The following is a 50,756-nucleotide window of genomic DNA, read 5'->3' on the forward strand; positions in this document are numbered from 1 at the left end:
CCAGGTTGAACACCGCCAGGCTGGCATTGAGTCGGTCCTTGATCAGATCGTGTTTGACGCCTACCTCGAATTGCTCCGCGACTTCGGCATCGTAGGTAACGTTACTGCCGCTGTGACCGACGTTCGGCGAATAACTGCGGCTCCAGTCCGTGAAGAAGGATGTCCTGTCGGTGGGTTGCCAGACCAGGCCGATACGCGGCGAGAAAGCTGTTTGTTGACCATTGCCGGTGACTTCACCGCTTTCGATTGCGCGGTTGACGAACCGGTCCGCTCGCAATCCAACGAAGACCTTTATCTGATGCGTCAGCGTGATAAAGTCCTGCAGATACGCGCCATAATCCTTGCCTTGCCCCTGGTGGGATGACAAGGGATCGCTGGAAGTTAGTCCCGACACGTAACCAGGGTTGAAGAGGTCGAGTGTCATGGTGTACACCTTCGACCCATTGCTCCCTACTTCCTGATAGCCGTAATCGATCCCCGCAAGTACGGCATGCTTCACATTGCCGGTGAAAACATTGCCCACCAATTCCGCCCGCGCCGAGTACTGGCGCGATACCTCGTCGGCCCCGCTATAGACGGAGTATTCGAGCAAATTGTCCGTGGCGGTCGTGCTGTTGGGAAAGCTCTGCGTCGAGCGCTGATGTGCCTCTGTGAACTGCCCGGCTAACCGCAATTTCCAATTCGCTGAAAGGGCATGCTCGAATAGCAACGTTTCCGATTGGGTGTCGTTCTTGCCGTAGTCGCCTGCAACGCCCGGGTACACGCCATTGAGAAGCCCGTAGTATCGTGTCCGGGAAAGGGCCTGATAGTTGGCGACCGCTGGAACGCCGAAGTCGAAACCATCCCGGCGCAAGTGGTTGAACTCGGTCAAAAGCGTCAACGTCGTGCCGTGATGGTTATCCCACGTGATTGCTGGCGCGATGGACCAGGAGTGATACGCCGCGTTGTCGCGGAACGTCCCGTTGTTCTCGACCGCGGCATTGAGTCGAATGCTCAGGTTGTCGTTCAGCACGCGGTTCATGTCCATGGTCGTGCGCACCAGGCCATCGGTTCCCGCGGTCACGGCGACTTCGCCGAAGTTCTCCTGTCCAGGATGCTTGGATACGGTGTTGATGTAGCCACCGACTGCCCCGATGCCGCCGTATAGCGCACCAGCGGGACCTTTGAATACCTCGACACTTTCGATGTTCTGCACGTCGCGGAAAGCGTAATAGCCATAGTTGCGGAAGCCGTCGCGCAAACCATTGCTCTCACTGAATCCGCGAATGTTGAAGAAGGTCGCTTCGTTACCGCCATAGTTAGCCTCGGCATGTACGCCACTTACGTTATCGACCAGTTGGTCTGTACGGGTCACGCCGCGGTCTTGCAAGACTGCGGCCGGCACGACCTGGATGGACGCCGGATAGTCCTTGAGAGGCGCATCGTTCCTGGTGACGCTGCTCGCGGCGGTGGCCGCATAGCTGGAGCCGGGCTGACCGATGACTGTAACGGCAGGCAGGGTGTCGTCCGCGGTGACCTGATCGTGCGAGACAACGGCCTTATCACGTTCTTTCGGCGTAGCTCTGCCGCCTTTCGAAGTGGATGCCGGGGCGGATGAATGGGTCGTCTCGGCTTGGTCGATTCCAGGTGCGTCCGGTTTGTCATCGGCGGCGGCTGCTGCACGCGCATATTGCGTCGTGGCGATCGACAGGATTGCCACCGCGAGGGCTGTACGACGACGCCCGGTGCGGTGCGCGTCCGAGTTGTACGTTTCACGCAAGCGAGGGCGGCTCCCACACAGGCGAGATAGATGTTCTTTCATGACGACGTCAGTCAGAATCGCACTGATTCCAGGCGGCGACAACGCACCTCCCGCTCATCGGCGAAATTGTTTTTTTGGAAAAGCTGAAAAGTGACAAGCGTGGATGTCGCGGCTATCGCCGAGGCGAAATGCTCTGGCGAAGGCAGCGTCATTCAGTGGGTGGGAGCGAGGGGCGGTGCGCGGGTGCGGGCAAGACGGTACGGCGTGGCGTTCGCGACAAGGACGCTGCGACATTGCCGGAAGGACCTCAGACATGCGGTTGGAACGGAGATGAGCAGGAATATGATCAGCGAGACCACCGCAGCGAACAACACGGCGCTGAAGGAACATATCGTGTCGCCGCCATGTGCCGACCCGTCCATGTCCTTGGAGCCCTGATCACCGTTCGTGACCTGATCTGCGGCATTCAGGCCTGATGCCGAGGTGCCCGATGGTATGGCGGAAGGCATCGACGTGCCATCCATCGGCATTTCCTCCATCATCCTGAGTGGGGTCTGCGCAGGCGCGACAGCAGAGGGACGGTTCGCCATCGACATGTTCGAAGCGGTCGTGTCGGAAAACATCGGACCACGGCCGGAACAGATGACGAGCGCAAAATTTTCGCCAGGTGCGTGTGTGTCGAACATCACGACGTTCGAAAGCAGCCCCCGAATCAGCAGGATTGCCAGGGCCATCCAGCGCAGCATTGGCGATGCCGACCGGCGACCACGGAAATATGAGAAAGGGTTATGCATGGCGCGAACATCATACCATTACCCCTATTACCGTAGGCTGAAAGTAAGGATCAGGTCGAACTTTCTCCCACGGTAATTTTTTGCTAGATTTTCGCCACGATGCATCTCCATGAGATGTCATTGCCCAAGATGTGACTTATTATTACCGGCACTCAACCGAGCTGACATGTCAGCTTATTATTGCTATTTATCTCAGGACCCTGGTAAGCATGAAGCGTTCGATATGGATAACACCGCTCCTCACTTGCGGCGCGACGGTCGCGCTCTTCGGTTGTAACGGCGGCACGTTCGAGGAATTGCAAAAGGCGCCGGTGTCCTTCCAGCAAAGCACGGCGAAGCCTCGCTCGCAGGTAGCGGATTGCGTGGTGGCGTCGCTCTCGCGGTTCGGCAGCGATTTGGGAAACTTCCCGGATATCGAGCAGGGCCTCACGCGGCTGACTCTGGGAGGCAATGATGGCTATGCCTATCGTAACTATTACCAGATCGATATCACGGATCAGGCGCGCGGTGCGCGGATAGCCGTTCGCCATTCCAAGGCCAAGGACGGCCAATTGTCTGAAACGGACCTGCACGACATCGTCATCGGTTGCGCGAAGTAACGCGTCTGACCACCTCTACGCCATACCGCTCTTCCCGCAGCCGCGATCCACCGCCATGACGGCGGTTCCTTGATCGATTTCTACATGCTGTGTGTTTCCTCTTTGCGCTCACTTTTGTCCGTACGCCTTCACGTCGCGGCGAGGCCCGCCGCGACCGCGTGATAGCGGCCGTTATATCGCGGGATGACACTATCTAGTGTCCTTGCGCGGCGACTGGGCAGCCGCTTTAACCACCTTCGGCAAGCATCAGCGTTCTCGCCGCCGGCAGACGCCGTCGGCGCGATAGTGATTTCTATCGGGATATGCAAACTTTCCGGTCTGAGCACCTCGTGTTAAAAATGAAAGAGTCGTTTTCTCCATATGAAAAAATGCTCGGAATATCCACGTCCGACCTGCTCAAAAAATTAACGGTAGTATTAGAGAGCAGCCATCAAAACATACGATCGTCCAACATCACCGCTTGAACATAAAGGCTTTTGGAAATCCCGTATGCGCGGCATGAGGCGGCAGAAGCCGCCTCATGAAAATGGTTTTCATGAAAAAGGCATTACACACGACGGCAATCAACCGCAAGCCCATCACGTTTCGTCGGTAACGAATTACGATTATTTTGGAGGGCGGTATTAATTGCCGTATCTCAATAAGAAAAATTGAGAAAAATGTACGTGAGCGACGTGGTGGTTTCGGTATTGTCGGCGTGTAACTTTCCGCCAATTTTGTAAATCTTATTCGGGGAAATTATCTTGGTGGAAAATACGCTACGCGGCATTTTGTTGGAAGTCGGTAATTTGAGCGTGCCAGTGACAGCGATCGGGTCTTCGGATGACCTGTTTGCCGTGGGATTGACGTCGTTCGCGACGGTCGGGGTAATGCTGGCGATTGAATCGGCATTCGACGTGGAATTCCCTGATAGCCTGCTCGTGCGCTCAACGTTCACTAGCATCGACGCACTGGCCTCGGTCGTTCTCGGCCTGAAGAGCACTGCAACGTGAGCACCGTCTACAGTGAGCGCTTGTCCCCTGACACAACATTGGATCTGGCGGCCGTGGTCCGTGTCGCGGCCGCCCATGCGGATCAGGTGGACCTAGAGGGCCGCTTTCCCGTGGAGGCGATTGCCGCGCTGCGCGCATCTGGCCTGCTTGGCTGCATGTTGCCGCATGATCTTGGCGGCCGCGGCGCGTCGCTTCTCGATATCGCCCGACAGTGTCAGCAAATAGCGCGCGGCTGTGCTTCCACGGCGATGATTTACGCAATGCACCAGAGCCAGGTGGCCTGCATTGTAGGTCATGCGCTCACACAGCCGTGGCACCGTGCATTGGCCCGCCGGATTGCCGAAGAGGGGTTGTTGCTCGGGTCGGTAACCTCCGAAGTGGGCGTAGGCGGCGATATGGGGTCGAGTCGCTGCGCGATGGTCGTCGCGGATGGTCGCTTTACATTGGAAAAGCACGCGCCTACCGTGTCCTACGGTGCCTACGCCGATGTTTTGTTGGTCACCTGCCGGGCACACGCGGATGCGCCGCCATCCGATCAAGCGCTGGTCACGTTGTTGCGGTCGGACTGCGATTTGACGCCGACTGGCGGTTGGGATGCCTTGGGCATGCGTGGAACGTGCAGCGGTGCTTTCCGGTTATCCGCGACGGGGCGGGCCGATCAGATCGTGCCCGCGGCATTTGCCGAGATCAGCGAAAATTCGATGGTGCCGGTTTCGCATCTCCTCTGGGGCGCGGCGTGGACCGGGATTGCCGCGGAGGCGGTTACCCGCGCGCGCGCGTTTCTGCGAGCGCAGGCGCGGCGTCAGATTGGGACCATGCCTCCGGGTGCCGTCCGACTCGTGCACGCAGTGGCATCCCTCGATACCATCCAGGCCGCATTATCGCGCGCATTGACGCAGTTCGATGTCGCTCATCCGCTGGGGCGCGCGCGTTTCGCACGGGACGCGGCAATCGACGGCGCCGCGGGGGCCTGGCCGACTGGAATGGCCCGCGCTTCGCTATTGAACGCCTTGAAAATCGAGATATCGACGCAATGCCATGACGTGGTCATGGAAGCACTGCGCATTTGCGGCATGTCCGGCTACAAGAATGGCGGGGAGTTCAGTGTCGGTAGGCATCTGCGAGACATCTTGAGCGCGCAGATCATGATATCAAATGACCGCATTGCCACTACCACCGGCGCGTTATTGCTGGCGCAGCGCCATGACCTGGGCACACTTTGACCATGACGATCGAACCGACTTTTCGTGATCAACTCGTTGATGCGGGCATTCTGATTCCAACCGGCGTGGATGGCGTGTGGGGTCGCAATGCCGTGTTTGAAGCCATCTGTAGCGGACTCGACCATGCCATCACGCAAGCGGGCCTGGACGATTCGCCGGAGTTGATGCGGTTCCCGCCGGCAATGTCGCAGGATATGTTTGAGAAAAGTGGCTACATGAAGAGCTTCCCGCATTTCGCGGGAACGATTCATAGCTTCGATGGCGATGATCGCGGCCATTACAAACTACTCGGGCAGATCGAGCGCGGTGAGGCATGGATGGAACAACAGGCCCCCGCGGGACTGGTGCTGACACCGGCCGCATGCTATTCGGTATATCCCATACTGGCGCGACGCGGTCCATTGGCAAACGTCGGTGCACTGATCGATGTGTGCTGCTGGTGTTTCCGTCACGAACCGTCCCTGGAGCCGACTCGTTTCCAGTTCTTCCGCATGCGTGAGTACGTTCGCATTGGGACGCCGGAACAAGTCATGGCGTTTCGCGAGGATTGGATTACGCGCGGCAAGACGTTTGCGTCATCGCTTGGCCTGCCTTTCGAGGTCGATATCGCGAACGACCCGTTTTTTGGCAGAGGTGGAAAACTGATGGCCGACAGTCAGCGTGCGCAGAGCCTCAAGTTTGAATTGCTCGTACCCGTCAATGATGGTGCCGGACCAACCGCTTGTTTGAGCTTCAACTATCACATGACCCACTTCGGCGACACGTGGGACTTGCGCACGGCAGACGGGGAGGTGGCGCATACCGCATGTTGTGGCTTCGGTATCGAACGTCTCGCACTGGCATTGTTGCGACATCACGGTTTCGATCTCGATCGCTGGTCGGCCGACGTACGCGCCACACTGGGCTTTGGCGCCCTGGCGAACAATGGGATCGGGTCCGTTGGCATTGTGGAGACCTGAGCGATGAGCATGCAGCCTACCTATTTCGATCGTCGGTTCGGATGGATTCACCAGCCGGACCCGACCCTGGGCGATCCGATCGCCCTGTCATCGGTCGGTGTGGTGATTTGTTCGGCGCTTGCGCAAGAAGAGATCTGCACCCACTACGGTGTCGTGCATCTTTGCGAATCGCTGGCGAAAGCGGGCATGTCCACGTTGCGCTTCGACTACAACGGCACCGGCAACAGCGATGCCGTACCGCGTTCGCTCGATGGGTTTGTAGATGACGTATTGCTCGGGGCCGAGCATCTACGTGTGCGTACCGGTGTTCGACATATCGTATTACTTGGCGTCCGGCTTGGCGGCATGATTGCTGCGTTGGCCGCGCAGCAAATGCCGAGCGCGGCGCTGGTGCTCCTGGCGCCCGTGGTACTCGGCAAGGCATTCCTGCGTGAAACGCGCATGGCGGCCAAGGTATCGAGTTTGTCGACTTACAATCCCGTTCCGGATGTCGGGAGTGACGAGCCGCTGAACACCAACGGTTTCTGGTGGACCTCGGCATTACAGTCGCAGATCGGCATTGTCGATCTGATGCAGTGCAACGTGCCGGTGCAGCCGGTTCTCGTTTTTGCGACGCGCGGGGATCGCCGTTGTGACAATTTTGTCGAATCCTGGCGGCAGGCCGGCATTCCGGTCACGGCGAGCCCGTTCACGGACTATGCCGCATGGATGCAGGACCCGACAACGAGTACCGTGCCCAGTAATACGATCATCGCGGTGCGTGGTTGGCTGGAGGAGCACGCGATGGGTCGTCATCCATCGCAGGCCTTGCCGGTACGAATCGCCCCGCGCAGGGTCGACCGGTTGACGAGTGCTGACTTTATCGAAGAGCCGCATTGCTTCGGTCCGAATCAAGCGCTCTTCGGCATACTGTGCCGTCCATCGCATTCGCCCGGTAATCCGATCGCGGCATTGCTGATTCACGAGGGCTCGAGTCACCATATCGGCAATGGTGGCGCGTATGTGTCGCTCGCCCGCCGTTTGGCACGTGCTGGCATTGCGTCGCTTCGATTGGACTTGAGCGGGATGGGCGATAGTCTGGCCGACATCGACAGACGCCATATCCATACGGACCCGCGATGTGTCGAGGAGGCGATGGCCGGCATGCAGTTTCTTGCCGACCAGGGATTTCAGAAGGCGATTGTATCGGGCCTCTGTTCGGGTGCGTATATCGGTCTACACGTGTCGGCGAAAGATCCGCGTATCGTCGGCAGCGTGTTGGTTAATCTGCAAAAGTTCATCGTTGCAGAAGGCGAGGAAGTGAAGATGGCCGTGCGCACGCATAAGCGTAGCCTCAAGGCCTATCTGCGTGCACTACGTAACGGCGGCGAATGGCAACGCGTGTTGCGCGGCGATGCCGATCTGCTCGGCACCGCACGCGTGTTGATCGTGCGCATCCTACGGCGCTCATTGGACGTGATGACGCATCTCCTGCCCCCATCGCCAGACTCGGATACAGCAAAGGCCTATGCGTTGATGAGGGATTTGGCAAAACGCAAAGTGCATTCGCATCTGATCTATAGCGATGATGATCCGGGACTCGAGGATTTGACGCGCCATTTCGGTCGCGCAGCCCGTCGGATGAGTCATTTTTCACCGGCGCGCGTCACATTTCTGACACATGCCGACCATCATTTCAATGCCACCAAAACGCGGTTTGCATATTACGACCTCGTACTGCAAGCGTTCCGTGATACCACGTCATCGCACGCGCCCCCGCACGGATTGAAAGACGTCGCGTCGTCGGGGAACGGCGGTCCGCGTGCTTCTTACTCGAGGCCCGGCGCATCGACGGGCTGATGTTTCTTTTCTTTGCGTGACGTCCCCTATTCCGTGAAGGCCGGACGGCCTTCACGGCTGCCGCGCAGCGTCACATACGCTCGTTTGATACGTTTGCGCGTACGACATGAAACCGACATATCGGCTGGCTAAGCTGCGGACGCGGGAAGGTTCAGAAAGAACCAACAATACCAGTGAACCAGGCATTGCCACAGTTGATTGTTGCGACGCAACGGTGGCGCCAGTGCGAACCGCCGCGCCGGGACCGTTCACACGATCACCCACGCTCGCCACATCAACGCAAGCACTGGAGAACCGTTCCCATGAAAAGCTACACTCGGCGCGACTTTATTCGCATGACCATGCAGGCTGGCGGCGTTGCCGGGGCCCTTGGCGCCTTTCCGCCAGGGCTGCGCCAGGCGTTGGCACTTCCGGCAAACAATCGCACCGGCACCCTGCGCGATGTCGAACATATCGTGGTGCTGATGCAGGAGAACCGTTCGTTCGATCACTACTTCGGCACTTTGCGTGGCGTTCGGGGATATGGTGATCCGCGGGCGATCACGCTGCCAAACGGCAAGAAAGTCTGGCACCAACCAGGGCTGGCGGGGGTGGGAGAGGTCCTGCCGTTTCGTCCAGACGTGCCGGATGTCGGCTTGACCTTCCTTCAAGATCTGCCGCACGATTGGACGACCACGCACAACGCCTGGAACAATGGGCGCTATGACCAGTGGGTCGCCAACAAAGGCACCACGACCATGGCGTATATGCGTCGTGATGACATTCCGTATCACTACGCGCTCGCCGATGCATTCACGATTTGTGACGCCTATCATTGCTCGATCATGGCGGCTACGGATCCCAATCGCTACTATATGTGGACGGGGTATGTGGGAAACGACGGTGTCGGCGGTGGTCCCGTGGTGGATAACAGCGAAGCGGGCTACAACTGGTCCACCTTCCCGGAGATGTTGGAATCAGCCGGTGTGAGCTGGAAGATTTACCAGGACGTGGGCACCGGCTTGGACAAGGCAGGCTCCTGGGGGTGGACCAAGGATGCGTTTATCGGCAATTACGGCGACAATTCGCTGCTGTATTTCACGCAATATCAAAATGCACAGCCGGGAACTCCCCTCTATCAGAAAGCGCGAACCGGAACGAATGCCACGAAAGGCGACGGCTATTTCGACATTCTGAAGCGTGATGTCGAAAACGGTGGCCTGCCGCAGGTTTCCTGGATCGTTGCGCCAGAAGCGTTTTCCGAGCATCCGAATTGGCCCGCGAACTATGGTGCCTGGTTCATCGATCAGGTTCTGCAGGTGCTTACCGCCAATCCGGACGTCTGGAGCAAGACGGTCTTGCTGATCAACTACGACGAGAACGACGGGTTCTTCGACCATGTGGCGCCACCGTCGCCGCCGACGGATAGTGTTCACGGCGCGTCCACGGTGTCACTGGATAACGAACTGTTTGCGGGCAATGGTACCTATGCCGCTGGTCCCTATGGACTGGGCCCACGCGTGCCAATGCTGGTGGTGTCGCCTTGGTCGAAGGGCGGCTATGTCTGTTCTCAACTGTTTGATCATACATCGGTGATTCGCTTTATCGCCAAACGCTTCGGTGAGAGCGGCAATCTGCATTCCCCGAACATATCTGCGTGGCGGCGCGCGATCTGTGGCGATCTGACCAGTGCATTCGATTTCCGTACGCCGAATCTGGCACGCGCGCCGTTGCCCAGCACAGCCGCTTATGTTCCGGCCGACAAGCAACGCCACGCGGATTTCGTACCCGTTGTGCCGTTGGACCAACATGTGCCGAAACAAGAGGAAGGCGTACGCCGTGCCCGTGCGTTGCCTTACGAACTGACCGCACACGTTCGTGGCGAAGGGGGCCGGGCGAGTACGCTGGGAATCGCACTGCACAACACCGGAGGTCAGGGAGCCGTTCTGCAATGCTATCTGAACGATGGTGTTAGCGCGCCATCGAGCTATACCGTGGGCGCAGGGCAAAAATTGCAGGCAGACATCGCACTGAACGCCGCCGGCGAATACGACGCGAGCTTCGTTGGCCCGAATGGTTTTTGGCGCCATTTCAGGGGGAGCGTGCCGAACGGTGCGGGGGTCACCGCCACTCATGCTGGTCACGCCACGGCCGTGCCGGAAGTGCACGAGCACTTTGAAGGCGACGCCATCGTGCTGAAGTTGGACAACGCAGGCAAGGGGTCGTGCAGCTTCATCATTGTCTCCCGACGCGTACAGCACGGACGGGCGATCGAGGACACCCAGACGCAAAGGTTGAATGGAGGCGACAGCACGCGACTTCGTATCGACCTTAGCGACCAGCATGGCTGGTATGACGTGATCGTTACCGTCGCTGATGACAAGGCGTTCATCCGGCATTTGGCCGGTCACCTGGAAAACGGACAAGAAAGCTGGAGTGACCCTGCGCTAGGGGTGTAACGACGTCATCGATGTCTGGAGCGGGCCACGCGGAGCGTGGCGTGGCCCGTTATCCGTCAAGTCAACCGGGCGCGCATCGCACCTTCTACATGCCAGTCATTCGTTCTATATTTTGTTAGCTATCCTAATAAAATACAATATAGTTAAGTAGAACAAACGTTTGAAAAATGATAGTTTTTTATTATATGAAAAGTAAGTGCAGTGGCTGGCATTATTTTCTTTGCTTTGCCATTTCTCAAAATTAATCAAAGAATTTTCCTGATGTTAAGTCATCGGTCGGGAATGCAACGAATTTCCAAGATTGGTTACTTATACATTTAAAAAAAGAGAACGTTCAGTCTGAGCGGCTTACGGCCAATGTGCGTTCACCTTTCAGGGAACGAGGATGCACGGGTTCGAACGGTTCTAAACTGTCGACATCAGCGACAATTGGCGATCGGGCACATATTTTGCTAAATGGTACCGCCTCGGTTGACGTTTTGTTCCGTGGATACAGATACTTTCACCGTGATTCAAGCTGGTTACCCGATGGTGGTTTGCAATGATTACGGGTCCGGCAACAGAGCGGCGGCCATGCTACATTTGAAGAAAGCTTTTCCCATGAAGATGAATTTGTATCCAAAAAATAATATTTTCCCGTTGCCTAGAACTGAAGTCGTGAGGGATACTTTGAAGATCAAAAACTAAAATTCGGAAAAAAATGCTAGTAAATGTCGTAGCGATTTTGGGGTGCGACATTATTACTGAGCGTCTGCATCGATCGAATAAGAAAGACATCGATCATTGCGCGAATCGAGAACGAAGGGCGATTCGGTAAATTCTGCAACATTTCAATGCAAGCGTCCGCAAAGGGCGTATGGGTATGCCATGAATCACATGTCTGTACCGCAATGGCGCCCGTTTCTGTCGCTCTTCGCGCAGGAACTGACGCAAACATTGACGCCCGGATTGCTTGGGCGGCTAATGCATGACACAGGTGTGCGCTTCGCTCGCCAATATGTACTCGCGCCTGCCGGAACGGTTGCGGAAATGCAGGACGTGATGAACCACGTCTGGCGTGAATTGCAGTGGGGCGAAGTCGAGATCGACGAGTCCGAGATCCGGTTGGTGCTGACGCACCGATACGCACCACTGAGGGCGGTTTTCGGTGCGGAAAACGACCGTTGGGCGGGCGCTTTTTTAGAGGGCGTCTATGAAGGCTGGATGCAGCAGTTAGGTGCCGATCCGCGCCTGCGAACCACGATGGCTGGCGCCGCGGATGCGTCGGGAACAATGATTTTCTCATTCGGTGCTTAGAAGAGCGGTAGCTCGTACCTGCGTGCCGGTTACGCGGGCGCGAAAGCATAACAAATTCAGCGAGGACGACACATGAGTAGTGCATCGGACATTTCGAATCTTTTTAAGATGGCGGGCGCCAGCCCGGCCCAATATCACGAAGTGGAAGGGGCGGAGCAATTGCACGGTAAACGCGGTCGCTGGTCCGTGGCGCGTGCCGAGCCGATCGATGAGTCCTGGGTCGCTGTCGCCCGGCCGACGCCGTCTGTCCCGTTGCATACGCTTGAACCGGTGCACGCCGAGCCGGAGCAACAGAGGATGTTGACACGTCCGATTGCGGCATCCGAGTCGCCGCCAGCCATGTCGTCCGCACCCAGGAAGGCGGCCGTGCAGGCCAAGCGCGAGCCGGTATTCGCTCAGAAGCAATCGGCCCCTCTCAGCAGCGTTTTTGCGCGTTTGGCCGAGCGGAGCGTTGCGCGGACGGACACCTCACCCCATCGGCTTTCTTGAACGCTCTCGCGGGTTATTGCACGGAACATGACTCGGCAGGGAGCGATGATGTACGGACGCCAGATCGATGCGCGGCGTCTGCTGCGACGCGCGGTCACCTGCCGCATGCCGCAGGACGGCCTGAAGTAGTGAGGGCTGCAAATGAATGACATGCATCGGGTAAGCGGTGCGACGAGGAAATGTGGGACGTTGAAAGCAAGTGGCATACACATATGACAGCGGGTCAGATGTGGCACTTCTCAGACGTCATTCCAGGCAATGACGATATGCGATCGACCGCGCAAGCGACTTCGTCGCGAATAGTGCGCGTGTACGGTCGATGGGCTTGCCGCCGTTCGTGGTGCTGGTGATCGCGTTTTGGGTACGGACCCGGTAGGGGAGATTTCGATGGCACAGGCCAAACAGCGACGGTTCAATACGACCGCGCAACGACAACAAAACGGTGCAGGCCAAAGCGACGACGAGGGGCACTGGGACGACAAGCTCGTGGCGGCGGGCACATCGTTGCTCAGACCGCGTTGGGTGCGCCTGATTGCAACCATCGCGGCAGTGCTGCTGTTCACCTCGGCTTTGACCGTCAATCTGGCGCTTTCCACGCAATGGATGTTTGGCATCCTCTGTATGTTCATGGCTTTTGCCCTGAGTCGCATTCCAGGTCGCTTTCTGACGGTGTCCCTGGTGGCACTGTCGGTGTTCGTATCGATGCGCTATTTCTATTGGCGCGTGACCCAGACGCTCTTTTTCACCAACCCGCTCGATGTCACGTTCGGCGCGCTGCTGTTGCTGGCCGAAGGTTATGCCGTGTTGATGCTGCTGTGCAGTTACTTCCAGACACTGTGGCCGTTGCACCGCCGACCTTTCCCGCTGCCGGCCGATACGTCGGCGTGGCCAACGGTGGATGTATATATTCCCACGTTCAATGAGCCGCTCGATGTCGTACGGCAGTCGGTGCTGGCCGCGACATTGCTTGATTGGCCGGCTGACAAGTTGCGTGTTTACCTCCTCGATGACGGGCGTCGTGAAGCATTCCGCGCTTTCTGCGAGGAGGCGGGCGTCGACTATCTGACGCGACCTGACAATGTGAGCGCGAAAGCGGGCAACTTGAATGCCGCACTGAGCAAGACGAGTGGCGAATACATCGCGGTGTTCGATTGCGACCACGTGACGACGCGTTCTTTCCTCCAGATCTGCATGGGCTGGTTTTTGAAGGATCCGAAGATGGCGATGGTGCAAACGCCCCACGTTTTCTATTCGCCGGACCCTTTCGAGCGTAATCTCGAAACGTTTCGGAAGGTGCCGAACGAGGGCGACTTGTTCTATGGCGTGTTGCAAAACGGGAATGACCTCTGGGATGCGACCTTTTTCTGCGGATCGTGCGCGGTATTGCGACGCTCCGCGTTGCTGGATGTGGGGGGCGTCGCGACGGAGAGCGTGACCGAGGACGCCCTGACCGCGCTCAAGATGAGCATGCGCGGTTACAGCACTGCTTATCTCGCCATTCCGCAGGCCGCCGGTCTTGCTACCGAAAGTCTGAGCCGGCATGTGGGCCAGCGTATCCGGTGGGCGCGCGGCATGGCGGAGATTTTCCGCAGGTTCAATCCGCTGTTGGTCAGGGGGCTCACGTTGCCGCAACGGTTTTGCTACTTGAGCGCGATGATGCACTTTTTCTTCGGCTTACCGCGCATCGTGTTCCTGATCACGCCAATGGCCTACCTGTTCTTCGGCGCCCACGTATTTCATGCGTCGGCGTTGATGGTCCTGGCCTATGCGATTCCACACTTGGTCATTTCGAGTATCGGGGCATCGCGGATTCAGGGCCGTTTCCGCCACTCGTTCTGGAGCGAGGTGTACGAAACCGTTCTTGCCTGGTACGTGGTTTTGCCTGCGCTTCAGGCGGTCTTCTTCCCCGGCAGAAAGGGTTTCAACGTGACGGCGAAGGGCGGCGTCATTCGGCGCTCCTTTCTGGATTGGGCGATGGCCCGGCCTTACATCCTGTTGCTGCTGATTAACTTGGCCGGACTTGCCGTTGGGGTGTTCGGTTTAAGTCGCGGTCCTGGCTGGCCGGAAGCCATGAGTATTCTGTTCAATCTCGGCTGGGTGCTCTACAACGTCATGAACCTCAGTGCGGCAGCGGGCGTGGCCAGCGAGTCGCGGCAGTTGCGCCAGGCACCACGTGTGCAGATTTCGCTGCCGGCGGTAATTCGCACCGCCAATGGTGATCGTATCGATTGCCACACCACTGACTACTCACATGGCGGGCTCGGGATCGCGCTGCCCGAGAACGTGACATTGCCGCAACCCGGCGATCGAATCATGGTGTCCGTTTTTCGAGATAACTACGAGGGCAAGTTTCCCGCCGAGGTCCAGGTGTGCCGTGGCCGGACGCTCGGCGTCAGTTTCCCGGCGCTCACGATCGATCAGGAGCGCGACCTGATGCGCGTTACGTTTTCACGCGCCGATGCGTGGCTGTCGTCGTGGGGACAGTATCGTCCCGACCGGCCATTGCGTAGCCTGCTGGAGGTACTCAGTGTCGGCGTCCACGGTTTTGGCGAGTTGTTCAAGTACCTGTTCATGGGATGGCGTGCGCGCCCCGGCCGCCCGGCCGGGGCTTCGGAAAGCGAGCTGGGAACCAAGCAATCGTGAGCATCGGTTATTTGTCGTCTTTCCGCTCCTCAATGAGCAAGCGCCTGTGGGCGGCGGTGTGTTATTCGGTCCTGCTGCTGGGCGGTGCCACGACGTTGACCGCCGTGGCGGCGGCGTCCGACGGCTTGCCATCGGACGCCTATTCCTATCGGATTCCGCTGCTGCGCCAATACCCGGAGCAGGGCGTGACGTTGCTCGGCCAAGATGCCTATGCCGGAATGGACTTTGGCTTGCGCAAGGATGAGCGCGTTGTCGGTGCTCGACTCGAACTTGATGTTCGATACTCGGATACGCTGCTGCCCGGTCTGTCACATCTGAATGTCCTGGTGAATAGTGTCGTCGCCACGACCATCCCGCTCCCGCAACTGGCCCCGCTGAAGTCGGCGCATGTATCGGTGGATTTGCCAGTGGCATTGCTGTCCGACTTCAACCATCTGAATCTTGAGTTGATCGCGCACAGCAAGGCCAGCGACCAGGGAAATAATCCGGACAGCCCGGATCTGTGGTTGAAGGCGGCTCCCAACAGCGCGCTTGTCGTGACAGTCGTACCGGCCCCGCTGCCGAGCGATCTGGCGCGACTGCCTGCGCCGTTCGTCGACAAGCGCGATGTGCGCCGAGTGAACCTGCCAGTCGTGCTATCGCAAGCGCCGACGATGAATCGGCTTGAATCCGCCGGGGTCGTCACATCGTGGCTCGGCGCCCAGGCCGGTTATCGCGGCGCGCGCTTTTCCGCCTATCCCGGTGCAATTCCCCCTCGGGGCAACGGTGTGGTGCTGGCGCTGGCCGGTGAGGTGCCGGGCCTGACCCTGCCGGTTATCAATGGTCCGACGCTGGCGATTATCCCTAATCCCCTGGACGCCAACGGCAAGCTGTTGCTGGTCACCGGTCGCAACGAGGCGGAACTCCGGCAGGCGGCCACCGCGTTGGTACTGGGCTCGCAGACGCTGACGGGGTCGCAGGTCCGGATTGATTCTCCGATACACGTCCTGCCGCGCAAGCCATTCGATGCGCCCAACTGGCTGCCCTCGGACCGCCCGGTCCGGCTGGGCGAGCTAGCCTCTGCCGATGCCTTTACCGTATCGGGTTTCAGCCCTGGCTCGATCAGTGTTGGCCTGCGGTTGCCGCCGGGTCTGTTCGGCTTCGATAGCGCGGGCGCAGAGCTGGATCTGCACTACCGCTACACGGCGCGTCCGGAATCGCTGCATTCCGAGTTGCATGTGCTGGTTGGGAACACGCCGATTCAGACGCTGCCGTTGGCGGGTGACACGTCGGATGGTCATGCGGTGATGCGCATTCCGACCTATCTGCTGCCGCCCCTGACGACGTTGCAATTCGACTATCGATATGACGCCGTCAAGCCAAAGGAAAATTGGCAGGACGTGCCGGGCGGCCCCTTGCAGAGTGCTATCGACCCGGCATCGACAATCGACATCTCCAATTTGCCGCGTTATGCAGCCATGCCGGATTTGCGTGCTTTTGGCGATGCCGGCTTCCCGTTCACCCGGATGGCCGACCTTTCTGAAACGGCCGTGATTCTTCCCGTCGATGCAGTGGCCGACGATTATTCGGCATATTTGACACTGATGGGCAGCATGGGCCAGGCCAGTGGATATCCAGTGCTGGGCGTGACGGCGGTGGATCCCGGGCAGGTCAGCGCAGTGAAGAGCAAGGACCTGCTGGTGCTGGCATCTGGAAACAATCAGCCGCTGGTGAATGCATGGCACAAGAACCTGCCGGCCGGTTTCTTCGGCCCGGTTGCGTCGTCGGACGGTGCGATACGGGATTTTTGGGAAAACCTGACCAACGGGCGGACGGCCAAACAACGTGCGGACGATCTCGCGGTTTTGTACAGCGGCGGTGATCACGACGGCATGGTGGCCGGGCTGGAGTCGCCGTTGACGCGTGGCCGCAGCGCGGTGGTGGTATCAGGCAAATCGCCGGCCGCGCTTGATGCGGTGGTGGACCTGCTGCAGGCGCACCGGTATCTGATCGGCGCTAGCCGAACGGAAACGGTTGGTGGCAGCCTGGTCATCGCGCATGACGGTGTGCTTACCACGTTGGAAGACAAGCAAAACTATTTCCTGGGCACGCTGCCGTTCCGCCTGGCTGTCCAGTGGTTCCTCGCGAGCCACATCGTGCTGCTCCTCATTTCGACGCTTGTCAGCGTCGTACTTATTGGCTTGCTCGGCGGCGTGTTCCTGCACCTGCGTGCCCTTAAACGACTGGACCTGGACATTCCCCAGGCATCGCAACCCGAAGAAGGACGAAGAGGTTCCCATGTTTAAAAGACGGCCTGACATTTCGCGGGCACGCCTTGCGCCGCGCATGACCGCCCGGCCCGCGTGGGCAGCACTGCTGCTCGGTGGTATCTTCGTCATATCATCGACAACGTACGCCGCGCCGCAACCGGCGCATGCCGGCGGGCACGCGACTGCATCGACGAAGCACGCCGCGCTAAAAACCGCGGTCGCGAAGCCCGCGGCGTCGCCCACCTCGCCCGCGTCCAGCACGCCGATCGTCGATGCACGCCCGACGGCCGCGCCCACGACGACCACAACCTATACCTTGCAGCAGCTGGGTGCGCAATATGCACTCAACCTGCGTGGCGTCGACGGCAGCAATACCGTCCCGGTGGGCGTGCGGGACGATCAGGTGGTGACCGGTGCGCGGCTGAATCTACGCTATGCGTATTCCCCGGCGTTGTTGCCGGACCTGTCGCATATCAATGTTCTGATCAACGATCAGGTGGCAGCGTCGATCGCGGTGCCCAAGGACACGGCCGGCACGAGTCTCGAGCGCACCATTACGTTACCGCCCTACTTGTTCACGTCGAACACCAAGCTGCGGCTACAGTTGATTGGTCACTACACGATGCAGTGCGAAGATCCCCTGCATTCGAGCCTGTGGGCCAATATCAGTAATGGCAGCACGCTGAGCATCGATACCCAGCCGCTGACGCCGGCTGCCGACCTGGCGCGCTTGCCCGAGCCCTTCCTGGACGCGCATGATATCCGTCGCTTGAATCTGCCTTTCGTGTTCGCGGGTAATCCGGATAGCGCCGCATTGGAAGCGGCGGGCGCGGTGTCGTCCTGGTTTGGCGCCATGGCGAATTTCCGTAGCGCCAACTTCCCGGTGTCCCTATCCACGATCCCGGCTACAGGCAACGCGGTGGTCCTGATCGAAGGCACCGCGCAAGCCGCGCTGGCGCCTGCGCCGCTGCAAGGGCCGACGCTGGCAGTGGTGCGGAATCCTAACGATCCAAATGGCACGTTGTTGCTGGTCATGGGGCGCGATGGTAAGGAACTGAAGCAGGCAGCCGACGCGCTGGTCATGGGCAGTCAGACACTGGTCGGCCCGACGGCACTGATCACCAAGTTCCCGGACCCCGCATCGCGTCAGCCTGATGATGCGCCGCGCTGGTTGCGCACCGATCGTCCGGTATCGTTTGGCGAATTGATCGACGCCAGTCAGTTGCGTGTATCGGGTTACAGCCCGGATCTGATCCGGATCAATACGCGCATCCCGCCGGACTTGTTCGGATGGCATGCACCAAACGTGCCGATCGATTTGCACTACCGTTATACGCCGCAGCCGTACATGGTCAACTCGTCACTTCTGTTCAGTGTCAGTGACCAGTTCATCAAATCGGTTCCACTATTGCCGCTTGAAAAACTCGAAGACGGCGACAAGCTGAAGGCGGCGGTGCTGCCGGACAGCAGCTTGCCCAGCCGGGCGCCGCTCGACGTACCGCTGGAGACGTTGCTGCAGCCGAATACGCAGTTGCAGTTCCGTTACATGTACGACTACATCAAGCAGGGCGAGTGCCGGGACATCATCATCGACAATGTGCGGGGTGACATTGACCCCGAGTCGACGATCGACCTGACGCAGTATCCGCACTACATCGCGATGCCGAATCTGGCCGCGTTTGCGCAGGCCGGCTTCCCGTTCACGCGCATGGCGGACTTGTCGTCGACCGATGTCGTACTGGGGGCCAACGCCGGCCCGGAGGAATACAGCACCTATTTGGCGGTCATGGGCCGCATGGGTGACTCGACCGGTTACCCGGCACGTGGGGTGACCGTGCTTCGCGGCCAGAACATCGATGCCGTACCGTCCGGTAAGGATATGCTGGTCATCGCCTCCGGTGCCGATCAAGCCTGGTTGAAGGACTGGGCGAAGTACATGCCTGCCACGTATGACAAGGCATCGCAGTTCTCCGTGTCCGACGTTCCGGGCCGGGTGCTGGGCTGGTTCCATTCCAACCCGCGCCTGGATAACCAACCCAGCCGGCTGTCGCTTGCTTACACGGGATCTGGTGTAAGCGCCGTGATGGCGGGCTTCGAGTCGCCGAAAGAGAAAGGGCGCAGCGTGGTCATGCTGATCAGCAACCAGAGCGACGGCTTGAAGGATGCGGTGTCCGCGTTGCTGGATGTGCGCAACGACGATAAGTTGCCGATTCAGGGCAGTCTGGTGTCCATCCGCGGCAAGGAGGTCGACTCGCTCGTAGGCGAACACACCTACTACCTCGGGCACCTGGGACTCTGGCGCGGCCTGGATTGGTGGCTTGCCTCGATCGGTGTTTCCCTGGCCTGGGTGCTCCGCGCCTTGGGTGTCGTGTTGCTCGTGCTGATCGCGCTGGCCCTGCTCGCCTACATGCGGCGCCGTCAGGCGCGACGTGATGCCGAGAGCCGGGCGCGGCTCCAGGCAGAGCATCTGCAACAACCAAAATAATCAGAGAACGCTCATGCAAGTCAGCCGCAGTCAGGCCGCCATTCTCGGAATGCTGATCGGTTCGGTCAGCCATCCGGGGTGGGCGCAGGAAGCAACATCGAATATGTTGCTTGAACAGGGCCGTTATTGGCAGGCGCACGATAAGCCGGACTTGGCCGCGCAGTCCTGGTCGAAGCTGCTTCTGACCGACCCGGACCAGCCGGAAGGGTTATATGGGCTGGGTGTGATCGCCGTCAACAAAAAGCAGTTTCCGGCCGCAAAAGACTATCTGGCAAAGCTGCGTGCAGCCGCGCCGAACAGCCGCTTCGTGCCGCTGCTGGAGCAGGACCTGCGTCTGGCGGTCGAGCCGGGCAAGTCACTGCTTGCCAAGGCTCGCCAGCATGCGCAGGACGCCGTCAACCAGAACGACCTGAAAGCGCTGGCGGCGGCGATTGGCGAGTACGATCAGGCGTTGGGTGGAAAGACCCCGCAAGGCGTCGTCGCGCGTGAGTACTATACCTATCTGGGTTATACGGACGGCGGTACGGACAAGGCGATCCAAGGCCTCAAGCGCCTGAATGGGGAGACGCCGAACGATCCGTACGTGCTCTTGCCGCTTGCCCAGCACATGGTGCGGGATGAGAGGGATCGCCCGACCGGCGTCGCGCTACTGGAAAAACTGGCGAAGCGCCAGGACATCGGTGGCGCCGCTACGGAAGCATGGCGCTCCGTGCTGACCTGGGTGCCGCCTACGCCGCAAAATCGATCGTGGTTCGAGGACTATCTGAAGCTGCATCCGGAGGATGAGGACATTCGCCGTCAGATGATATCGCCGCGCCCGGGGTTGGCCAATACACCGCCGGTTCCCGTCATGGACCCTCGACTCACCCGTGGTTTCGCGGCGTTCAAGGCCGGCGACATTACCACGGCGGAACAGTTGTTTTCCGAGGTGCTGCGCGACAAACCGAATAACACCGACGCGCTTGGTGGCCTGGGCCTCGTGCGTATGCAACAAGGCGATCTGGTGCAGGCACAGGCGCTTTTATCCCGTGCCGCCTCGCATCCTGGCGCCGGTGGCAATTGGGACAAGCCGCTGAACTCGGCGCGGTACTGGTTGCTCGTGAACCAGGCCGAAGGCGCGCAAAACCTGGGCGACTATGCAACCGCGCGCCGCGAGATCGACCAGGCGCTTCGTCTCGACCCCACCGAGCCGGGCGGCTTGAATGCATCCGGCCGCCTGTATGCCGCGCAGGGAAATATGAAGCAGGCCGAAACGGTGTTCCGTGGTGTACTGGCTGCGCACCCGGACAATCGCGAGGCGGTGACCGGGTTGATCGATATTCTGGCGCAGACCGGACGCGCCGACGAGGCACAGAAGCTGGTCGACGGCATGACGCCGGCGCAGCAAGCCGGTATCGGCGGTCTTGATCGTCTGCGCTCCGCCGTGGCCTCCGGTCGGGCGGACGCGGCCGCGCGGCGTGGCGATCTGGCGGGTGCCCAGAAAATTCTGGAAGACGCGCAGCGCGCCGATCCCGATAATCCTTGGCTGCGCCTGGAACTGGCCCGTTATGACTTGAAACAGGGTCGTCCCGACGCGGCAAGGCAACTGGTGGATAGTCTCGTGGCCGCCAACCCCGACAATCCCGATGCGCTGTATGCGAGCGCGCTGCTGGCCATGCAGATGGCGGACTGGACGCGTGCTCAGGACACGATGGCACGTATCCCGGCATCGGCTCGCACCCCGAACATGGTTGCGACAGCGCAGTTGATCGACTTTCAGGCGGTGGTTGCCCGTGCCTCGCAGGCGGCGCGGGACGGTGATCTGGAGGGCGCGCGCAATATGCTGTCACGACTCGAGCCTGCCGCGGGGAAGGACCCGGCACGCGTAGGGGCGTTGGCGGAAGCGTATATCGATGCGGGGAATGTGCCGCGCGCCATGAGCCTGATGCGTGGCATGATGCCGAACGGCTTGGAGGATAGTGGTCCCGACGTCCAGTTGGCGTATGCAAGTCTGATGTTGAAGGCAGGACAAAATGTTCAGGCCAAGGATGCCCTGGGCACGCTGGCCGGGGAGACGCTGACAGCCGATCAACGGCAACGGCTGGACGACCTGAATTATCTATATGCCGTACGGCTTGCCGATCAGCAACGCCAGCAAGGCGATCTCGCGGACGCCTACGATACACTGGCGCCCATTCTCGCGAAGCGACCCAACGATGCCTTGGCACTGGCCGCGCTGGCGCGGATGTATGCCGCTGACGGTCAATACGGCCAGGCGTTGTCCCTTTATCAGAAGGCTGCGGCGAACGATCCCGAGAATCCCGGCTTGCAACTGGGTGTCGCGATGGCGGCGGTTCAGGCGGGAAAAAACAATATAGCCGATGAGGCCCTGCGAAGCGCTCTCGCGAAAGCGCCCAACGATCCTGATGTGTTGGCAGGTGCCGCGCGCGTCTATGTGATGCAGGGGAATTTCCGCCAGGGAGAGACCTTGCTGGAATCCGCTATCTCGATAAAGGAAAAGCGCCTTGGTGCGTCGGCGCAACCGACTCAACTGGCCGACAACCACGTGGCTGGCAATCCCTTTCTCCATGCCAGGGATCGGCATCGACTTGCGCCGCGAGATGACAGCCAACCGGCCGCCACCGCGTTTGCCGCACAGCCTGCCACGCGTGACGGTGGTTACGCGGGTAGCGATACCGTCTCCGCCGCGTCGTCGGGCGACCCGTCCGCGGTGGCACGTGGCTGGTCATCGTCACGTCCGTCGGCACTGCCGTCCGTGGCGGGTACGCCGATCGGTACGCAGGCGCCGCTCGACACAGTGGCGGCGAATGCGTCGCAGGATGATGCCTCGTCGTTAGACGGCATGCGTCGCGATCTTGCCGACCTCAAATCGGACAACGCTCCCGAAATTCGCGCCGGGGTGTTCGTGACGTCGAACAACGGTACGCCCGGCACGAGCAAGATGACGAATGTCCAGGAGCCGCTGGAAGGCATCGTGCCGTTCGGCAATGGCAAGCTGTCCGTGCGTGTGACGCCGGTGCAATTGACGGGTTCGACGCTGGGTACCGACATATACAGCAGCAGTCAGTTCGGCGGCGGACCGGCAGCGGCTCAGGCGCAGCAGGCCGGCACCGTTGCCGCCCCTGGCGCGCAGACGGCGTATGGCGTGGGCCTGGGCGTGGGTTACGAGACACGGAACTGGACGGCAGACATCGGCACGACGCCGATCGGTTTCCGCTACAGCAACGTGGTTGGGGGTGCCACGTACCGTAACGCCATCGATCCGGGGCAGGGCGGCTGGTACAACGTGGGCCTGTCGCGCCGCGCCGTGACCGAAACCATTACCTCTTTCGCCGGCTCCCACGATACGCGGACGGGCTTGAGCTGGGGTGGGGTCACGTCTACCGCGCTGCATGGGTCGATTGGCCTCGATGTCGACGATTACGGGCTGTATGGCTATGGTTCGTTGAAATATCTGGACGGGCACAATGTCCAGTCGAATACCGGGGCGGAAGTGGGCGGTGGTGCTTACTGGTATTTCTATCGCACCCCGAATGCGATGCTGACCGCCGGTGTCAACCTGAGCGGCGAGTTCTACGATCACAACGAGAACAACTTCACGTTCGGCAATGGCGGCTATTTCAGTCCGCAGCGCTACTATGCCTTCAGCATCCCGGTCACGTGGGCGCAGCGCTCCGATCGCTGGACGTACAAGTTGCAAGGGTCGGCCGGGTTGCAGACCTTCCATCAGGACAGCGCACCGTATTTCCCGACCAATGCCGCCTTGCAATCCTCGGCGGTCACGGCGGCGTCTGCGATCGGCCTGACCGACGGCGCGGTTCATCCTGCACAGTCTTCGAGCGGATTCGCCTACAACCTGCTGGCGACGGCGGAATACCGCTTTACACACCGGTTGACCGGCGGCGCCAGTGTGGGAGCGAACAACTCGTCAAGCTATAAGCAGTGGGTGGCCGGCATTTACGTCCGATACAACTTCGCGCCGCAGACCAAGGCCTTGGCCATGCCGCTCGTTCCCTACCAATCGCATTACAACGATCAATAGCACGACCGAACGGATATCGGTCGTTTTTGAGGAGTAGAGGTTCCATGCTTGCTTCCGTACTCGCCGGTCTTAGCATCGTGATGATAGGCGATAGCCATTTGAGCGAACCCGGCTATCTTATTGACACGCTGCAAGACCAATTGATCGCCGCGGGTGCGCAGGTGCACACCTATGGCGTCTGCGGCAGCACACCCGGCGATTGGGTCAAGTCCGTCCAAGGCACGTGCGGTGGTGCCGAGCGTAACGGCAAGGGACCGATCGTCATCCATCACAACGCGAAGACCCAGCCGGTCGACCAATTGGTTGCCACAAACAAGGCCGACCTCGTCATCATCGTCGAAGGCGATACGATCGGCGGCTATGGCAAGGACGACTTTGCAAAGGCCTGGGCCTGGCAACAGGTCACGGCGCTGACGCAGAACCTTGCCGCGCACAAGACGGCGTGTGTCTGGGTCGGTCCCGTCTGGGGGACTGAAGGCGGCAAATACCAGAAGACGTTCGGCCGTGTGAAGTTGTTGTCGTCGTTTCTGGCCTCCAATGTGGCGCCTTGTTCGTATATCGATTCGCTGACATTCTCGAGACCTGGCGAGTGGGCGACCGTGGATGGCCAGCATCTGACCACCACCGGCTACAAGTATTGGGGCAACGACATCATGAAAGCGCTGGTGAAGCTGCCGGTTGTTCAGCAAGGTAAGGCGTCGCGTTAAACGCGCACCGTGCCGATGTATCGGTTTGACCGGTTGAGTGTGCGTCGTGACCGGTATTCGCAACGTGCTGTGTGAAAGGACCTGGGGCCTGCCCCGATTAATTTGATTTTCCGGGCTTTCCGGATGTGGAGTGTTTCGTGCCTGCTGCAGCGTCCGCCTTGTTAGGCCTTTCCGTGTTGGTCATTGGTGAAAGCCATCTGACGTTGAACAATCATTTGCGCGAGCCTTTGATACAGGCTTTGCAGGCGCATGGCGCCGCGCATGTGCATGTGATCGGTGCCTGTGGGGCGAGTCCGGCCCGCTGGTTGAAGACCACGCAAGTGGATTGCGGTGCCGATCAGGTCGACAAACGTCCTGCCACGGTGTTGGGCAAGGAAGCGCATACCACGCCGATCACGGATCTGATCAAGGCTGACAAGCCTGATGTGGTCGTCGTGATCGAAGGCGACACGATGGGCTCGTACGACAAACCGGTCTTCCCGAAGGCGTGGGCGTGGCAGGAAGTGACAGGTCTGACGAAAGCCATTGCTGACACGCATACCGCTTGCGTCTGGGTTGGACCGGGCTGGGGCGGTAATGCGGGACAATTCGCCAAGTCCGACGCTAGGGTCAAGGAACTGTCCGCCTTCCTGGCGAACAATGTCGCGCCTTGCTCGTATATCGATTCGACAACCTTCGCGCGACCTGGTCAATGGCAGACATTGGACGGCGAACATTACACCCAACTGGGTTACGTTTCCTGGGGCAAGGCCATCGTCAATGCCATGGGCTCCGCTCCCGCGATTACCAGCCTGAAAAAGAAATGACACCGATATTCTCCCGCTTCTTCCTGTCCGCCCTGGCTTTGACCTTGCCGGGTCTGTTCGTGGGGTCAGCCTTTGCAGCCGATATCCCTTTATACCCAACCGGTCCTGCTGAAGATTCGTCGTTCGTGCGGTTCGTCTCCGGTGCATCGCAGCCGGTGGAGGTGACCGCCTCGGGATCGAAGGCCCGGTTGACGCTCGATGAAAAGGGTCCGACCAGTCCGTTCTTCGCCATTGCCGCCGGCAAGCCGATCAAGGGGACGTTGCGCGGCGATGGCGCGCACCAGGACGTGTCGGCCACGGTGCAGCCTGGCGAATTTGTCAGCATTGTCGCGCTCGACGGTACAGCCAAAGGCGCGCTGCGAGTGGTGACGGTGCGGGAGAAACCGGATGACTTTAACGCGTTGAAAGCGTCGGTCGCTTTTTACAACCTTGACGCGCACTGCACCAAGCCCGCGTTGAAGTTGGCCGGTCGTGACATCGTGCTGCTCGATGGCGTGCCGGTAGGCCAGAGCAAGCGGCGCCAGGTGAATCCGGTGGCGTTGACGGTGCAATTGGCGTGTGGTGGTCAATCGGTGGGCCAGCCCCTGAGTTTGGGCACGCTTGTCGCCGGACAGCGGTACACGGTGTTTCTCGTACCATCCGGGACGCATTCACGCGTCTTTTTCGCGAATGACGCGGTTGCGCACTAAATGCGGTTATCGCGTCTTTCCTTGCACTGACGCGATTCGCCGCCCACGCCACACCACGCGCCCCTCACGGCCGTGACGACCATGAGAGGGGAGCGCGTGGTGTGAGCGGTAAGGACACATCGGTTCAGCTCCACCTTGCTCTGAGAACCCTGCATGGTTTTTGCGTCCCTGGAATTCCTGACGCTCTTTCTGCCGGCCTTCCTCGCGATCTATGTCGCGTCGCCGGCACGTTGGCGTAATGGCGTGCTGCTGTTTTGCAGCTGGTTCTTCTATGCTTGGTGGAGCCCGGTGTTCCTGCTGCTGTTCATTGCACTGACGTTCTGGGGCTGGCTCGGCGGCATGGTGATCGACAGGGCGTCTACCCCGCGTGCCCGCAGCCGCTGGCTGGCCTTCTTCATCGCCGTGAACGTCTTGCTGCTGTGCTGGTACAAGTACGCCAATATCGTGGTCACAAGCCTAGACAGCGTGCTGTTCCGGGGCCATGACGGCGCGCTCCCCTGGACGCATGTGGCGCTGCCTATCGGGCTGTCGTTCATCGTTCTGCAATCGATCTCCTATTTGATCGACGTGCAGCGCGGAACGGTGCCTGCGGATCGCAGTGTGATCCGATATGGTGCCTATCAAGGAATGTTCGTGCATCTGATTGCCGGACCAATCATCCGGTATGCATGGGTCAAGCGCGAATTGGCCTCGCGTACCGTCGACTGGGATGGGTTTACTGCCGGCGCACGCCGATTGATGATCGGCATAAGCATGAAGGTACTCGTGGCCGACACGTTGTCACCGATTGTCGACGTGGTCTTTTCAATGCACACGCCAACGATGGCCGATGCCTGGATCGGCGGTGGTTTCTACACGTTGCAGTTGTTCTTTGACTTCGCCGGCTATAGTGCGATGGCAATCGGCCTCGGGCAGATGTTGGGCTTTCGCTTTCCCGAAAACTTCAATCATCCCTACCTCGCCAGCAGTATCCAGGACTTCTGGCGTCGCTGGCATTTGTCGTTGTCGAGCTGGATTCGGGACTATCTGTATATACCCCTGGGCGGCAGTCGTCACGGGGAATGGCAGGCGTGCCGAAATCTCTTGCTGACAATGGCGATCGCCGGTCTGTGGCACGGCGGAGATAGCTGGAATTTCCTCATGTGGGGCGTGGCCCACGGCGTGGCATTGATCGTGGCACGCCTTTGGCGTGGTAACGACATGCCGACCTTGCCCGACTGGCTCTCCCATGGGCTGACGATGCTGTTCGTGATGCTGGCGTGGACCTTGTTCCGAGCTGTAGGTTTTGACGCCGCGCTTGCCATGTACCGCGGTCAGTTCGGTCTGAATGGTATCGGTTTGAGCGATGCGCTGCGTGTGCAATTGCGGCCCGCGCACTTCCTCGCGGCGGCCCTCGGCATTGTCTGTGTGCTTTTCCCGCTGTGGCAACGCCGATGGGATGCATTCGGCAGCAGCACCACCACGCAGCGTGTGTGGCGAGAGGTATGGCCGCTTGCCGGTTTTCTTCTTTCGTTCGGGCTGATCGTCGCGCGCGGCGCGGTGCCCTTCCTCTACTTTCAGTTCTGAGCCGACGCCATGGCAGATCCTCAGCCGCTCCCGCAACGTCCTGCCACCGCTGCCGGCAAGGTCGTGGCCGTGATCCTGATGGGCTTCCTGTTTGTCGGCCTGGTGAGCAATATCTGGTTCGCGTCGACAACCGGATCACTGTTGCCGCAAGCGGTGACCCGGACGGGTATCCTCGATGGCACCGTTTCGAAGGAACTCGCGAGCCGCATGGCAGATACGCCCATCGGCGCCAATGCCGCGCGGATACAACGCGCGCTCGGTTGGCTGACGATCCACGACCTGGGTCCACGCGTACGACAAGGTTGCCCAGGTTGGTTGTTCCTGCGAGACGAGTTGACCGTTCATGCCGACGCCGACAGTCACCTTATCCGCCGCGCCATGACGGTCGCAGCTGTCGAGCATGCATTGGCAAGTCGCGGGATTGGATTGCTCGTTGTCGTGGTGCCCGATAAATCACGTATCGAATCGCGACATCTGTGCACGCTGGTTCGTCCGGCTTCCCTGGCGCCGCGTCTGGGTGAATGGACGTCCCGGCTGAAGGTGGCCGGAGTTCCTGTCGTCGACCTGGACACAACGTTGCGCCGCGTGCCCGGTGACGCTTTTTTCCGGACCGACACGCACTGGACACAAAACGGTGCGGGTGCCGCGGCCCGGGACGTCGCGGCGCGTATCAAGGCCCTGGGCGTGACGCTGGGTGCAAGCAAGCCCGGCTATCGGATCGTGGACCAGCCCCCCGCGCGACGGCCGGGCGATCTGGTGCGCCTGGCCGGGCTGGACGATTTGCCCCTGTCCTGGCAACCCGCCCCGGAGACGGTATCCCGCCGCGACTATGTATATGAAGCGCGAGCCGCATCAACGGCCGATGACTTGTTTGGTGACGCGGACTTGCCCGACATCGCCGTCGTCGGCACGTCGTATTCGACGACATCCGACTTCATACCGCAGTTGGCCCTGGCTCTCGGGAGTGGCGTTGGCAATTTCGCCCACGAGGGCGCAAAATTCGGCGGTGCGGCGCGGGCCTATTTCGCGAGCCCGGCGTTTGCCCAGACACCGCCGAAACTCGTTGTCTGGGAGTTGGATGAAAGGGATCTACAGTCGCCACTCGAGGCGGACGATGCCGTTGTCGTACCGCGTTTCGGCGCGAATGGAACAGGGATGCCGCATGCCAAATCGACCGCGCCGTAAACCACGACCGTTATGGATGGCGTTGCTCGCGACGTGCGTGACGGCGTCGGTGCCCGCAGTGCCCGCTGCCCCGCTACCGGTCATCATCACCATTGATGCAGGAGCCAATCGTCGTCCCATCAGCCCGTTGATCTATGGCTTGAGTTTTGCTACCCCGGACGTGCTGCGGGACTTACGGGCGCCGATCAATCGCTCGGGCGGCAATAGTGCGTCGACGTACAATTGGCGGATCGACGCGCGTAACACCGGGCTGGATTGGTTTTTCGAAAGCGTGCCAATCGATTCGAACGAGGCGCATCAGTACGACGCGCGGTTTATTAGCGACACCCGTGCGGGTCGTGCGATACCGATGTTGACCATCCCAATGGTCGGCAGGGTGGCCAAACTCGATAAGGACGGCAAGCCGCTGGCGAGTTTCTCGGTGGCGAAATACGGCGCGCAGAAAGCGGCCGACGTCAATGGTTTCGCCGATGCAGGCAACGGTATCGCGCCTGACGGCACGCTGATCAAAAACGATCCAGATGATGCATCGGTCGTCGATGCCCCGGAAAACGAGCAGCAGCGCGTCACACATCTCGTGCAGACGTTCGGACGTGCTGGTGCGGCCAACGCCCGGTATTACGTGATGGACAACGAGCCCAGTCTCTGGCACATGAATCACCGTGATATGCATCCAGACGGTGCGCACGCGAGTGAGGTAGCGAAGAAGGTCGTTGCGTATTCCCGCGCGGTGAAGGCGGCCGACGCCGGTGCGCGCGTCGTGGCGCCAGAGGAGTGGGGGTGGACCGGATTTCACCTCAGCGGCTTCGATCAGCAATATGCGGCCGCGCACGGCTTCAGTCATCTTCCGGACCGCGAACAAGAAACTGCTGGCATAGACTACGTTCCGTGGCTGCTGATGCAATGGAAGCAGGCCGGGCACCCGGTGGACGTGTTCAGCCTGCACTTCTATCCGCAGGAAGGCGAGTTCAACGAGAACAAGGGCGCCGCGGATGCCGATACGCCCACGGTCGAATTGGCGCGAAACCGGTCCACGCGTGATTTATGGGATAGCAATTACAAGGACCCATCCTGGATCAACAGCGTGGTGGCCCTGATTCCGCTGATGCGGCAATGGGTCGACACGTATTACTATCCCGGCACGCCGATCGCGCTGACCGAGTACAACTGGGGCGGCGCCACGACGATGAACGGCGCGACGGCGCAGGCCGACGTGTTGGGGATCTTTGGTCGTGAGGGGTTGGACATCGCCGTTCACTGGGGCGCGTTGACGCCGGACATGCCGGTCTACAAAGCGTTTAAACTATACCGGAACTATGACGGACAGGGATCGGGATTCGGCGATATCAGCATTGCCGATGTGCAGCACAACCCGGATCAGGTATCGTCATTCGCGGCGTTGCGCGATCACGATCGGGTGATGACCGTGATGGTCATCAACAAACAGCGCGGCATGGTGGCCGATGTCCTTATGCCCGTCAGCCACTTCGCGATCAGGGAAAAAGTGGCGGTGTGGCAACTCGCGAACAATGCTATCTCCCGCCTGGACGACATCAATGCGGTCGATGGTCAACTGCAACTGACGCTGCCTGCCCAGACTGTAACCCTGTTGGTATTACAGGGGGCGGTAACGCGATGACGGCACGACGCGTTGCCGCATCGTGCCATTTTGCCGGCAGCACGCCATACCTGAGGTCGTCTTCCGTTTCATCATCAAGGCAGCGGTATCCACGACCCGGCGCATTTGTTTAGACTAGACCGCCGCCTTACGCAGCTTGCTCTCTGAGACGACTTTCTCGCGCTCACGATCGTAGAGACCTTTCTCGAGCGGTTCCGCGTCAGGCTCACCCAACTGCTGCAGCGGAATGCGATACGTTTCGCGCGCACTCCAGGCAGCAATCGCCGAGAGGATCGTGACCGCCAAGGTAATGCCGCCGATCGTCATGGGAATATTGGCCGATCCGGGGGGCGCCACCATGGCAAACAGCGCAGGCAACAAAGCCGTGATCATGGTGCCGATGTTCTGGCCGATGGCCATCGCGGATACGCGCGAGCGGGCGGGGAACAGTTCCGGATAAAAACTGGGAAATACCGCGTTATAGCCTTGGTAGACGACGCCCCACATCAGGATCGACATGACGAACGCCAGCGGCACGTTGTGAATGCTGATGGCGTACAGATAGGCAAACGACAAAAGACCCGAGCCTAGCGCACCGACGGCCAGGGGCAATCGCCGCCCTATGCGGTCCGACAGGTTTCCAACAAACGGAATCAGCAGCACGGCGACGATATTCCCGATGACCGGAATCCACAGATAAACGCTTTTATGGAAGCCGATGCCATACGACGCCTGTACCGCGTAGGCCGCGCCGAAAATGGTTGCCACCACGGGTACGACGTTCATTAGCGCCATGAACACCACGCGAACCATGTCCGCGAAGTTATGTTTAAACGCTTCCTTGACCGGTGATGCGTGCACTTGATTCGATTCGACCTGCTTGGCAAACACCGGCGTTTCCTCTACTTCCCTGCGAATGAAATAGCCCGCAACCAGTACCGCCGCCGACAGGAGAAACGGAATGCGCCATCCCCAGCTGTTGAACGATGCATCGTCCATGAAATAGGCGAGGGGAAGAAACACTGCCGCAGCCATGATCTGACCGGCTTGGACGCCTTGCAGCGTAAAGCTGGAATAGTAGCCTCTGCGTCCGAAAGGCGCGTGTTCGAGAATCATCGAGCTGGCCCCGGATATCTCTCCCGCCACCGCGAACCCCTGCGCCAGACGCACGATCACCAACAGGATGGGTGCGATGACGCCGACTTGGTGATAAGTCGGCAACAGGCCGACCGCCATCGTGGATACGCCCATGATGAACATACATATGAGCAGGACATTCTTGCGGCCGTACCGGTCACCCCAATGCCCGAGAATGAAGGCGCCGATCGGCCGCGCCACATAGCCCACGCCGTATGTCGCGAGCGATGCGACAATGGCCGCCTTCGGGTCGCTGGAGGGAAAAAATAGCTGTGGAAAAACCAATGCCGCGGCTTGCGCGTAGATGAAGAAATCGTAGTATTCGAGGGCCGAGCCGATCCATCCACTGGCTGTTGCGCGCTTTGTCTGATTTCGACTGTGAGCGTCCTGGTCTGCGCCTTGAAGCGGGACGTGTACGGGCTCGTGTGACATGCTGGCTCCTGACGAGGAAGTTGTTTAACGCTGGCATTCTCCGGCCAGCCTCGCTACTTTATTGGGATGATAGTAAGGCGTCAGTAAGGCTCTTCCCGAACGGATGTTTCGCGTTGGATATTGGCATCGTTTCGCGTCTTGTGAAATGGTAATGCATGTATTTAAGATAAAGGATGATCAGTATTTACCCTGATAACGTACCTCACCAAGGAGACGCCATGCGCGGGGTTTCAAATCAATACCGTGCGTCGTCTTCGGCCAAAAAAGAAGAACGGGCATGACGACAAATACCATACGGCCTTTATCGCTTGCCGCTTTGACGGTGCTGTCGTTATTGCCGCCCAAGATGGTGGAATGCGCGGCGCTGGCGGGCTATGACTATGTCGGGTTGCGATTGGTGCCGGCGACGGACACCGAGGTACACCACGCTTTTATTGCCGATACGCCGTTGCGCCGTGAAACGCTGGCCTGTATTCGCGATACCGGCGTGCGCGTGCTGGATATCGAGATACTGCGGTTGAAGCCTGACACCCGCGTTACCGACTTCGAATCGTTTTTCGCGGCGGGCGCATTGTTCGGCGCCCAATTCGCGCTGATTGCCGGTAACGATCCCGATGCATCGCGCACGGCGGACAATATCGCCAAAATAGGCGAGTTAGCGGCGAAATATGGCATCAGGCCGTGCATCGAACCGATGCCATGGACCGATATCAAAAGTGTGGTGCAAGGAGGTCGGATCATCGCTGCGAGTAAAAGTACCAACGCCGGCTTGATCGTCGATCCGATCCATTTCGATAGAGCGGCATCGACCCTTGCTGAGCTACGGGCGCTGCCGGTTGACTATTTCCACTACCTGCAACTGTGCGATGCACCGCGCGAACGCCCGGTCGATATGGAAACGATCCTGTTTCAGGCGCGTGCCGCACGCCTGATACCAGGCCAGGGCGGGCTGGATTTGTCAGGCATCCTGCGGGCGCTGCCCGATGGTATTCCGATCAGCCTCGAAGTGCCCATGCTGGAATGGGCGAAGACCGCCAGTGCGCTGGAACGTGCGACCCGGCTACGCGAAGCTACCCGTGCACTGCTCTCGCGGGTCTATAAGGCATGATCGATATATGCCGCGTTGCCATTCAGGTGGGCATGCCGACAGCACCTGTGATTCATCCACGCGAAATAGACCAGTAATGCGCGTTTAATTGCGATGGATTATCGAGGCCCCATAATCCGTCCATTCGCCTTGTCCAGCAATCCTGTTCGCTCCGCTGACGGAGACTTTTTTTGGGGGACGTTTACATGGCCGGTGATACCGCGCAATCGCACCCGCAATACCCTGAGACGCCGTTACTGGCAAAGCCTGGCGGCCATTATAGCCATGTGAGTATCGCAAATGGCTTCGTGTTTGTTTCCGGCCAGTTACCGATTACGACCGCGGGGGAAAAATTGATCGAAGCGCCCTTCGACGTGCAGGCGGAGCAGGTACTGGCCAATGTCGGCAATGCGCTGGCGGCGGCGGGCGTGGGTATGGCGCAACTGGTGCAAGTACGCGTATATCTGGACGACATCGAAAATTGGCCGCGCTTCAACGAAATCTACGCGCGGTGGGCGGGCAATGCGCGGCCGGCACGCGCGATCGTACCCACCGGCCCGCTGCACTTCGGGTTCAAGATTGAAGTCGAAGTGACGGCAGTCAGTCGATAGCCCACGGCCCGGCGATGTGAGTGGATCACGTCAATAGTCACGCGTCCAGCATGCGCCATGGCGCGACGAGGAGAAGCACGCAGCAACGCGGTTACTTGACCGATACGGTCGTACCGGCTGGCAAAGCTACGGCAGTCACGGCATTCTTGGCGCTCCCACTCACGATTCGATCGCTATAGGTCAGGTAGACCAAGGTATTGCGCTTCTCATCGACGATGCGGACTACATGCAGGGTTTTAAAGATAAGGGAGAGACGATCCGAGAAGATCGTGTCCTTCTGCTTGAGGGGACCGGCAATACTGATCGGTCCGACTTGACGGCAAGCAATGGAGGCCTCGGTCGGGTCCTCGGCGATCCCCAGCGTTCCCTTGACCCCCCCTTTTCTTGCGCGGGAGACGTAGCATGTCACGCCTTTGACATCGGGGTCATCGTAGGCCTCTACAGTGACGCGATCCGATCCGGTCAAATGAAAATTGGTATTGACGCTGGCAATTTCCTCGGCGCCTGCCGTGTGCGTCCAACTGAACGCTGCAAAAAGGATGCCGGCGAGCGTCATGCAACGTGCGTTCATATTCGTGTTCCGGTGCGGTTTGGGTGGTCATGCAACGCGTTAGCGTAGCATTGGACGGTGGCGTGTGTACGACGGCACCGTCGAGCATATCGCGGCGACGGTAAGTCGTTCTTTACAGATACGAATGCTTCGCATTACATTATTGTTTTCTGGCATGTGCGACACGCTTGTGTCAGCGACCGGAGTAGACACGACATTGCCGCACCAAACACGCGCAGCGCGCCGGGTAGGTTCGTATTCCACGTGACGCCGCGTGATACCTTTATGTCGATCGCCCCATCGCTCGATGCCCGTACGAGTCTCCCCGGCCTGAATTTGGAGTCTTGAACAATGCGCACTGATAGCAACAAGGTCACCGATAGGTACGGGGCGTCTGATAAAGGGCGTCGATGCTATCTGGCGACCCTTGCTGTTGGCAAGGGCATCCGACCGGCGCGTGTTGTGGCGATTGGTGACGCAGTTTGCGAATGCGTTCACGTGCTGACCGCGCGCTCCGATGCGCAATGGCGGCAAACTCAACATGTGGTGCAAGATGGATTGCCGCGTGTCGGGGCGCGCCTTGTCCGTGCATCGTTCGTCATGGCGAATCGTGGCGGTGTGCAGACACCCGCAGGTTGCGGTCAACGCGTGTCGGTCTTCGATATGTTGTTCCCGCTCGGTTTCGGTCCACGGTTGCCGCAGGCAGCCAGATTATTGGCTGAGGGTTTGTATCGTGAATAGTCTGCCAGGGGCGGACCGGATGCGTCGCTTGCTCTGTTCGCGCGGGCGTCATACCCGTGGCGGGCCTGATGGCACACGGTCTGTTGCTGTACGGCATCGTCCCGGATGGCCATTGCCGGTTCTGGCGTTTCTGCTATTTGGCGTGGTGGTGTGCGCACTCTGCGTCGGAGCATATCCGATACCGCTTCACACGCTTGCGGCCATCGCGTTTGGGCGTGATACTGGTGACATGATGGCGCGTGCGGTGGCATGGGATATTCGGCTGCCACGGGTGCTCGCCGGGATTGTTGGCGGCGCGACGCTCGGGGCCGCTGGATGCGCGATGCAGGCCTTGTTCCGCAACCCGTTGGCGGACCCTGGCCTGATCGGGGTGTCCAGCGGTGCGGCGTTGGGGGCCTCGGCCGCGATCGTGCTATTTCCTGCCTCCGGTACGGTTCTCGTCATGGCATGGCAAGTCGCGGTGTTGCCATTGGGGGCGTTTGCCGGCGCATTGGTCGTGGTGGCGCTCGTATATCGGCTAGGCGCCGTCGGGGGCGCCTTGGTCGTTCAGTGGCTACTGCTGGCAGGGATTGCGGTGAATGCAATGGTGGGCGCGGTGATCGGGCTACTTGGCTACGTTGCCACCGATGCACAATTGCGTTCGCTGACTTTCTGGAGCCTTGGTAGTCTGGCTTCGGGAGGCTGGTCGATGCTAGGCGCAATGCTTGTGCCGGCATTTTTAGGCTGGGGCCTGCTATTGCGTCATCGGCACGCGTTGACGGTATTTCAGCTTGGCGAAGCGGATGCGCAGGCGGTGGGTATCGACGTGCGGCGCGTAAAACGGGATGCGCTGCTCGCCACGGCGTTGTGCGTGGGTGGGGTGGTATGTCAGACAGGCGTGATTGGCTTTATCGGCTTGGTCGCGCCACATTGCTTGCGCTTGCTGTGCGGCCCGGATCTACGTCGCGTACTGCCCGGTGCGATGTTGTTGGGCGCCTTGCTCGTGGTGTCCGCCGATTTGCTCGCTCGTACCATCGCCGCGCCGGCCGATATCCCCATCGGAATATTGACGGCATTGATTGGCGCGCCATTTTTCATGAGCTTGCTGTTGCGTCGAAAGCGGATGGCGGGTTTCTAGCCGCGATCGAGGAGGGGGGATGTTGACTGTGGAAATGCTGTCACTGACTGTGGCGGGGCGCGCGTCGGATTCACCGAGAATGCTCTTGAACGCGATTGATCTTCAGATTCGTCCGGGCGAGATGTTGATGCTGATGGGCGAGAACGGCAGCGGGAAGTCGACGTTGCTGGCCTGCCTTGCGGGACAGCAAGTCGGGTTGACCGCATCGTCTGGAGCGTGGCAGCAGCGCGGGGCGGTTTGCCTCGATGGTGTGCCCGTCCTGGACATCCCGCCGATGGCCCTGGCACGGCGCCGTGCCTGGATGCGCCAGTCGACTTCCATCAGCTTTGGCTTCTCAACGGACGAGGTGGTCGAGCTGGGCCGCTTCGGCCAAGGCACGCATGCGCGCAATCGGACAATTGCACTCGAAGCGCTCGCGTTGTCTGGTGCGTCGGATCTTGTTGGACGCGACGTGATGACCTTGTCCGGCGGAGAACTGGCGCGTGTGCAATTTGCCCGCGCCTTGGCACAGCTATGGCCTGATTCACCCGATGGCGAGCTTTTTCACGAGCACGTTAATAAGGGGAGGTCGCGGCACTTCCATGACGCAATGGCTCGAGAGACTGTATCCAGCACGGCATTGCCGCCGCATGGAGAGGCGCGTTATCTATTGTTGGACGAACCAACAGCCGCCATGGATTTACGGCACCAGCAGCATGTCCTGGGTGCCGTTCGGCGCTTGTCGCGCGAATGGGGCATCGGGGTGGTCGCGATCGTGCATGATCCCAACCTCGCCCTGGCCTACGCGGACCGCGTGGTCATGCTGAAAATGGGGCAACTTCTGGCCGACGTTCCGATTGATGCACTAGACGCAGCGCTTTTGCAACGCTGCTTCGATGTTCCTATGTCTTTTGTCGATGGCCCTTTCGGGCGACGTGCATTGATGGCGTAGTGAAGCGATCAACGCACGTAAGGTGGCCACCGTTCATATTACCGGTGACATCGTGCGATCAGCGGCAACGGCGGACCCAATGGTGGTGCACGATAAAGCGTTTGCAGACCAAGTGATGCGGATGGTGGTGCGGCGGCGGTGCGGCGAAGGCCGCGCTGACGGTTGCCATCCCGCCCAAGGCGAGCAGCGTGGAGCAGATGATCTTCTTCATGGTGTGTTTGTTTTTGTAGATGAAATGTCGTTGTCGATGAATCACGCCGGTAGCACAAAACCGAAGTGATGAAGGGAAAGGACATCATCGAAATGATGCCTGTCACCACCACGATCACGCCGTGTGTAGCGGTGCCTGGTGAACATCCTATCAGCATGCGGCCGCTTGCGCGGGGCCCGCATCAATCAGAACCACGCGAAGAAACGGCGATCGTTACAAAAGCCGCTTTCCCTCACCTTTTGTTTCATAAAAGGCGCCCTTGAAATAATCGACAGTTTTGAAAGTTTCACGGTGACGAGTGTCGGCAATTCGCACGCTCACGCCGAAAGAGCCTTTTTTCCGGTGTCATTTCACCGCACGTTGCACTACCATGGGCGTTCCAGTTTGCCGCGGCGCCCGGGCGACCGCATGTTCTCGCTGTGTGTCGTGCGGGGATGGAAATGTCGCGGCGGGCATTGTGTTTACTTGATCGGTCGCCGTCGCGGCATTTGTCCATGTCTGGTTTGCGTCCCCCTGTCCAACCGCCTTATCCGGCGACACCCTCGCATGATCCCTCTCGCGGTAGCGGTCCGCCATCGTCGCGTCCTCCACGTTCGGAGCCGCCTACCCTGCTGGGGCTATTTCTCATATTTAGCCGGATTGGTTTGACCAGCTTCGGTGGCGGGCTGAGCGGTTGGTTGTTGCGTGAATTCGTCCAGGATCGCGATTGGATCACCGAAGAAGACTTTCTCAATGGGCTGTCCATTTCGCAAGCGCTGCCCGGTGTCAACGTCAAGAACATGGCGATCTGGATTGGTCATCGCTTGCTGGGCTGGCGTGGGGCGGTGCTGGCCGTTTCCGGCATCATCGTGCCGCCCGCGATTTTCATTATCGTTCTGGCCTCCTTCTTGACGGCGTTTATTCATTACACGCCTGTCCATGTATTGCTGGCTGGCGCGGCGGCCGCCGCTACGGGACTGTCGCTCTCGATCGGCATCACGACAGCGCGGCGCGTGCGCCGGAAGCCTGTGCCGTTGGCTTTTCTTGCGGTAACGTTTATCGCCGTCGGTATCTTGCGGCTGCCGCTGTTCTGTGTGGTGGTGGTGGCAGGTGGCTTGAGTGTCTGCTTTGAATATGGCATGCTGCGTCGCGCTGCGCCAAAGGAGGAGCGCGAATGAGCCTGTCTTCCAAAACATTGTGGCAACTCGCCGCGGTGTTCGCACCGTTGTCCCTTGCGACCATCGGCGGCGGACAAGCGATCATCGCGGATATTCAACGTCAGGTCGTGGACGTTCACGGTTGGCTGACGCATGCGCAATTCGCCGTCGATTTCGCCATCTCGCGTATGGCGCCCGGTCCAGGTTCATTGCTTGCGACGCTGATCGGTTGGCAAATCGCGGGCTTCTGGGGCGCGGTGGTCGCGACGATGGCGTTGCTGGCGCCGACGGGTCTGCTTGTCTATGGTCTGACCCATGTCTGGGCGCGTTATCGCGGTGCGCTGTTTCTCAGCGCGTTGGAGCGCGGTTTGCGGCCCGTGGCGGCTGGCATGATCCTGGCGGCCGGTTGGGTTTTGCTGACAACGTTGGATGGCGGCGCGGCAGCCAAGGTCATCGCGCTCTGTGCTACCGTCATGTTGCTCCTGTCGCGTATCAATCCCCTGCTATTGCTTTTGATGGGTGCGGTGCTGCTATTGGGCGTCCATACGCTAGGTGGCGTCGTCTCACTGCCGGCCTTATGGCAGGTGCGGTTGAGCTAGCGGGAGGGGCTCGGCGGATCACCACCGAACGTCGTATTTATGAGACTTTGGTAATAGACTAATCCGTCTCGTGATCAAAGCATTTCGTCGGACGGGGCAATGGGCTAAGATGAGCGTCGCTTCTGGATGGACGGGGGGATGGATGACGACAACGAAGCGGATCGTGCAGACGCAGCAGGACTTCTTGTTGGCCGCAATGGCGACGCTGGGGATGACGCAAACCGAATTTGCAAAACGGCTGAGCGTGGCTGACAAGACTCTGGAGAAATGGCTCGCGCCCACGGGCGGGGCAGATTTTACGGCGCTACCGGACGTCGTCTGGACCTTCGTGCGCGAGATTCTGGCCTGGTCTGAGAAAAAGGGGTGATCGCTCGAACCCGGGCGTGCTCACGCCACATGACTTGCCAGGATGGCAAGGTGCCTGCATAGCCTTCCCCTGTCTGTTACTACGCATCCTTGCGATAGCGCACCTTTCGTAGTGCGCTACCATTGCTTGCGGCATCGCTCCCCTAGAATGAGGTCTCAGATGAAGTACTTGTCGGCAATCGGTGCCTATCCCGCGCTTGCGCTTGCTATTGCGGCGGAAGTCTTCGGCACATCGATGCTGAAGATGTCCGATAGTTTCACGCGCGTCGTGCCAACGGTGCTGACGTTCACCGGTTATGCGATCGCGTTCTATTTCATGTCGCTGTCGATGCGCACGGTGCCGATAGGGATCATCTATGCAATATGGTCGGGCGCCGGCATTGTGCTCATCTCGCTGATCGGTTGGGTCGCCTTCGGGCAGCGACTGGACATCCCGGCCATAATCGGCATTGGTCTTATTGTCGCCGGCGTTGTTGTTCTCAATCTCTTCTCGAAGTCTGCCGCGCATTGACGGCGTTGTACTATCGCGGTGCCGTCAAATGACGCGCATGGTGACCATGCGGCAGCCCGCCGTCATCCAAGTGAAAATGGTCCGCCCTTATCGAGGGCCCGACGATACGCCTCGCGACTTTCGACGCGATTGACGAATGCGTCGATATGCGGCCACCGTGCCAAGCCGACGCGACCTTTCGCGGCTTGCAGCGGAAAACTCATCTGGAAGTCGGCGCCACTGAGCGTGTCTCCCAGGAACCAATCGCGCTCTTTCAAGTGCGCATCGACATAATCCAGTTGCCGCACGAGTTGCGGCTCGCCAAAATTGGCCTGTGCTTTATGCGCGATACCTTTGATAAGCGGCTTGACAAAGAACGGCGCAGGCGACTGCGCGATCCGTGTGAAGACCAGCTTCAGCAGCAACAGCGGCATCAATGACCCCTCTGCGTAATACAGCCAATACGATTGATCGAGGCGCGCATCGGTGCCCGGGACGGGACCGAAGCGACCGTCACCGTAGTGATCGATCAAATACTCGATGATCACGGCAGACTCCGCGAGCAGCCGATCGCCATCCTCCAATACCGGTGATTTCCCCAGAGGGTGCACGGCTGCAAGTTCCGGCGGTGCCAACATGGTGCGCGGATCGCGAGTGTAAAGCTGGAGCCTGTACAGCACGCCCAGTTCTTCCAACAGCCATAAAACGCGTTGCGAGCGTGAATTGTTCAAATGATGCAAGGTCAGCATGGACATCTCCTTGACACTAGCGGGCGGTACGAGTGGTCTTTGATGTGTTGTTATTCAGCGGCCGTGGGGATCCCGTTGGCTTGCCGCCATGCGGTTCATCGCTAAAAATAGGGGTGCGCCGGACCCTCATCTCTTGTTGCTCGACTACTTTTCAATCCGGCGATCTCCTTCCGACAACGGAAAATAGGGCATAGGTCAGCCGATGTCGATTACATCGGCGGCATCTGCTGTAGGGGATAACCACAGTTTCCATGCGGCGGCCAATTGCGGACTCATGATGCTGGAGGCCTCCTGCTAATGGAAAAACTTGCGCCCTGCGATCGAGAAACGATTTCCGAGTGGCATGGGCATGCAAAGAAAGCAGTGTCCTCGGGACCTACAAGGTGACGCAGGATGTATCACGATACAGCAATAAAACGCTTTTCGACACGCGCGGCAAGTAGTGAGAGGTCATTCCGTGTTTCCCGACGGTGGTGTTCGAGGCATGAAACCGGGGCGATTGCTTGTTGCCATAGCGAATATTCGGTGCGACAGATTGTCCAGTGCCTCCGTCGTCGAGTATATGCGACAAGGCGCGCGCACCTCTGCGAAACGTGCATTCAATGCTCGGCCAACCATGCGAAATCGCCGAATGTGATGCGTTACGACCCGTGTTTTACGCTTCTGAAACGAAATTTAATGAAATATCGCTGCCAGAATGCATCAAACACGCTATAAAGGCATCACAAACACGTCACAAACGCGTTTGGTATCGATACAATAGGCGATCGCCGCAAGGGTCGGCGACACAATAACGGTCGACAACTGGAGAGTCGAATGGCAACAGCAAAGAAGGCAGCGGCAAAGAAGGTCGCAGCTAAGAAGGCGCCGGCAGCTAAGAAGGCCGTAGCGACGAAGAAGGTTGCAGCAAAGACGTCGGGCGCTGCGCCGATCAAGGACACCTTCACCAAGGTGACGTTGGCAACGCATCTGGCTGAGGTTTCCCAAGTGGAGCCGAAGCAGGTCAAGGCAGTCTTGGCAGCACTGGAAGCCACGATCCTCGGCGCTGTCCACAAGAAAGGCGTGCGTGAATTCACGCAGCCCGGCCTGCTGAAGCTGACGGTGCAAGACGTTCCGGCCAAGAAGAAGCGCGTTGGCAAGGACCCGTTCACCGGCGAAATGCGCGAGTTCGCGGCCAAGCCGGCATCGGTGCGTATCAAGGTTCGTGCACTGAAGAAGCTGAAGGACGCCGCGCTGTAATCCAGCCGCGTTGACAACCTTCGGGCAGGCTCGAGCCGTCAGGGCAGGTCTGCTGAAAAAAGCGCTGCATCGAGAGAGGTGGCGCTTTTTTTATTGCCAGCGAGGCCGCTACGAAGCTGACCGACCGCGCGGATCATTCGCTTGTTTTTTCCAGGGCCAATTCAGTGACCGGATCGGCTTGTGCCGCCAGTTGCTTCGCGCGCTGGTAATCCGTTTTGCCAGTGCCGAGCGTCGGTAGCTTGTGCAGATGAATAATGCGTCGCGGTAGTGCCAGCTCGCTGACCTGACGTTGCTGGAACCACTGCAGCAGCGCGTCGCGCCTGGCATCCTCGCGTGTGGTCAATAACACGATTTGTTCGCCCTTCCGTGAATCCGGCAGACTGACCGCGGCATGTTGCTGGTCGGGCCAGAGCGCCGATATCGTCGACTCAACGGCCGTCAGCGAGACCATTTCTCCGGCAATCTTCGCGAAGCGCTTCTGCCGCCCTTGAATTGTCACGTAACCATGCTCGTCGATCGAGACGATATCGCCGGTGTCATACCATCCATCGGGCGGTGCTTGCAGCACGCCGGGCGCATCGGCCTTCATATAGCCCTTCATCACGTTCGGGCCTTTCACAAACAGCAAGCCGGCGTTATCAATACCCGGGACTGCCTCGAGACGGCTGGCAATACCCGGCAGCAAGCGGCCGACGGTGCCCGGTCGATTCTGCATCGGAGTATTGAGGCTGATGACCGGGGACATTTCCGTGGCGCCGTACCCTTCGAAAATCCGCACACCATATTTGTCCGCATAAACCCGACGCGTGTCTTCACGCAATTTCTCCGCGCCCGCAAAGATATAGCGGACGCTGTGCAGGTCGTATGGATGAGCGGCACGCGCGTACGCGGACAGGAATGTATCGGTGCCAAACATGATCGTCGCATTTGTGTCATAAATCAGTTCCGGCACGATCCGGTAATGCAGTGGCGATGGGTAGTAGAACGCCTTGATACCCGACAGAATTGGCAGCAGGGTGCCACCGGTGAGGCCGAAGGAATGAAACATCGGCAAGACGTTCAGCACGATATCCTGGGGCCCGAAGTCGACGCGGCTGGCAATTTGGCCGCAATTTGCCAGAATATTGTGGTGGCTCAGGACGACGCCCTTCGGGCTGCCCTCGGAGCCAGACGTGTACAGGATGACCGCGGTGGTGTCGGCCAACGCATGGTTGCTGGGCGCATCGTCATCGGTGGTCGGTTTTGCCACGTATCCCGCGCCGCGTAGATTGCGTGCATACGCCCAATGGGGGAAGCGCGACGCCAGCAGGCCATACGCCTTGTCATGCCAGCGCACGGTGGTCGGCAAATCTTCGAGATAGACGATCTTCACGCCAGCGGCGACAAGCGCATCGATTATCGCTTCGAGCTTCGCCATGGTTACGAAACGGCGCGATGTGAGCACGGTCTCCAGCTTCGCCGTGTTGCAGGCTTGCGCGGTTTGCGCCGCCCCGTTGGTGAAGTTCAACATGGCCGGCGCGCGACCGATCGACTGTAGCGCGAAGAAGACGACGCTGGCGGCCACCGTATTTGGCAGCATGACGCCGACCGGTTCGAGGGACACGGTGTGCTCCCCGGTTTGCGCCGCATCGGCAGGTTCAAGATGACCACGCAAAAGCACGCGCCCCAGGGTGAATACGCGAAGCAGGAAAGCGCCATAGCGGAGCGGCTTGCGTTCGATATCCTCGACAATGGGGCGGTGACGGCCATGCACCTCGCTGGCGCTGAGCAGTGCCTGGAACAGTGTCTTGTGCGTGCCCGCGCTCCGAAACATCATTTCCGACATTACGTCATATAGTTGCGCGCTGGCCATCTGGCGCCGCGCGCGCCCCTTGATGTCGTCAGGTATCGCGAACCGTTGTGGTGGCAGTACCGTCATCGTAATGCGTGGGAACCACCGGATGCGCACCTTGCCGCGGAGCCGCGAGAACGGTGAATATTGCGCCCCATCGATTCGGATCGGCAACAGTTGCGCATCCGAGCGATCGGCGATCATGCCTGGTCCTTCGTAAATCTTCATCAGCGCACCGGTCACCGTCAAACGACCCTCGGGGAAGATCATGCACTTCTCGTCGCGCTTGAGCAGGTCGATCAAGGACTTGGCGGCCAACGGATTTGTCGGATCGAGCGGGAAGGCATTGACAAGTGCCATCACCGGCTTCATCCACCATTGACGCGCGACATGCGTGTTGACGGCAAAGTGCAGTTTTTCAGGCAGGAACGCGGCAATCAGTACCGCGTCGAGGAACGACGTGTGATTGGCGACGATCAGCACGCGGCTGCCGGCGTCCGTGTAGCGCTCCGGATGACGCAATTCGACGTGATACAGCAGCGTCAGTACGGAACGGAGCACCGAGCGCACCAATGCGTCCGGTAGCAGGCGGCAGATATAAAGTGCCACCGCGCCATTCGCCACCGCTACACTCAGGAAGATTTCCGGGATAGTGAAGTGCAGCGCCAGCATGACGATGGTCAGGAGAGCGGATACCACCATGAACAGCGCATTCATCACGTTGTTTGAGGCGATCACCCGCGCACGGTGCGCGGGCTGGCTGCGATGCTGCATGATCGCGTACAACGGCACGATATAGATGCCGCCGCATATGGCCATGCCGCCGAGATCGAACAGCACGCGCCAGTTGGCGGGCACGCTCAGGAACGTTCGCAGCGATTGCAGCGACTCCGTCGTGGCCGCAGTCGCGACGACAGCCGTTGCGTGTTGGCTGGCAAAGTAGAGGTCGATGCCGAACAGCGTCAGACCGAGCGCCGCCAGGGGTACATACGTTGCCTGCACCTCGCCGCGCAACAACCTATCGCAGGCGTACGAGCCCAGACCGACGCCTACCGAGAACACCGTCAGCAACAAGGTGACCACGGCTGGGTCTGCATGCAATACGTCTTTTACGTAGGGAGCGAATTGAGCCAGCAGCGTTGCACCTACGAACCAGAACCACGAACTGCCCAGAATGCATCGCTTGATCGCTTTGTCCTGGAAGCTTTGCGAGACGATCAGGATCGTTTCTCTGAACAGGTTGCGATTGATCCGTAGCGAGGGGTCACTCGGTGTCGCGGCGGCGATGTGCCGGCTGCTCAGATAGCCAATGACGGCCACCGCGACCAAGGCGATGCAGACAAGGGTTTCGCCGTTCGCACGCAAGACCAATGCGCCTCCGGCAATCGTGCCCATCAAAATGGCAAGGAATGTTCCGGCTTCAACGAGCGCGTTGCCTTCGAGTAATTCCTCGGGCTTCAGTTGCTGTGGCAGTAGCGCATATTTAATCGGCCCGAAGAAGGTCGAATGCACGCCCATGCCCGCGAGGGCCGCCAGCAGGATGCCGATGCTATGCAGATAGAAGCCGGCGACAGCCACCGCCATAATCCCGATTTCGACCAGCTTGATCACCCGGGTCATCGCCGCGCGATCGTATTTGTCGGCCATCTGGCCCGCCATCGCGGAAAACAGGAAAAAGGGCAGAACGAACAGGCCGCCCGCGACGGTTACAAGCCATTGCGCGTCATGCGCACCGGTTGCCATCCGGTACGTAATCAGCATGATCATTGCATTTTTCAGCAAATTATCATTCAGCGCGCCGCAGAACTGCGTAACGAACAGCGGCAAAAAGCGCTTGGTGCGAAACAATGACATTGCAATGCCTCTTATTAATAGTTTGCCGCGCGGGCAGACTGACTAGTCGATGCTGCGCAGTATGCCTTCACCACTTTGGGATTGGTTAAGAATAATGAATGGCGTGCTTGATGGTGACGCGCGTGGCAAGAAACCGGCGCTGTCGCCGGGGAGCGCGCGGGCCTTTATGTCGACTTGCCGAATGGGGGGAGCCGACGGTGTGTCGCGCGCCGCGGCGTTGAGCGTCAATTCAAGGCAGCGTAGACGGCGTCCCGTATGTCGATGGTCAAACGCCCGTTCATTCCTTCATAGGCCGTATTGGTCATCACCAGCACGATCAAGTCATGCACCGGATCGATAAACCAGTGGTGTCCGTAGACGCCGCCCCAGGAAAGCGTGCCCGGACTTTGCGGCGTTTCAGCCAGGATCGGGTCGACGAGAACGCCCGCGCCAAAGCCAAAGCCCCAGCCGGGGCCGCGCGATGCAACGTCGATGCCGCAAAGATCGCCACAACGCATGGGTGCGATAGGCGGCGATAACCAGCCGGGATCGGCGGCTCGCAGCGATTCCAGCAACGTCAGCACGTCGGCTGCGCTGCCGGACATGCCGGCGCCCGCCGATGGATAAGCATGGGGATTCGTGATGCGTGATGGCGCGAAGCGAACGCCTTGTTCTGGCGCATCGTCGAAGGGTAACCATAAACCATCCGGTATCGGGAACGTGCCGTCCGCTCCATTTGCGTAAGCGGTCGTCAAGCGGTGTTCTCGACCCGCGTCAACGCCGAAGCCGATGTCTTTCAATCGAAGGGGTTTACCCACCAGCTTGTCGATCGCCGCAGGCAACGGCATGTCCATTGCCCGTGCCAATACCGCGCCAAGGACATCAATCGCCAGCGAGTAGGCCCAGCCATGGCTAGGCGCATACGTCAGCGGTACCTGGGCCAGACGTTGAAGATTGGTTTCGAGATCACAGTCGGCCAGGTCCAGCCCATCGGAGACCCCGTGTTGCTGATACGAGCCGTTCTTTTCCTGTGACAGGCCGTACCCCAAGCCTGCGGTATGCGTCAACAAATGGTAGACATTGATTCGTGCCGGTGTGCCATCGGGTCGTGATGGCGTGAAGAAGGGCAACCACCGTGTGACCGGTGCGTCCATCGCCACGATACCTGCCGCGACAGCGCGCAACGCGGCGACGGTAACGAAAGGCTTCGACACGGAGGCGAGCCGGAATATGCTGTCCCACTGCATCCGACGTTGTGCCTCGCGATTTGCCCAACCGGCGGCGCGACGATAGCGCGCAATGCCGTGTTGCGTCACGCAGACGACCGCGCCCACGACGCGATCGTCGTGCAACGCCGCGTCGATCGCGTCATCGAGTCGTTGCCGCAATGGCACTTCATGCAGGTCGGTCATCCCGGATGCTCCTAGTGAATCGCGCTTGCTCAGCGCTTCAGCAGTTTATCCAGCGCATGGATCTGCGCCGTGCAGGCTGCGTAAGCGGTCTCTTCGATACCGCGATATAGCGCGACGATCGATTCCCCCACGGGCGTCAGCACGCAGCCGCCACCACGTTGACCTCCCATTTCAGCATGGGTGGCCGGCATCTCCAGTGAGCGGTTCAACTCGTCGATCAACATCCATGCGCGACGATAGGACATATTGAGATGCCGTGCGGCGGCGGAGATCGATCCTCTTTCGCGAACGGCCTCGAGCAACGCGACCTTGCCAGGACCAATGGCGATACTGCCGTCGTGATGGATGCGCATGCGAAAGCGTACGTGCGGGTCGATTGCCTGCGATGGCATGGCGTCATCGGTGGCCCGGGCATCGCGGTCGTCCGCAGCGCGGCGGTGCTTACCCGAGGTCGCCGAATGATCAGCGCTCGCGTTGGCAGTGCGCGCATCGCCTTGCGGGCCGGCGCGTGGAGAGGGCGATGCGGAATCGGACGTGGAAGCGCTCATGGCGGCAGCATACCATGCATGCGCGGCGCTGGCAGGCGCGCGCAGGCAAGCACGGCAATGTCAGTATCCATGCCAGTAATACCCTGTTTTGTCCGCCGTCACTGGTTGCGCGGCATTACCGCTTGTATGCGTCGAACGGGAATGTGATGGCTGTTATTCGCCGCGATCGATATCCGGATGTGGGCGACCGAACAGGGCGCGTAATGCCTCTCCGCTCATGCCGGATGCAATGACTTTTTGCCACGGTCCGATGTCGTGGTTGGCACCCACATTCAGACGGTCGATCGCCCGGTCGTTATAGGTGTACAACATGAGTCCTTTGGCGGAGTACTTGGCGATCATACCGCCAGCGTCACCACTCCAGTGCGGATGTTCCATGAGCATCGGCAATGATTGAATGGGATCGAGGCATCGCGTGAACTGGCGCAGCGTGAAGTCCATTGTGCCGTCACCCGCTTCCGTCCATGCGTTCCGATAGGTTGCCGCAATCCCTTTTGGACCCAGGCGTGGAGGATTAAATGCGTAAGCGGACACAGATCCCTTGACACCCTTAGTGCGCAGAAATGTCGCTATATCAAAACCGGCCAGCGTTCCGACAACCGCGCCTAGACTGTGTCCCGCTATCGATATGCGTAGCGTCTTGGCATCTTTCCTCGCCATGTGCGCATAGTGTTCGAGAAACGCGGCAATCTGTCTTTCTCCGGGACGGATGGTCCCTGCCTCCGTATGCCAGCGTTGCAACCACCCACCGCCGATGGCGCCCAAGCTCGGTAAATCATCACCTAGCGGATTGCTATGTGTCTGAGGGATCTGGCCGTTGAAATCGCAGCGGATATCTCCCATATCCGTCATCCGTGTGCCGGCAAAACCTAGCACGACGACCAGGGTGTCCGGGTGCGTGGTCACCTCCCATACTTTCATTGCCGTGGTCGAGTGGTTGGTACAAAGAGTCAGTCCCTCTACAGTCGCAACGTTATTCGTCGTGACCGCATAGGCTTCCCCTGCGCACATGCGCATGCATTCCAGCACATCGCGGCAGTTTTCCTCGAAGGCTTTTATCGTGTCCGGTGCGGACGACCCTTCCCTTGGCGTTTCCACTGATTGAAGCTTGTTGACCAAATTGATTTGCGCGGGGTTGGCCGCACCGTGGACAATGATGCCCGAGACGTCCTGTCTGGTAGTACCGAAGCCGGAGGCGTGTCGCGGTCGGGCATCGTCCAACAAGGCGCGAAGGTTCGCAAGCGTACGGCGGCTACGTCGGTAGTCCTCAGTCGTGTCGCGTTGCGTATTATGGGCTCCCATGGAAAACGTACGTCGCGATAGCGCCCGTTCGTCTCGTTTAACGCGTGCTTTCAGAGCGGGGAATGTGAGGTGTGCGGCGGTACCGGTTTGTTTTGGCGTGCCGGGTCGCGCCGCCGTCATGGCCGCTGCCCGGTCACGAACGGTTTTGCTTGAAATCGATGCATGGCGAGGGAGTCCAACCACCGTACCTGATAGCACTTTCATATCAATCTAGATGTCCACATTCAGGATGATGGGGTACGTAGGATCCAGGGTAAGTCATTCGATTCCGCACGCCCCCCGTGTGCCGCGCACTATCCCCACCCCGACGACATCATCGTGTGATATCGGCCCGTGATCGCGGTTCATTTATTTGTGCGATAGCGTTTATCGGTTTTGTTGTCGATCCCGGGTATCCGCATGGTAGGGCTGACCGTCGTGCGCCATGGTTGGGGTGGCGCGAACGTGAGGTTCCCATAGCGAAAAAAATGGCCCGGATCGTGTACTCCGGGTTTCCGGATAAGTGCCGTTGGCGGCGCTTGGCGCCGAATAACGTCAATGAAGCGATGATTGGCGGCTACCGAACCCGTGCAAACAGCGGTGACGCGAGACTCGCGGCGGCAAGTTCATTTGCTGCCGCGACCAATGGTTGTCCCAGCTCCGCCATCCGCTTCTCGGTCAGGCGAACCAGCGGGCCCGCGATACTGATCACACCGATTGCCGGATAGCCTCGACGCTGCACTGGCGCCGCCATCGCCGTCATTCCGGGCGCGAATACCTCGTTGATCGTGGCGTAGCCCCGGTCCCTCGCCGCGTGGACAAATGCAAGCAATCCATTGATCGTCGTCGGGGCTTTCGGCCCGTACTGTTTTGGCGAGCCAAAACCTTGGCGTGTCACCAATGCCAGGGCGCGTTCATCGGTCATCGTCATCATCCATGCATACCCTGTCGCACTGCACGACAAAACCGTATCCATACCCATGTCGGCATCGTAACGCAGTCCCTTCAGCGCGCCTTGCGCCTTCGCCACCCATGTAATGCGGTCGCCGTCGACGATGGACAATCGGACTAATTCGCCTGATTTTTCCGCAAGTCGGTCGAGAATGGTTTGCGCGATATCGACGATCCCCGACGTGGCGAGGTAACCGAGCCCGAGCCCGACCAGTTTCGTCGTCAGTACATAGTCTCCGTGTTCGCGTATTTGCCGCACATAGCCGCATTGCTTTAGATCCGCCAACAGCCGGTGGCAGGCACTGCGTGGAATGTCGAGTTGGTCCGAAATCAATGCCAACGGCGTTCCTTCCATCTGGGTTGCCAGGAATTCGAGAATGGCCATGGTTCGATCTGTCACGCTAGGCATGGTGCGCAACTCCTCTATGTCGGCGCGTTTTATCATCATTTCACAATGCGGTATGAAATTCCACCTTGGAACACCGTCCTGAGCGTGCTGTTACGCTTTGCTCCAACTCGTGACGCGATGCACCAAGGTGGCGTGACGGGTAAATACAGCGCGACGCACGACGTGGCGTCGACACACACCATTCCCGGTAGTTATTGCTTTTGCAATGATCGACGGAGGAGACATGATGAACACGCATGTGCATGCACCCGAGCACCAGGCGATGCGGACCCGTGCAGTAACGGCGGCCGCCGTTGGCACGGCACTCGAATGGTTTGACTTCACGCTTTATGGCGCCTTGGCCGCAACGGTGCTTCCGACATCGTTTTTTCCGGCGATGGACCCGACATCGGCGTTACTCGCGTCGCTTGCGACATTCGGCGTCGGGCTCGCCGCACGACCACTGGGGGCGATCATCTGCGGGCATCTTGGCGACAAGCTGGGGCGCCGCAATGTGATGCTCGCGACGGTCTCCGTAATGGGCCTTTCATCAATGCTGATGGGACTGTTGCCGACGTACGCCAGCATCGGCGTATGGGCACCGTTCCTGCTCGTATTGCTGCGTATTCTGCAGGGTTTTGCGTTAGGCGGCGAATCGACAGGCGCTCAGCTGATGGCGATCGAACATGCGAGCGCTGACAGACGCGGCAAATATTCCGGCCTGCTCGGCCTGTGCTCGCCACTGAGTCAGATCAT

General features: G+C 59.6%; 40 protein-coding genes (1 of these 40 only partly in view). 29 read left to right on the forward strand and 11 right to left on the reverse strand.

Annotation, left to right across the window (positions count from 1 at the left end):
* Together WM40_RS03445 and WM40_RS03450 are read right to left on the reverse strand one after the other, a co-directional pair.
* Positions 1-1,801, reverse strand: the 5' portion of a protein-coding gene (locus WM40_RS03445) for a TonB-dependent receptor (protein WP_082102406.1). 506 nt of this gene lie to the left of the window's left edge; only the first 1,801 of its 2,307 coding nucleotides appear in the window; the start codon lies at positions 1,799-1,801; its stop codon lies off the left edge, out of view.
* 152 nt (positions 1,802-1,953) lie between these two features.
* Positions 1,954-2,535, reverse strand: coding sequence for a hypothetical protein (locus WM40_RS03450; RefSeq protein WP_157685692.1), 582 nt, complete (start codon positions 2,533-2,535; stop codon positions 1,954-1,956).
* Between the two features lie 209 nt (positions 2,536-2,744).
* Between WM40_RS03450 and WM40_RS03455 the strand changes: the two genes are divergently transcribed.
* The 18 genes from WM40_RS03455 (at position 2,745) to WM40_RS03545 (ending at position 30,381) form a co-directional block, all read left to right on the forward strand.
* The gene (locus tag WM40_RS03455; RefSeq protein WP_024904251.1) at positions 2,745-3,134 is read left to right on the forward strand and encodes a hypothetical protein; all 390 of its coding nucleotides are present in this window, start codon (positions 2,745-2,747) and stop codon (positions 3,132-3,134) included.
* 746 nt (positions 3,135-3,880) lie between these two features.
* Positions 3,881-4,126, forward strand: coding sequence for an acyl carrier protein (locus WM40_RS03460; RefSeq protein ID WP_024904253.1), 246 nt, complete (start codon positions 3,881-3,883; stop codon positions 4,124-4,126).
* On the forward strand, positions 4,123-5,349 hold the full coding sequence (locus WM40_RS03465) for an acyl-CoA dehydrogenase family protein (RefSeq protein WP_024904254.1): 1,227 nt from the start codon (positions 4,123-4,125) through the stop codon (positions 5,347-5,349). Before WM40_RS03460 ends, WM40_RS03465 begins: the two co-directional genes overlap by 4 nt.
* 2 nt (positions 5,350-5,351) lie before the next feature.
* Positions 5,352-6,308: an amino acid--[acyl-carrier-protein] ligase gene (locus WM40_RS03470; protein WP_046152132.1), complete on the forward strand. Its 957-nt coding sequence runs from the start codon at positions 5,352-5,354 to the stop codon at positions 6,306-6,308.
* 3 nt (positions 6,309-6,311) lie between these two features.
* Positions 6,312-8,147 carry an alpha/beta fold hydrolase gene (locus WM40_RS03475; RefSeq protein WP_024904256.1) on the forward strand — a complete coding sequence of 612 codons (1,836 nt, stop codon included), beginning with the start codon at positions 6,312-6,314 and terminating at the stop codon, positions 8,145-8,147.
* 302 nt (positions 8,148-8,449) lie between these two features.
* On the forward strand, positions 8,450-10,585 hold the full coding sequence (locus WM40_RS03480; RefSeq protein ID WP_024904257.1) for a phosphocholine-specific phospholipase C: 2,136 nt from the start codon (positions 8,450-8,452) through the stop codon (positions 10,583-10,585).
* Between the two features lie 867 nt (positions 10,586-11,452).
* Positions 11,453-11,881 carry a cellulose biosynthesis protein BcsD gene (bcsD, locus tag WM40_RS03490; RefSeq protein ID WP_024904258.1) on the forward strand — a complete coding sequence of 143 codons (429 nt, stop codon included), beginning with the start codon at positions 11,453-11,455 and terminating at the stop codon, positions 11,879-11,881.
* A gap of 72 nt (positions 11,882-11,953) precedes the next feature.
* On the forward strand, positions 11,954-12,370 hold the full coding sequence (locus WM40_RS03495; protein ID WP_036011013.1) for a hypothetical protein: 417 nt from the start codon (positions 11,954-11,956) through the stop codon (positions 12,368-12,370).
* A 387-nt stretch (positions 12,371-12,757) separates the two neighbouring features.
* Positions 12,758-15,013: a UDP-forming cellulose synthase catalytic subunit gene (gene bcsA / locus WM40_RS03500; RefSeq protein WP_082102407.1), complete on the forward strand. Its 2,256-nt coding sequence runs from the start codon at positions 12,758-12,760 to the stop codon at positions 15,011-15,013.
* Positions 15,014-15,045: 32 nt separating this feature from the next.
* Complete coding sequence (gene bcsB, locus WM40_RS03505) at positions 15,046-17,298, forward strand: cellulose biosynthesis cyclic di-GMP-binding regulatory protein BcsB (protein ID WP_046152134.1); 2,253 nt, start codon at positions 15,046-15,048, stop codon at positions 17,296-17,298.
* Complete coding sequence (gene bcsB / locus WM40_RS03510) at positions 17,291-19,747, forward strand: cellulose biosynthesis cyclic di-GMP-binding regulatory protein BcsB (protein ID WP_236693369.1); 2,457 nt, start codon at positions 17,291-17,293, stop codon at positions 19,745-19,747. The genes bcsB (WM40_RS03505) and bcsB (WM40_RS03510) overlap by 8 nt, the downstream gene beginning before the upstream one ends.
* Before the next feature lie 13 nt (positions 19,748-19,760).
* On the forward strand, positions 19,761-23,789 hold the full coding sequence (locus WM40_RS03515) for a cellulose biosynthesis protein BcsC (protein ID WP_046152136.1): 4,029 nt from the start codon (positions 19,761-19,763) through the stop codon (positions 23,787-23,789).
* 44 nt (positions 23,790-23,833) lie between these two features.
* Positions 23,834-24,496, forward strand: a complete 663-nt coding sequence (locus WM40_RS03520; protein WP_024904264.1) for an SGNH/GDSL hydrolase family protein — start codon at positions 23,834-23,836, stop codon at positions 24,494-24,496.
* 137 nt (positions 24,497-24,633) lie between these two features.
* Entirely contained in the window at positions 24,634-25,302 is a 669-nt protein-coding gene (locus WM40_RS03525; RefSeq protein WP_024904265.1) for an SGNH/GDSL hydrolase family protein, read from the forward strand.
* Positions 25,299-25,991 carry an alginate O-acetyltransferase AlgF gene (locus WM40_RS03530; protein ID WP_082102410.1) on the forward strand — a complete coding sequence of 231 codons (693 nt, stop codon included), beginning with the start codon at positions 25,299-25,301 and terminating at the stop codon, positions 25,989-25,991. The genes WM40_RS03525 and WM40_RS03530 overlap by 4 nt, the downstream gene beginning before the upstream one ends.
* Before the next feature lie 153 nt (positions 25,992-26,144).
* Entirely contained in the window at positions 26,145-27,557 is a 1,413-nt protein-coding gene (locus WM40_RS03535; protein WP_024904267.1) for an MBOAT family O-acyltransferase, read from the forward strand.
* Between the two features lie 9 nt (positions 27,558-27,566).
* Complete coding sequence (locus WM40_RS03540; RefSeq protein WP_024904268.1) at positions 27,567-28,742, forward strand: alginate O-acetyltransferase AlgX-related protein; 1,176 nt, start codon at positions 27,567-27,569, stop codon at positions 28,740-28,742.
* A complete protein-coding gene (locus WM40_RS03545) occupies positions 28,720-30,381 on the forward strand; it encodes a glycoside hydrolase family 44 protein (protein ID WP_052738149.1) in 1,662 nt (553 codons plus the stop codon). The genes WM40_RS03540 and WM40_RS03545 overlap by 23 nt, the downstream gene beginning before the upstream one ends.
* A 114-nt stretch (positions 30,382-30,495) precedes the next feature.
* Here WM40_RS03545 and WM40_RS03550 read toward each other — a convergent pair whose 3' ends face one another.
* A complete protein-coding gene (locus WM40_RS03550) occupies positions 30,496-31,929 on the reverse strand; it encodes an MFS transporter (protein ID WP_046152138.1) in 1,434 nt (477 codons plus the stop codon).
* A 277-nt stretch (positions 31,930-32,206) separates the two neighbouring features.
* Here WM40_RS03550 and WM40_RS03555 point away from each other — a divergent pair, with 277 nt between their 5' ends.
* Together WM40_RS03555 and WM40_RS03560 are read left to right on the forward strand one after the other, a co-directional pair.
* Positions 32,207-33,037 carry a sugar phosphate isomerase/epimerase family protein gene (locus WM40_RS03555; RefSeq protein WP_024904271.1) on the forward strand — a complete coding sequence of 277 codons (831 nt, stop codon included), beginning with the start codon at positions 32,207-32,209 and terminating at the stop codon, positions 33,035-33,037.
* A 185-nt stretch (positions 33,038-33,222) separates the two neighbouring features.
* On the forward strand, positions 33,223-33,627 hold the full coding sequence (locus WM40_RS03560; RefSeq protein ID WP_024904272.1) for a RidA family protein: 405 nt from the start codon (positions 33,223-33,225) through the stop codon (positions 33,625-33,627).
* Between the two features lie 91 nt (positions 33,628-33,718).
* Here WM40_RS03560 and WM40_RS03565 read toward each other — a convergent pair whose 3' ends face one another.
* Positions 33,719-34,183, reverse strand: coding sequence for a CreA family protein (locus tag WM40_RS03565; RefSeq protein WP_236693375.1), 465 nt, complete (start codon positions 34,181-34,183; stop codon positions 33,719-33,721).
* Positions 34,184-34,528: 345 nt separating this feature from the next.
* Here WM40_RS03565 and WM40_RS03570 point away from each other — a divergent pair, with 345 nt between their 5' ends.
* Genes WM40_RS03570 through WM40_RS03580 form a run of 3 tightly spaced genes read left to right on the forward strand, consistent with a single transcriptional unit; the run spans position 34,529 to position 36,966 of the window.
* Positions 34,529-34,918: a hypothetical protein gene (locus WM40_RS03570; RefSeq protein ID WP_024904274.1), complete on the forward strand. Its 390-nt coding sequence runs from the start codon at positions 34,529-34,531 to the stop codon at positions 34,916-34,918.
* A gap of 19 nt (positions 34,919-34,937) precedes the next feature.
* Entirely contained in the window at positions 34,938-36,035 is a 1,098-nt protein-coding gene (locus WM40_RS03575; RefSeq protein ID WP_046152139.1) for a FecCD family ABC transporter permease, read from the forward strand.
* Positions 36,036-36,054: 19 nt separating this feature from the next.
* Positions 36,055-36,966, forward strand: a complete 912-nt coding sequence (locus WM40_RS03580) for an ATP-binding cassette domain-containing protein (RefSeq protein WP_024904276.1) — start codon at positions 36,055-36,057, stop codon at positions 36,964-36,966.
* 58 nt (positions 36,967-37,024) lie between these two features.
* Here the strand turns inward: WM40_RS03580 and WM40_RS29895 are convergent, their stop codons facing one another.
* Positions 37,025-37,177 (reverse strand): hypothetical protein, encoded by a 153-nt coding sequence (locus WM40_RS29895; RefSeq protein ID WP_157685693.1) that lies wholly within the window; start codon positions 37,175-37,177, stop codon positions 37,025-37,027.
* A 494-nt stretch (positions 37,178-37,671) separates the two neighbouring features.
* On the opposite strand from WM40_RS29895, the gene WM40_RS03595 reads away from it, so the two are divergent.
* The 4 genes from WM40_RS03595 to WM40_RS03610 all read left to right on the forward strand — a co-directional run bounded on the left by WM40_RS03595 (position 37,672) and on the right by WM40_RS03610 (position 39,789).
* Positions 37,672-38,334, forward strand: coding sequence for a chromate transporter (locus tag WM40_RS03595; protein ID WP_082102415.1), 663 nt, complete (start codon positions 37,672-37,674; stop codon positions 38,332-38,334).
* Positions 38,331-38,912, forward strand: coding sequence for a chromate transporter (locus WM40_RS03600; RefSeq protein WP_024904281.1), 582 nt, complete (start codon positions 38,331-38,333; stop codon positions 38,910-38,912). The genes WM40_RS03595 and WM40_RS03600 overlap by 4 nt, the downstream gene beginning before the upstream one ends.
* Before the next feature lie 142 nt (positions 38,913-39,054).
* Entirely contained in the window at positions 39,055-39,279 is a 225-nt protein-coding gene (locus WM40_RS03605; protein WP_024904282.1) for a hypothetical protein, read from the forward strand.
* 159 nt (positions 39,280-39,438) lie between these two features.
* Entirely contained in the window at positions 39,439-39,789 is a 351-nt protein-coding gene (locus tag WM40_RS03610) for an SMR family transporter (protein WP_046152141.1), read from the forward strand.
* A 62-nt stretch (positions 39,790-39,851) separates the two neighbouring features.
* Here WM40_RS03610 and WM40_RS03615 read toward each other — a convergent pair whose 3' ends face one another.
* Positions 39,852-40,517: a glutathione S-transferase family protein gene (locus tag WM40_RS03615; protein ID WP_046152204.1), complete on the reverse strand. Its 666-nt coding sequence runs from the start codon at positions 40,515-40,517 to the stop codon at positions 39,852-39,854.
* 816 nt (positions 40,518-41,333) lie between these two features.
* On the opposite strand from WM40_RS03615, the gene WM40_RS03620 reads away from it, so the two are divergent.
* Positions 41,334-41,756, forward strand: a complete 423-nt coding sequence (locus WM40_RS03620; RefSeq protein ID WP_024904285.1) for an HU family DNA-binding protein — start codon at positions 41,334-41,336, stop codon at positions 41,754-41,756.
* A 133-nt stretch (positions 41,757-41,889) separates the two neighbouring features.
* Here WM40_RS03620 and WM40_RS03625 read toward each other — a convergent pair whose 3' ends face one another.
* From WM40_RS03625 to WM40_RS03645, 5 genes are all read right to left on the reverse strand, one after another.
* Entirely contained in the window at positions 41,890-45,441 is a 3,552-nt protein-coding gene (locus WM40_RS03625) for an acyl-[ACP]--phospholipid O-acyltransferase (protein WP_046152142.1), read from the reverse strand.
* Positions 45,442-45,665: 224 nt separating this feature from the next.
* Positions 45,666-46,832: a serine hydrolase domain-containing protein gene (locus WM40_RS03630; RefSeq protein WP_024904287.1), complete on the reverse strand. Its 1,167-nt coding sequence runs from the start codon at positions 46,830-46,832 to the stop codon at positions 45,666-45,668.
* A 29-nt stretch (positions 46,833-46,861) separates the two neighbouring features.
* Entirely contained in the window at positions 46,862-47,185 is a 324-nt protein-coding gene (locus WM40_RS03635; RefSeq protein WP_390174014.1) for a winged helix-turn-helix domain-containing protein, read from the reverse strand.
* Positions 47,186-47,533: 348 nt separating this feature from the next.
* Positions 47,534-48,886 (reverse strand): lipase family protein, encoded by a 1,353-nt coding sequence (locus tag WM40_RS03640; RefSeq protein ID WP_081765008.1) that lies wholly within the window; start codon positions 48,884-48,886, stop codon positions 47,534-47,536.
* A 352-nt stretch (positions 48,887-49,238) separates the two neighbouring features.
* Positions 49,239-50,021 carry an IclR family transcriptional regulator gene (locus WM40_RS03645; RefSeq protein ID WP_024904290.1) on the reverse strand — a complete coding sequence of 261 codons (783 nt, stop codon included), beginning with the start codon at positions 50,019-50,021 and terminating at the stop codon, positions 49,239-49,241.
* A gap of 226 nt (positions 50,022-50,247) precedes the next feature.
* On the opposite strand from WM40_RS03645, the gene WM40_RS03650 reads away from it, so the two are divergent.
* The coding region (locus tag WM40_RS03650) for an MFS transporter (RefSeq protein WP_046152206.1) at positions 50,248-50,756 on the forward strand (509 nt) is incomplete at its 3' end.

The organism is Robbsia andropogonis (assembly GCF_000970345.1).
Taxonomy (GTDB): domain Bacteria; phylum Pseudomonadota; class Gammaproteobacteria; order Burkholderiales; family Burkholderiaceae; genus Robbsia; species Robbsia andropogonis.

Excerpts from the sequence above, each read along its gene's own strand:
- bcsA (WP_082102407.1), top strand. The coding sequence starts at position 12,758 with ATGGCACAGGCCAAACAGCGACGGTTCAATACGACCGCGCAACGACAA.
- WM40_RS03480 (WP_024904257.1), top strand. The coding sequence starts at position 8,450 with ATGAAAAGCTACACTCGGCGCGACTTTATTCGCATGACCATGCAGGCT.
- WM40_RS03560 (WP_024904272.1), top strand. The coding sequence starts at position 33,223 with ATGGCCGGTGATACCGCGCAATCGCACCCGCAATACCCTGAGACGCCG.
- WM40_RS03575 (WP_046152139.1), top strand. The coding sequence starts at position 34,938 with ATGCGTCGCTTGCTCTGTTCGCGCGGGCGTCATACCCGTGGCGGGCCT.
- bcsD (WP_024904258.1), top strand. The coding sequence starts at position 11,453 with ATGAATCACATGTCTGTACCGCAATGGCGCCCGTTTCTGTCGCTCTTC.
- WM40_RS03455 (WP_024904251.1), top strand. The coding sequence starts at position 2,745 with ATGAAGCGTTCGATATGGATAACACCGCTCCTCACTTGCGGCGCGACG.
- bcsB (WP_046152134.1), top strand. The coding sequence starts at position 15,046 with ATGAGCAAGCGCCTGTGGGCGGCGGTGTGTTATTCGGTCCTGCTGCTG.
- WM40_RS03610 (WP_046152141.1), top strand. The coding sequence starts at position 39,439 with ATGAAGTACTTGTCGGCAATCGGTGCCTATCCCGCGCTTGCGCTTGCT.
- WM40_RS03565 (WP_236693375.1), bottom strand. The coding sequence starts at position 34,183 with ATGACGCTCGCCGGCATCCTTTTTGCAGCGTTCAGTTGGACGCACACG.
- WM40_RS03620 (WP_024904285.1), top strand. The coding sequence starts at position 41,334 with ATGGCAACAGCAAAGAAGGCAGCGGCAAAGAAGGTCGCAGCTAAGAAG.
- WM40_RS03540 (WP_024904268.1), top strand. The coding sequence starts at position 27,567 with ATGGCAGATCCTCAGCCGCTCCCGCAACGTCCTGCCACCGCTGCCGGC.
- WM40_RS03555 (WP_024904271.1), top strand. The coding sequence starts at position 32,207 with ATGACGACAAATACCATACGGCCTTTATCGCTTGCCGCTTTGACGGTG.
- WM40_RS03520 (WP_024904264.1), top strand. The coding sequence starts at position 23,834 with ATGCTTGCTTCCGTACTCGCCGGTCTTAGCATCGTGATGATAGGCGAT.
- bcsB (WP_236693369.1), top strand. The coding sequence starts at position 17,291 with ATGTTTAAAAGACGGCCTGACATTTCGCGGGCACGCCTTGCGCCGCGC.
- WM40_RS03640 (WP_081765008.1), bottom strand. The coding sequence starts at position 48,886 with ATGAAAGTGCTATCAGGTACGGTGGTTGGACTCCCTCGCCATGCATCG.
- WM40_RS03515 (WP_046152136.1), top strand. The coding sequence starts at position 19,761 with ATGCAAGTCAGCCGCAGTCAGGCCGCCATTCTCGGAATGCTGATCGGT.
- WM40_RS03495 (WP_036011013.1), top strand. The coding sequence starts at position 11,954 with ATGAGTAGTGCATCGGACATTTCGAATCTTTTTAAGATGGCGGGCGCC.
- WM40_RS03630 (WP_024904287.1), bottom strand. The coding sequence starts at position 46,832 with ATGACCGACCTGCATGAAGTGCCATTGCGGCAACGACTCGATGACGCG.
- WM40_RS29895 (WP_157685693.1), bottom strand. The coding sequence starts at position 37,177 with ATGAAGAAGATCATCTGCTCCACGCTGCTCGCCTTGGGCGGGATGGCA.
- WM40_RS03625 (WP_046152142.1), bottom strand. The coding sequence starts at position 45,441 with ATGTCATTGTTTCGCACCAAGCGCTTTTTGCCGCTGTTCGTTACGCAG.
- WM40_RS03635 (WP_390174014.1), bottom strand. The coding sequence starts at position 47,185 with ATGCGCATCCATCACGACGGCAGTATCGCCATTGGTCCTGGCAAGGTC.
- WM40_RS03450 (WP_157685692.1), bottom strand. The coding sequence starts at position 2,535 with ATGCATAACCCTTTCTCATATTTCCGTGGTCGCCGGTCGGCATCGCCA.
- WM40_RS03605 (WP_024904282.1), top strand. The coding sequence starts at position 39,055 with ATGACGACAACGAAGCGGATCGTGCAGACGCAGCAGGACTTCTTGTTG.
- WM40_RS03550 (WP_046152138.1), bottom strand. The coding sequence starts at position 31,929 with ATGTCACACGAGCCCGTACACGTCCCGCTTCAAGGCGCAGACCAGGAC.
- WM40_RS03580 (WP_024904276.1), top strand. The coding sequence starts at position 36,055 with ATGTTGACTGTGGAAATGCTGTCACTGACTGTGGCGGGGCGCGCGTCG.
- WM40_RS03600 (WP_024904281.1), top strand. The coding sequence starts at position 38,331 with ATGAGCCTGTCTTCCAAAACATTGTGGCAACTCGCCGCGGTGTTCGCA.
- WM40_RS03475 (WP_024904256.1), top strand. The coding sequence starts at position 6,312 with ATGAGCATGCAGCCTACCTATTTCGATCGTCGGTTCGGATGGATTCAC.
- WM40_RS03535 (WP_024904267.1), top strand. The coding sequence starts at position 26,145 with ATGGTTTTTGCGTCCCTGGAATTCCTGACGCTCTTTCTGCCGGCCTTC.
- WM40_RS03545 (WP_052738149.1), top strand. The coding sequence starts at position 28,720 with ATGCCAAATCGACCGCGCCGTAAACCACGACCGTTATGGATGGCGTTG.
- WM40_RS03645 (WP_024904290.1), bottom strand. The coding sequence starts at position 50,021 with ATGCCTAGCGTGACAGATCGAACCATGGCCATTCTCGAATTCCTGGCA.
- WM40_RS03615 (WP_046152204.1), bottom strand. The coding sequence starts at position 40,517 with ATGCTGACCTTGCATCATTTGAACAATTCACGCTCGCAACGCGTTTTA.
- WM40_RS03570 (WP_024904274.1), top strand. The coding sequence starts at position 34,529 with ATGCGCACTGATAGCAACAAGGTCACCGATAGGTACGGGGCGTCTGAT.
- WM40_RS03470 (WP_046152132.1), top strand. The coding sequence starts at position 5,352 with ATGACGATCGAACCGACTTTTCGTGATCAACTCGTTGATGCGGGCATT.
- WM40_RS03595 (WP_082102415.1), top strand. The coding sequence starts at position 37,672 with ATGTCTGGTTTGCGTCCCCCTGTCCAACCGCCTTATCCGGCGACACCC.
- WM40_RS03530 (WP_082102410.1), top strand. The coding sequence starts at position 25,299 with ATGACACCGATATTCTCCCGCTTCTTCCTGTCCGCCCTGGCTTTGACC.